General features: G+C 67.3%; 59 protein-coding genes (2 of these 59 only partly in view). 33 read left to right on the forward strand and 26 right to left on the reverse strand.

Annotated elements, in window-relative coordinates; translation table 11 throughout:
- On the reverse strand, positions 1-139 hold the beginning of the coding sequence (locus tag QTH97_RS14955) for a DHA2 family efflux MFS transporter permease subunit (RefSeq protein WP_286569011.1). 1,334 nt of this gene lie to the left of the window's left edge; 139 of the gene's 1,473 nt are visible here — the first part of the coding sequence; it begins with the start codon at positions 137-139; its stop codon lies off the left edge, out of view.
- 117 nt (positions 140-256) lie between these two features.
- Here QTH97_RS14955 and QTH97_RS14960 point away from each other — a divergent pair, with 117 nt between their 5' ends.
- Positions 257-1,618 carry a zinc-binding metallopeptidase family protein gene (locus tag QTH97_RS14960; protein WP_286569012.1) on the forward strand — a complete coding sequence of 454 codons (1,362 nt, stop codon included), beginning with the start codon at positions 257-259 and terminating at the stop codon, positions 1,616-1,618.
- Here QTH97_RS14960 and QTH97_RS14965 read toward each other — a convergent pair.
- Together QTH97_RS14965 and QTH97_RS14970 are read right to left on the reverse strand one after the other, a co-directional pair.
- Positions 1,609-1,830 (reverse strand): cysteine-rich CWC family protein, encoded by a 222-nt coding sequence (locus QTH97_RS14965; protein ID WP_286569013.1) that lies wholly within the window; start codon positions 1,828-1,830, stop codon positions 1,609-1,611. The two genes, QTH97_RS14960 and QTH97_RS14965, sit on opposite strands and share 10 nt — an antisense overlap.
- Positions 1,830-3,086 (reverse strand): 6-phosphofructokinase, encoded by a 1,257-nt coding sequence (locus tag QTH97_RS14970; protein WP_286569014.1) that lies wholly within the window; start codon positions 3,084-3,086, stop codon positions 1,830-1,832. The genes QTH97_RS14965 and QTH97_RS14970 overlap by 1 nt, the downstream gene beginning before the upstream one ends.
- 507 nt (positions 3,087-3,593) lie before the next feature.
- Here QTH97_RS14970 and QTH97_RS14975 point away from each other — a divergent pair.
- Positions 3,594-4,547, forward strand: coding sequence for a hypothetical protein (locus tag QTH97_RS14975; protein WP_286569015.1), 954 nt, complete (start codon positions 3,594-3,596; stop codon positions 4,545-4,547).
- 110 nt (positions 4,548-4,657) lie between these two features.
- Here the strand turns inward: QTH97_RS14975 and QTH97_RS14980 are convergent, their stop codons facing one another.
- From QTH97_RS14980 to QTH97_RS14995, 4 genes are all read right to left on the reverse strand, one after another.
- Positions 4,658-5,821, reverse strand: coding sequence for an acyl-CoA dehydrogenase family protein (locus QTH97_RS14980; protein WP_286569017.1), 1,164 nt, complete (start codon positions 5,819-5,821; stop codon positions 4,658-4,660).
- Positions 5,822-5,823: 2 nt separating this feature from the next.
- Positions 5,824-6,621, reverse strand: coding sequence for an enoyl-CoA hydratase-related protein (locus tag QTH97_RS14985; RefSeq protein ID WP_286569018.1), 798 nt, complete (start codon positions 6,619-6,621; stop codon positions 5,824-5,826).
- Between the two features lies 1 nt (position 6,622).
- Positions 6,623-7,801, reverse strand: coding sequence for an acetyl-CoA C-acetyltransferase (locus tag QTH97_RS14990; protein ID WP_286569019.1), 1,179 nt, complete (start codon positions 7,799-7,801; stop codon positions 6,623-6,625).
- Between the two features lie 125 nt (positions 7,802-7,926).
- Positions 7,927-8,244, reverse strand: a complete 318-nt coding sequence (locus QTH97_RS14995) for a DUF2917 domain-containing protein (protein WP_286569020.1) — start codon at positions 8,242-8,244, stop codon at positions 7,927-7,929.
- Positions 8,245-8,326: 82 nt separating this feature from the next.
- Here QTH97_RS14995 and QTH97_RS15000 point away from each other — a divergent pair, with 82 nt between their 5' ends.
- Together QTH97_RS15000 and QTH97_RS15005 are read left to right on the forward strand one after the other, a co-directional pair.
- Positions 8,327-9,259, forward strand: coding sequence for a LysR substrate-binding domain-containing protein (locus tag QTH97_RS15000; RefSeq protein ID WP_286569021.1), 933 nt, complete (start codon positions 8,327-8,329; stop codon positions 9,257-9,259).
- Between the two features lie 92 nt (positions 9,260-9,351).
- A complete protein-coding gene (locus QTH97_RS15005; RefSeq protein ID WP_286569022.1) occupies positions 9,352-10,050 on the forward strand; it encodes a ProQ/FINO family protein in 699 nt (232 codons plus the stop codon).
- Between the two features lie 8 nt (positions 10,051-10,058).
- Here QTH97_RS15005 and QTH97_RS15010 read toward each other — a convergent pair whose 3' ends face one another.
- Both QTH97_RS15010 and QTH97_RS15015 read right to left on the reverse strand, forming a co-directional pair.
- Positions 10,059-12,233, reverse strand: a complete 2,175-nt coding sequence (locus QTH97_RS15010; protein ID WP_286569023.1) for a malate synthase G — start codon at positions 12,231-12,233, stop codon at positions 10,059-10,061.
- A gap of 187 nt (positions 12,234-12,420) precedes the next feature.
- Positions 12,421-13,161: an IclR family transcriptional regulator gene (locus tag QTH97_RS15015; RefSeq protein WP_286569025.1), complete on the reverse strand. Its 741-nt coding sequence runs from the start codon at positions 13,159-13,161 to the stop codon at positions 12,421-12,423.
- A 106-nt stretch (positions 13,162-13,267) separates the two neighbouring features.
- Here QTH97_RS15015 and QTH97_RS15020 point away from each other — a divergent pair, with 106 nt between their 5' ends.
- Positions 13,268-14,209 carry a hydroxymethylglutaryl-CoA lyase gene (locus QTH97_RS15020; protein ID WP_286569026.1) on the forward strand — a complete coding sequence of 314 codons (942 nt, stop codon included), beginning with the start codon at positions 13,268-13,270 and terminating at the stop codon, positions 14,207-14,209.
- Positions 14,202-15,392 (forward strand): CaiB/BaiF CoA transferase family protein, encoded by a 1,191-nt coding sequence (locus tag QTH97_RS15025; protein WP_286569027.1) that lies wholly within the window; start codon positions 14,202-14,204, stop codon positions 15,390-15,392. Before QTH97_RS15020 ends, QTH97_RS15025 begins: the two co-directional genes overlap by 8 nt.
- A gap of 290 nt (positions 15,393-15,682) precedes the next feature.
- On the opposite strand, the gene QTH97_RS15030 is transcribed toward QTH97_RS15025, so the two are convergent.
- Together QTH97_RS15030 and chrA are read right to left on the reverse strand one after the other, a co-directional pair.
- Positions 15,683-16,066 carry a VOC family protein gene (locus QTH97_RS15030; protein ID WP_286569028.1) on the reverse strand — a complete coding sequence of 128 codons (384 nt, stop codon included), beginning with the start codon at positions 16,064-16,066 and terminating at the stop codon, positions 15,683-15,685.
- An 85-nt stretch (positions 16,067-16,151) separates the two neighbouring features.
- Positions 16,152-17,510: a chromate efflux transporter gene (gene chrA, locus QTH97_RS15035; RefSeq protein ID WP_286569029.1), complete on the reverse strand. Its 1,359-nt coding sequence runs from the start codon at positions 17,508-17,510 to the stop codon at positions 16,152-16,154.
- Between the two features lie 76 nt (positions 17,511-17,586).
- Between chrA and QTH97_RS15040 the strand changes: the two genes are divergently transcribed.
- Genes QTH97_RS15040 through QTH97_RS15050 form a run of 3 tightly spaced genes read left to right on the forward strand, consistent with a single transcriptional unit; the run spans position 17,587 to position 21,047 of the window.
- Positions 17,587-18,546 carry a LysR family transcriptional regulator gene (locus QTH97_RS15040; RefSeq protein WP_286569030.1) on the forward strand — a complete coding sequence of 320 codons (960 nt, stop codon included), beginning with the start codon at positions 17,587-17,589 and terminating at the stop codon, positions 18,544-18,546.
- On the forward strand, positions 18,543-19,001 hold the full coding sequence (locus QTH97_RS15045) for a DUF2214 family protein (protein WP_286569031.1): 459 nt from the start codon (positions 18,543-18,545) through the stop codon (positions 18,999-19,001). The genes QTH97_RS15040 and QTH97_RS15045 overlap by 4 nt, the downstream gene beginning before the upstream one ends.
- Positions 19,002-19,007: 6 nt before the next feature.
- On the forward strand, positions 19,008-21,047 hold the full coding sequence (locus QTH97_RS15050; protein WP_286569032.1) for a fused MFS/spermidine synthase: 2,040 nt from the start codon (positions 19,008-19,010) through the stop codon (positions 21,045-21,047).
- A 110-nt stretch (positions 21,048-21,157) separates the two neighbouring features.
- Here the strand turns inward: QTH97_RS15050 and QTH97_RS15055 are convergent, their stop codons facing one another.
- The gene (locus QTH97_RS15055) at positions 21,158-21,424 is read right to left on the reverse strand and encodes a hypothetical protein (RefSeq protein WP_286569033.1); all 267 of its coding nucleotides are present in this window, start codon (positions 21,422-21,424) and stop codon (positions 21,158-21,160) included.
- Between the two features lie 141 nt (positions 21,425-21,565).
- On the opposite strand from QTH97_RS15055, the gene argS reads away from it, so the two are divergent.
- The 7 genes from argS to QTH97_RS15090 all read left to right on the forward strand — a co-directional run bounded on the left by argS (position 21,566) and on the right by QTH97_RS15090 (position 29,527).
- Complete coding sequence (gene argS / locus QTH97_RS15060) at positions 21,566-23,239, forward strand: arginine--tRNA ligase (protein ID WP_286569035.1); 1,674 nt, start codon at positions 21,566-21,568, stop codon at positions 23,237-23,239.
- Between the two features lie 14 nt (positions 23,240-23,253).
- The gene (locus QTH97_RS15065) at positions 23,254-23,967 is read left to right on the forward strand and encodes an SPOR domain-containing protein (protein WP_286569036.1); all 714 of its coding nucleotides are present in this window, start codon (positions 23,254-23,256) and stop codon (positions 23,965-23,967) included.
- A gap of 83 nt (positions 23,968-24,050) precedes the next feature.
- The gene (locus QTH97_RS15070; protein WP_286569037.1) at positions 24,051-24,701 is read left to right on the forward strand and encodes a thiol:disulfide interchange protein DsbA/DsbL; all 651 of its coding nucleotides are present in this window, start codon (positions 24,051-24,053) and stop codon (positions 24,699-24,701) included.
- A 121-nt stretch (positions 24,702-24,822) separates the two neighbouring features.
- Entirely contained in the window at positions 24,823-25,500 is a 678-nt protein-coding gene (gene lptA / locus QTH97_RS15075; protein WP_286569038.1) for a lipopolysaccharide transport periplasmic protein LptA, read from the forward strand.
- Positions 25,497-26,291, forward strand: coding sequence for an LPS export ABC transporter ATP-binding protein (gene lptB, locus QTH97_RS15080; RefSeq protein ID WP_286569040.1), 795 nt, complete (start codon positions 25,497-25,499; stop codon positions 26,289-26,291). The genes lptA and lptB overlap by 4 nt, the downstream gene beginning before the upstream one ends.
- A 31-nt stretch (positions 26,292-26,322) precedes the next feature.
- Positions 26,323-27,909, forward strand: a complete 1,587-nt coding sequence (locus tag QTH97_RS15085; RefSeq protein ID WP_286569041.1) for an RNA polymerase factor sigma-54 — start codon at positions 26,323-26,325, stop codon at positions 27,907-27,909.
- Positions 27,910-27,922: 13 nt separating this feature from the next.
- Complete coding sequence (locus tag QTH97_RS15090; protein ID WP_286569042.1) at positions 27,923-29,527, forward strand: phospholipase D family protein; 1,605 nt, start codon at positions 27,923-27,925, stop codon at positions 29,525-29,527.
- A 1-nt stretch (position 29,528) separates the two neighbouring features.
- Here QTH97_RS15090 and QTH97_RS15095 read toward each other — a convergent pair whose 3' ends face one another.
- Together QTH97_RS15095 and QTH97_RS15100 are read right to left on the reverse strand one after the other, a co-directional pair.
- Entirely contained in the window at positions 29,529-30,146 is a 618-nt protein-coding gene (locus QTH97_RS15095) for a YceI family protein (RefSeq protein ID WP_286569044.1), read from the reverse strand.
- 56 nt (positions 30,147-30,202) lie between these two features.
- Positions 30,203-31,984: a hybrid sensor histidine kinase/response regulator gene (locus tag QTH97_RS15100; RefSeq protein ID WP_286569045.1), complete on the reverse strand. Its 1,782-nt coding sequence runs from the start codon at positions 31,982-31,984 to the stop codon at positions 30,203-30,205.
- A gap of 70 nt (positions 31,985-32,054) precedes the next feature.
- Here QTH97_RS15100 and QTH97_RS15105 point away from each other — a divergent pair, with 70 nt between their 5' ends.
- Positions 32,055-33,311 carry a THUMP domain-containing class I SAM-dependent RNA methyltransferase gene (locus QTH97_RS15105; RefSeq protein WP_286569046.1) on the forward strand — a complete coding sequence of 419 codons (1,257 nt, stop codon included), beginning with the start codon at positions 32,055-32,057 and terminating at the stop codon, positions 33,309-33,311.
- 19 nt (positions 33,312-33,330) lie between these two features.
- Here the strand turns inward: QTH97_RS15105 and QTH97_RS15110 are convergent, their stop codons facing one another.
- Both QTH97_RS15110 and QTH97_RS15115 read right to left on the reverse strand, forming a co-directional pair.
- Entirely contained in the window at positions 33,331-33,795 is a 465-nt protein-coding gene (locus tag QTH97_RS15110; RefSeq protein ID WP_286569048.1) for a nuclear transport factor 2 family protein, read from the reverse strand.
- Positions 33,796-33,876: 81 nt separating this feature from the next.
- On the reverse strand, positions 33,877-34,908 hold the full coding sequence (locus QTH97_RS15115; RefSeq protein ID WP_286569050.1) for a methionine synthase: 1,032 nt from the start codon (positions 34,906-34,908) through the stop codon (positions 33,877-33,879).
- A gap of 117 nt (positions 34,909-35,025) precedes the next feature.
- Between QTH97_RS15115 and QTH97_RS15120 the strand changes: the two genes are divergently transcribed.
- From QTH97_RS15120 to QTH97_RS15140, 5 genes are all read left to right on the forward strand, one after another.
- Positions 35,026-35,730: a glutathione S-transferase C-terminal domain-containing protein gene (locus tag QTH97_RS15120; RefSeq protein ID WP_286569051.1), complete on the forward strand. Its 705-nt coding sequence runs from the start codon at positions 35,026-35,028 to the stop codon at positions 35,728-35,730.
- Between the two features lie 22 nt (positions 35,731-35,752).
- A complete protein-coding gene (locus tag QTH97_RS15125) occupies positions 35,753-36,154 on the forward strand; it encodes a putative toxin-antitoxin system toxin component, PIN family (RefSeq protein WP_286569053.1) in 402 nt (133 codons plus the stop codon).
- 106 nt (positions 36,155-36,260) lie between these two features.
- Positions 36,261-36,575, forward strand: a complete 315-nt coding sequence (locus QTH97_RS15130; RefSeq protein WP_286569054.1) for an ArsR/SmtB family transcription factor — start codon at positions 36,261-36,263, stop codon at positions 36,573-36,575.
- A 2-nt stretch (positions 36,576-36,577) separates the two neighbouring features.
- On the forward strand, positions 36,578-37,042 hold the full coding sequence (locus QTH97_RS15135) for an SRPBCC family protein (protein WP_286569055.1): 465 nt from the start codon (positions 36,578-36,580) through the stop codon (positions 37,040-37,042).
- A 14-nt stretch (positions 37,043-37,056) separates the two neighbouring features.
- The gene (locus QTH97_RS15140; RefSeq protein ID WP_286569056.1) at positions 37,057-37,473 is read left to right on the forward strand and encodes a GFA family protein; all 417 of its coding nucleotides are present in this window, start codon (positions 37,057-37,059) and stop codon (positions 37,471-37,473) included.
- On the opposite strand, the gene QTH97_RS15145 is transcribed toward QTH97_RS15140, so the two are convergent.
- Entirely contained in the window at positions 37,470-38,375 is a 906-nt protein-coding gene (locus QTH97_RS15145; RefSeq protein ID WP_286569057.1) for a BUD32 family EKC/KEOPS complex subunit, read from the reverse strand. The genes QTH97_RS15140 and QTH97_RS15145 overlap by 4 nt on opposite strands.
- A gap of 128 nt (positions 38,376-38,503) precedes the next feature.
- Here QTH97_RS15145 and QTH97_RS15150 point away from each other — a divergent pair, with 128 nt between their 5' ends.
- Together QTH97_RS15150 and QTH97_RS15155 are read left to right on the forward strand one after the other, a co-directional pair.
- Positions 38,504-39,289 (forward strand): UPF0149 family protein, encoded by a 786-nt coding sequence (locus QTH97_RS15150; RefSeq protein ID WP_286569058.1) that lies wholly within the window; start codon positions 38,504-38,506, stop codon positions 39,287-39,289.
- Between the two features lie 52 nt (positions 39,290-39,341).
- Positions 39,342-40,514 carry an MFS transporter gene (locus tag QTH97_RS15155; RefSeq protein ID WP_286569109.1) on the forward strand — a complete coding sequence of 391 codons (1,173 nt, stop codon included), beginning with the start codon at positions 39,342-39,344 and terminating at the stop codon, positions 40,512-40,514.
- Positions 40,515-40,517: 3 nt separating this feature from the next.
- Here QTH97_RS15155 and QTH97_RS15160 read toward each other — a convergent pair whose 3' ends face one another.
- Entirely contained in the window at positions 40,518-41,027 is a 510-nt protein-coding gene (locus QTH97_RS15160; protein WP_286569059.1) for a hypothetical protein, read from the reverse strand.
- Positions 41,028-41,135: 108 nt separating this feature from the next.
- On the opposite strand from QTH97_RS15160, the gene QTH97_RS15165 reads away from it, so the two are divergent.
- Positions 41,136-41,372, forward strand: a complete 237-nt coding sequence (locus QTH97_RS15165) for a hypothetical protein (RefSeq protein WP_286569061.1) — start codon at positions 41,136-41,138, stop codon at positions 41,370-41,372.
- A gap of 117 nt (positions 41,373-41,489) precedes the next feature.
- A complete protein-coding gene (locus QTH97_RS15170; RefSeq protein WP_286569062.1) occupies positions 41,490-41,855 on the forward strand; it encodes a hypothetical protein in 366 nt (121 codons plus the stop codon).
- 67 nt (positions 41,856-41,922) lie between these two features.
- On the opposite strand, the gene QTH97_RS15175 is transcribed toward QTH97_RS15170, so the two are convergent.
- On the reverse strand, positions 41,923-44,277 hold the full coding sequence (locus QTH97_RS15175; RefSeq protein WP_286569064.1) for a TonB-dependent receptor: 2,355 nt from the start codon (positions 44,275-44,277) through the stop codon (positions 41,923-41,925).
- Positions 44,278-44,521: 244 nt separating this feature from the next.
- Here QTH97_RS15175 and QTH97_RS15180 point away from each other — a divergent pair, with 244 nt between their 5' ends.
- The 5 genes from QTH97_RS15180 (at position 44,522) to QTH97_RS15200 (ending at position 47,061) form a co-directional block, all read left to right on the forward strand.
- Complete coding sequence (locus tag QTH97_RS15180; RefSeq protein ID WP_286569065.1) at positions 44,522-44,872, forward strand: hypothetical protein; 351 nt, start codon at positions 44,522-44,524, stop codon at positions 44,870-44,872.
- Positions 44,869-45,702, forward strand: coding sequence for a zeta toxin family protein (locus QTH97_RS15185; RefSeq protein ID WP_286569066.1), 834 nt, complete (start codon positions 44,869-44,871; stop codon positions 45,700-45,702). Before QTH97_RS15180 ends, QTH97_RS15185 begins: the two co-directional genes overlap by 4 nt.
- Entirely contained in the window at positions 45,699-46,184 is a 486-nt protein-coding gene (locus QTH97_RS15190; RefSeq protein WP_286569068.1) for an ASCH domain-containing protein, read from the forward strand. Before QTH97_RS15185 ends, QTH97_RS15190 begins: the two co-directional genes overlap by 4 nt.
- A 95-nt stretch (positions 46,185-46,279) precedes the next feature.
- The gene (locus tag QTH97_RS15195) at positions 46,280-46,633 is read left to right on the forward strand and encodes an antibiotic biosynthesis monooxygenase family protein (protein ID WP_286569069.1); all 354 of its coding nucleotides are present in this window, start codon (positions 46,280-46,282) and stop codon (positions 46,631-46,633) included.
- Positions 46,634-46,641: 8 nt separating this feature from the next.
- Entirely contained in the window at positions 46,642-47,061 is a 420-nt protein-coding gene (locus QTH97_RS15200) for a hypothetical protein (RefSeq protein ID WP_286569071.1), read from the forward strand.
- 15 nt (positions 47,062-47,076) lie between these two features.
- Here the strand turns inward: QTH97_RS15200 and QTH97_RS15205 are convergent, their stop codons facing one another.
- The 6 genes from QTH97_RS15205 to QTH97_RS15230 all read right to left on the reverse strand — a co-directional run bounded on the left by QTH97_RS15205 (position 47,077) and on the right by QTH97_RS15230 (position 49,822).
- Positions 47,077-47,454 (reverse strand): hypothetical protein, encoded by a 378-nt coding sequence (locus QTH97_RS15205; RefSeq protein ID WP_286569073.1) that lies wholly within the window; start codon positions 47,452-47,454, stop codon positions 47,077-47,079.
- Between the two features lie 120 nt (positions 47,455-47,574).
- Positions 47,575-47,883, reverse strand: a complete 309-nt coding sequence (locus tag QTH97_RS15210) for a GNAT family N-acetyltransferase (protein WP_353655632.1) — start codon at positions 47,881-47,883, stop codon at positions 47,575-47,577.
- 20 nt (positions 47,884-47,903) lie between these two features.
- Positions 47,904-48,389, reverse strand: a complete 486-nt coding sequence (locus QTH97_RS15215; RefSeq protein WP_286569074.1) for a nuclear transport factor 2 family protein — start codon at positions 48,387-48,389, stop codon at positions 47,904-47,906.
- Positions 48,390-48,443: 54 nt separating this feature from the next.
- On the reverse strand, positions 48,444-48,944 hold the full coding sequence (locus QTH97_RS15220; RefSeq protein WP_286569075.1) for a CinA family protein: 501 nt from the start codon (positions 48,942-48,944) through the stop codon (positions 48,444-48,446).
- A gap of 5 nt (positions 48,945-48,949) precedes the next feature.
- On the reverse strand, positions 48,950-49,483 hold the full coding sequence (locus tag QTH97_RS15225) for a phosphatidylglycerophosphatase A family protein (protein WP_286569076.1): 534 nt from the start codon (positions 49,481-49,483) through the stop codon (positions 48,950-48,952).
- Positions 49,484-49,552: 69 nt separating this feature from the next.
- The gene (locus QTH97_RS15230; protein ID WP_286569077.1) at positions 49,553-49,822 is read right to left on the reverse strand and encodes a hypothetical protein; all 270 of its coding nucleotides are present in this window, start codon (positions 49,820-49,822) and stop codon (positions 49,553-49,555) included.
- Positions 49,823-49,943: 121 nt separating this feature from the next.
- On the opposite strand from QTH97_RS15230, the gene QTH97_RS15235 reads away from it, so the two are divergent.
- Positions 49,944-50,564 (forward strand): response regulator, encoded by a 621-nt coding sequence (locus tag QTH97_RS15235; protein WP_286569078.1) that lies wholly within the window; start codon positions 49,944-49,946, stop codon positions 50,562-50,564.
- Positions 50,564-52,372, forward strand: a complete 1,809-nt coding sequence (locus tag QTH97_RS15240; RefSeq protein WP_286569079.1) for an ATP-binding response regulator — start codon at positions 50,564-50,566, stop codon at positions 52,370-52,372. The genes QTH97_RS15235 and QTH97_RS15240 overlap by 1 nt, the downstream gene beginning before the upstream one ends.
- Before the next feature lie 2 nt (positions 52,373-52,374).
- Here QTH97_RS15240 and thiL read toward each other — a convergent pair whose 3' ends face one another.
- Positions 52,375-53,084, reverse strand: the 3' portion of a protein-coding gene (gene thiL / locus QTH97_RS15245; RefSeq protein ID WP_286569081.1) for a thiamine-phosphate kinase. It continues 274 nt past the right edge of the window; the window shows 710 of its 984 coding nt (coding positions 275-984); the start codon falls outside the window, past its right edge; it ends in the stop codon at positions 52,375-52,377.

Raw genomic sequence — 53,084 nt, forward strand, 5'->3', positions numbered from 1 at the left:
TCATGCCCGGGATCGCGACGTTGACGATGGTCGAGGACATGATCGAGGCCATCACGCCCACCATCACGGAAAACAGCAGGAGCCAGCGGTAGCGCTCGCCATAACGACTGCTCAGGGATTGCGCGGGAGGATTGTTCATGGGGCGAAGCCGGCTCGGGCCGTCCTACAAGGATACGGGCGTTTGGGCACCGCACCGGCGTGCCGCTCGCGTCCACAATGGGTTTTGCTGTCCCGACTTTGACAAGAGATTGCCGCCATGGAACCCGAGAACGACAACAACCGAGACCTTGCCGCCGCCTCCGAAGCCGAATCCGCCCCAACCCTTGCCGCGGAACTCCAGGCGCCCACGGTCAGTCGCGCCTACCAGTGCCAGTGCGGGCGCCCCGTCTTCCTGCGCAACAGCCAGTGCCTGGCCTGCCACACGCCACTGGGCTATGTCGTCGAAAGCCTGGGCGTGGTGCCGCTCGCGCCGGCTGCGCACGAAGGGGCCGAACCGGACACCTTCACCGTGTTCGGCGACGCCCACGGCAAGGCCTACCGCCGCTGCGCCAACCTGATGACCGAGGCAGCCTGCAACTGGATGGTGCCCGCGCCGCGCGAAGGCGACGATCCCGCCTTCAACACCGACGGCCTCGTGCCCGGCTTGTGCATCTCATGCAGCGTGACGCGCACCATTCCGGACCTGTCCATCGAGAGCAACGGCGACCTGTGGCGCAGCCTCGAACTGGCGAAGCGGCGCCTGATCTCGCAACTGCTAGCGCTCGGTTTGCCCGTCGTGACGCGCGTGAGCGACCCCGTCCATGGCCTGGCCTTCGACTTCCTGAGCCACATGCCCGGCGGCCCGCACGTGATGACCGGCCACGAAATGGGCGTGATCACCCTCAACGCCGAGGAGGCCGAGGACGCCGTGCGCGAGCGCATCCGCGCCGAGATGCGCGAGCCCTACCGCACCCTGCTCGGCCACTTCCGGCACGAGATCGGCCACTACTACTGGGACCTGCTGGTCTTTCCCACGCCGTGGATCGACAGCTTCCGCGAACTCTTCGGCGACGAGCGGGCGGACTACGCCACGGCGCTGCGCAACCACTACGACAACGGCCCGCCGCCCGACTGGGCCAACCGCTTCGTGACGAGCTACGCCAGTTCGCATCCCTGGGAAGACTGGGCCGAGACCTGGGCGCACTACCTGCACATGGCCGATACCGCGGACACTGCGATGAGTTTCGGCGTCGATGCGCAGAACGTCGAGCTCACGAGCGATCTCTTCGAACTGGCCGATCTGTGGCAGCCCGAGGACGTGAACGCCGGGAAATTCCTCGACTTCCTGAACGGCTGGGTGCGACTCACCAACGTGCTCAACGAGCTGTCGCGCAGCATGGGCCAGCCGGACTATTACCCGTTCGTGCTGCCGCGCGCGGCGGTCGGCAAGCTGCAGTTCATCCACGAGGTGATCACGGAGCAGCGGGCGCGTGGCGGGCTGCCGGCGATGGTGTCGCACAACGATCTGGCCGCGCCGCCGGGGCCGGTGGCCGAGGCGGTTGCCGAGCCGGCCGCCGAGCCGGCCGCGGAGGTGTTGCCGGATACGGCCCCGGCCCCGGCGCCGGCGCCTCAGTCCTGAACCACCGCCCGCGCGGCACATCGGGCGCAGATGCAGGCGAGGCGGCGCTTCTCGGCGGGCACCCGCGCGAGCAGATCGGCGCTGAAGTCGGCTTCCATGCACCAGCAAGGCGGTTGCGCCTGCCCGGTTTCGCGCGCGATCTCCATCGCGCAGCGATTCGTCTCGCCGCACAAGGGGCAGCGCGACGGGTCGGTCGACGCCGGTTCGCCCATCACGCGACCTCGAAGGCGGGCAGCTTCTTGTCGACCGCGATGTTCTGCAGCGTGACATACACCGGCAGGCCATCGCGGTAGGCCGGGTAGTCCTCGCCCTGGATCAGTGGCAGCAGGTAGCGCCGGCACTTGTCGGTGATGCCGTAGCCGTCATCGGAGATGAAGTCGCGCGGCATGAACTTCTCGGCGTTCGCCACCGCATCGAGCGGCGCGGTGCCGATGCTGTACGCGTAGGGCTCGTCGGATGTGCGGTCGATGGTCGGCATCACCGAATTCCGGCCTTCGAGCGCCAGCTCGACCGCGCGCTGCCCGAGTTCGTAGGCCTGGCGAACGTCGGTTGCCGACGCGATGTGGCGTGCCGAGCGCTGGAGGTAGTCGGCGACCGCCCAATGGAACTTGTAGCCCAGGGCCTCCTTGACCATCTGCGCCACCACCGGCGCTGCACCCCCGAGCTGGGCATGGCCGAAAGCGTCCTTGGTGCCCTGCTCCGCGAGGAAGGTGCCGTCCGGGTGGTGGCAGCCTTCGGACACCACCACCGTGCAATAGCCGTGGTACTTCACGAGCGCATCGACGCGTGCCAGGAAGGCCGGCTGGTCGAAAGGGATCTCCGGGAACAGGATCACGACCGGAATGCCGTGGTCCGCCACCAGCCCACCGGCCGCAGCGATCCAGCCCGCATGGCGCCCCATCACCTCGATCACGAACACCTTGGTCGACGTGGCCGCCATCGAGCGCACGTCCAGCGAGGCTTCGAGCGTCGACACCGCCACGTATTTCGCGACCGAGCCGAAGCCCGGGCAGCAGTCGGTCAGCGGCAGGTCGTTGTCGATGGTCTTCGGCACGTGGATGGCCTGCAGCGGATAGCCCATCGATTGCGAGAGCTGGCTCACCTTGAAGCAGGTGTCCGCCGAATCGCCGCCGCCGTTGTAGAAGAAATAGCCGATGCCGTGCGCCTTGAAGACCTCGATCAGGCGCTCGTACTCGCGCCGGTTCTTCTCGAGCGACTTGAGCTTGTAGCGGCACGATCCGAAGGCACCCGAGGGCGTGGAGCGCAGGGCCGCGATCGCCTCGGGCGACTCGCGGCCGGTGTCGATCAGCTCCTCGGTCAGCGCGCCGATGATGCCGTTGCGGCCGGCGTACACGTTGCCGATGCGGTCGGGGTGCCGGCGGGCCGTCTCGATCACGCCGCAAGCCGAGGCGTTGATCACGGAGGTCACGCCGCCAGACTGGGCGTAGAAGGCGTTGAGGATGGGCATGCGGCATTGTCCCGCAGCTGCAAGCCACAAACAAATCGGTTCTCAGCGCTCGTCCGTCGCACTGTCACGCTCAGAGCGAGTTGGGAGTCGCTTGCAGACAAGCGGCGCGATGTCTGATCCCCAGAGTAAGGCCCGCGCCTGTTCCCCGCGGAGCAGCCCTCCGCTCGGGATGTCGGGGGTCCGCCTGGGCTTGATGTTCGGCGCTGCGCGCCGCCTACAGCCGGCGAGAGAACCTGCGAGCTGCGATGGCTCTTGCCGATCGCGGCAATCTCTGGTGTCAGCGACCACCACCCCGTGCGCGAGCGAGAGCGAGAGCGTTTGAGCTATGACTCGCCCGCGGACTTTCAGACCAACCTCATCGGCCCAACAACAGCCCTTTCCAAGGCGGCGTCCACCAAATCGAATACGCCGACGGCGGCAAAGAACAGTGGTTCGTAACGGACCCCTACTTCTCGTCCGCCTTGAACGGTGCGCCGATTCCCGGGACGCTAAAGTACGGAAGCGGCCGTGTTCAACCTGACCACACTTGCGGGTGAACCACATGAAATCAAATCACATTTGGCAATTTTCGTCGTTGTCGCGATTGCGGCCATCTACGCAGGGAGCCATTTGCTTAGCCAACGGAAGGAACTAGCCGCGGCTGAGCCAAACAATGCCGTGAAGTACCTCCAGGGCCTCCGCGCAGCGGAAGCAAGTCGGACTGAGAAGCCTGCAGGCACCCCTGAACCTAAGGCGCCGGTCGCGGACATAGCGACCCAGTTTCAGATGAGCCAAGACTATCGAGTTCTGTTTGAGTCTCTCTTGCAGAGCAAAGAAAAAAGCGCAGGACTGTATGCCGCGCACATCCTTTCACTTTGCACGAGCCTGCGGACTGTCAAGTTCGACGCGACGCCCGCGATGTCTGATCTCCAGAGAAAGGCCCAGGAGTTGATGACCGCGAGGTGCGCGAGCTTTACGCCGACCGAGTTGGACGGCAATCGCAGGTTAGAAATTGCGAAGGATCCGAGAACCCAGGGTGAGTGGGTGGACCTCAAGTGGCGCTGGGCGGAGTTGAAGACGAAGGATGACCCGAATCGCAAGGCGCTACTCGAGACCATCTTTCAGACGAAGGATTCGCTTTTGCTTGACTGGGTAGGGCCAACGCTGCTCATGTCGCCTGACGACACGACGTCTGTCAAGTTCAACGGCGAGGTTGACTCCCGGCCTTTTGCGAGGAGCGCCTACTTTGCCGCGTGGACGGCGGCGGCGTGCGAGGCCAGTGAATCGGGCTGCGGCTTCGGTGACCCGTTCGTCGTGGAAGCTTGCGCACGAGACAACACGTGTTTGGGTTCCCGCCAGGAGGTGTTGCGTCACCATGTTGAGACGCACTATGGAAAAGACGCACTCGCTCTATACGACGGCGCCGTGCCGAAGCTTGCTTCTGCCATCAAGTCATCGGACATGGCTGTCTTCGGCCTCTAGGATAGGCTGGAGGAGGGCGGCCTGGTCTTCGACGCGAGGAAGTCACAAGGCAGAGCGCGCAACGAGGCCTCGCCATGCGTGTCGAAACCAGCGGCCGCCCGGACAAGGCATCAACGTCCCGGCAGCCCCATCGCCCGCGTGATCACCTCTTTCATGATCTCGTTCGTCCCGCCGTAGATGCGCTGCACCCGGGCATCGGCGTACGCCCGCGTGACCGGGTACTCCCACATGAAGCCGTAGCCGCCGTGCAGCTGCACGCACTCGTCCATCACCTTGCATTGCAGGTCGGTGGTCCAGTACTTGGCCATGCTGGCGGTCGCGGTGTCGAGCTTCTCCTGCATCAGCAGTTCGATGCACTTGTCGACGAAGACCTGCGCCACCTGCACCTCGGTCTGCAACTCGGCCAGCGTGTAACGCGTGTTCTGGTAGGCGCCCACGGGCTGGCCGAAGACCTTGCGGTCCTTCACGTAGGCCACCGTCTGGTCGATGATCGACTGCGAAGCCGCCACCGCGCCGATGGCGATCTGCAGCCGCTCCCACGGCAACTGCTCCATCAGGCAGACGAAGCCGCGGTTCTCCTGCGCCGCGCCGCCGAGCAGCGCATCGGCGGGCAGGCGCACGTCGTTGAAGAACAGCTCCGAGGTGTCCTGCGCCTTCAGGCCGAGCTTCTTCAGGCGCTTGCCTTTCTCGAAGCCGGGCGTGCCGCGTTCCACCAGGAACAGGCTGGTGCCCTTGGCGCCGCCGGCCGGGTCGGTCTTGGCGACCACGATCACCACATCGGCATGCCAGCCGTTGGTAATGAAGGTCTTGCTGCCGTTCATCAGATAGCTGCCATCCGGCTGCTTGAGCGCGGTGGTGCGCACGGCCTGCAGGTCGCTGCCAGCGGCCGGCTCGCTCATGGCGATGGCGCCGATCATCTCGCCGCTCGCCAGCTTGGGCAGATAGTCCTTCTTCTGCTCGTCGGTGCCGTAGCGCAAGATGTAGGGCGCCACGATCTCGCTGTGCAGACCGTAGCCGATGCCGGTAAAGCCGCGCGCCCAGAGTTCCTCGAACTGGATCACCGAGTACAGCAAATCCGCGCCCGCGCCACCGTATTCCTCCGGCAGCGCCATGCAGAGAAAGCCGTTCTCTCCGGCCTTGTTCCAGACCTGGCGGTCGACGTAGCCCTGGTCTTCCCAGGCTTCGTGGAAGGGAGCGATCTCCTTGTCCATGAAGCGGCGGAAGCTGTCGCGGAAGGCCTCGTGGTCAGTTGTGAAGAGGGTGCGTTCGATCATGGTCAGGAGCGCTTGGGGAACACGGGTGCGCGTTTTTGCAGGAAGGCCATGACGCCTTCGGCGAAAGTCGGTTGCTCGATCAGTTCGCGCTGGCGCTCGCTCTCGTAGTGGAGCTGGTCCGGCAGCGAGTGGCGTTCGGACTGCTCCAGGGCCTTGCGGGCTTCGATCACCGCATGCACCGGCAACTCCGCGAGGCGTTGCGCGATGTTCGTTGCTTCCAGCAGCAGCAACTTGTCGTCGATGCAGGCCCAGATCAGCCCCCACTGCGCCGCCGTTTCCGCGCCGAGTTTTTCGTCGAGCAGCGCCATGCCCATCGCGCGTGCCGGTCCGACGCGACGCGGGATGAACCAGGTGCAGCCGAGGTCCGGAACGATGCCCAGCTTGGGCAGGAAGGGCAGGTAGAAATACGCGCTGCGCGCCGCCACGACGATGTCGCATGCCAGCGCCAGGCCCACACCCGCGCCGGCCGCAGGGCCATTGACCGCGCAGACCACCGGCACCGGCAGCGCGCGCAATTCCTCGATCAGCGGGTTGCTCATCGACTGCATCCAGTCGGCCGTCTGGTCGCCGAGCGTCTTGCCCTCGACGGGCTCGCGCATCGTGCCGAGGTCGGCGCCCACGCAGAAGGCCTTGCCGGCGCCGGTGAGCAGCACGGCGCGCACGCTGCGGTCGTGGCGCACGCGGGCGAATGCCTCGCGCAGAGCCGTCTGCAGTTCGAGCGCGATCGGGTTGAGCTTGGCCGGCAGGTTGAGCGTGATCGTCGCGATGCCGTCGTTCAGTTCGTAGAGAACGGGGGTCATGTCACAACCTCTCCACGATCGTGACGTTGGCCATCCCGCCGCCTTCGCACATCGTCTGCAGGCCGTAGCGCTTGCCGCGCTGGCCGAGCGCGTTGACGAGCGTGGTCATGAGCTTGGTCCCCGAGGCGCCCAGCGGATGGCCGAGTGCGATGGCGCCGCCGTTCACGTTGAGCCGCGCGGGATCGGCGCCCAGCTTCTGCAGCCAGGCCAGCGGCACCGGCGCAAAGGCCTCGTTGACTTCGTACAGGTCGATGTCCTCGATCTTCATGCCCGCTTTCGCGAGGGCGCGTGCGGTCGCCGGAATCGGCGCCTCCAGCATGATCACCGGGTCATGCCCCATCACGCTCATGTGGTGGATGCGCGCGAGCGGCTTCACGCCCAGCGCCTTCAGGCCGCGCTCGTTGACGACCAGCACGCCGCTGGCGCCATCGCAGATCTGGCTGGCGGTGGCGGCGGTGCAACGTCCGCCCTCCGCGATCAGCTTGACGCCCGCGATGCCTTCGAGCGTGGCGTCGAAGCGGATGCCTTCATCGACGGTGTGCATCTCGCCGCCGGCCGAACCGTCGGCAAGGCGGATCTCCACCGGCACGATCTCGTCCTTGAACGCGCCTTCGCGGCTGGCCGCGATGGCGCGCCTGTGGCTCTCGAAGGCATAGCGGTCGAGCGCGTCCTTCGAGAGGCCGTAGTTCTTGGCGATCATCTCGGCGCCGGTGAACTGGCTGAACTCCACGCCCGGGTAGCGCCGCTGCATCGCGGGGCTCATGTAGATGCCGAGGCCGGCCTTGGCCGGGAGCGCGTTGGGCGTGAACATGGGCACGCGCGTCATGCTCTCGACGCCGGCCGCGATCACCGCATCCATGGTGCCCGACATCACCGCCTGTGCCGCGAAATGCAGCGCCTGCTGGGAGGAGCCGCACTGGCGGTCGACGGAAGTGCCCGGCACCGATTCAGGCAGCTTCGACGCCAGCACCGCATTGCGCGCAACGTTGGTCGCCTGCTCGCCGACCTGGCTGACGCAGCCGAGGATCACGTCCTCCACCGCCGCGGGATCGATGCCGCTTCGTTCAACCAGTGCGTCGATGACCTGCGCTGCCAGGTCGACCGGATGCCAGCCCGCGAGCTTGCCGCCGCGGCGGCCACCGGCGGTGCGCGCGGTGGCCACGATATATGCCTCTGCCATGGAATGTCCTTCGTCCGAGTAAGGGGGGCCCGGCGCGAAAGGCGAAGCGCCGTCGATCCACGACGGTGCGAGACCCGTGCATCCATGGCCGCGAGCGTCGATGGTTCAACGCCCGGGCGCTGGGGTCAAGCCGGGGTCATCCCGTGGGGCCACAGTCGCCAAGGCGACGTGGCGCGCTCCGGCCGCGCCCGCTCCGCCGCCACCGTGAGGCGCTCGGCGGTGAAGCGAACGCACGAGGGTTCCAGGGCCGCCACCAGCGCGCGCCGGTGCACGTCGCTGCGAAAGCGTTCGCCCTGCTCAAGGACGATGTCCCGGGGGTCGTGGTCGAGCGTGATCCACAAACTGCCGGCCTGGCACTCGATGTCCACGTCATGGGCATCGGGCAGGGTGAAGATGGACTTCTTCGGCAGGCTCAGACTGAGGCGTTGCGGGCGGGTGTTCATCGCAGGCTCCTTAGCATTCGTCATGGGAATGAATATAGTGAGCCGATCCGTACGTGTCATACGGTCATTCGGAACTCGTTGCATGCATCCAGAGAATGCGAAGACGCCGGCGCCGGCAGTGGAACTGCCTCCTTTGGAGCTGCTGCGCAGCTTCGAGGCGGCGGCGCGCACGCTGAGCTTCACGCAGGCCGCCGCCGAGGTGTTCCTCACGCAATCCGCGGTGAGCCGGCAGATCCAGCAACTCGAAGCCAGTCTCGGCGTGCTGCTGTTCGAGCGCCGCCATCGTGCGCTGGCGCTGACCGAGGCCGGCCGGGTGCTGCAGCGCGCCGTTGTCGAGAGCCTGGAGCGCTTGCGCGATGCCACCGCCCGCGTCCGGGCCGCGCCGGTTCTGCGGCAGGTTGCCATCACCACCACGCCGGGCTTTGCCTCGCTGTGGCTCATTCCCCGGCTCGCCCGTTTCACCGCCGACCATCCGCTGGTCGACGTGCGCGTGTCCGCGACGCTCGACGTCCTGGACCTGGAGCGCAGCCGCATCGACGTGGCCGTGCGCTTCGTGCCGATCAGCCGGGGCACCGGGCCGACGCTGTTCGAGGAATCCGTCATGCCGCTGTGCGCCCCGCGCATTGCCGCCGCCTTGCATGTGCCGGGCGATCTCGTGGAGCAGACCCTGCTCACGGTCGACATGCCCAACCACGCCGAAGCGCCCACTGCCGATTGGGAACCCTGGCTCGAAGTGATGGGACTGGCCGATCTGCGCATGAAGAACACCATGCGGTTCACGCAGTATGCCGACGCCGTCGCCGCTGCGGTTGCCGGCCAGGGGGTGGTGATCGGTCGCCTGCCGCTGCTGCGCGAACTGGTGCAGACGGGGCAGCTGGTGGCGCCGTTCAGCGAGGGGGCAGCGTCGCGGCGGGGCTATTTCATCGAGTCCTCGCGCCGCGCGGCAGGCAATGCCGACGCCCAGGATTTCGTGCGTTGGCTGCGTGCCGAAGCCGAAGCGGCGCAGAGGGGCTGAGGAAGGGCCTGGGGAGGGGTTCGAGCCGCGGCATTACAGTCGGGGCAACGTATTGGCCCGTTGGGCTCCGATTCCGCAGACAAGAAATCTCGATGACTCCGACCACCGAATCCGTCCCCGCTCCCGCTGCCGCCAAGAAGGGCGGCCGCGAGCGGCAGAACGCCAAGCCGAAGAACGCCGGCCCGAAGGCGCCCCCGCGCACGCGCAAGGTGCATCCCGTGCTCGAAAAGCTCTTCGAGCTCTATCCCAGGATGTTCGGCGCGCGCTTCCTGCCGCTCAAGCTCGGCGTCTACCAGGAGCTGCTGGCCCTGCATCCGGAAGAGTTCAAGAAGGAAGACCTCAAGATCGCGCTGGGGCTGCATGCCCGCTCCACGCGCTACCTCGAAGCCGTCGCGGCCGGCGAGCAGCGCCACGACCTGAACGGGCAGCCCGTCGAACCGGTCGCGCCAGAGCACGTGCACCACGCCATCCTCGAAGTCTTCAAGCGCCGCCAGGCACGTACCGCGGAAGACCTGCGGCCCAAGCTGCGTGCACGCCTCGTCGACGCCATCGAGGCCTCGGGCCTCACGCGCGAGGAGTACGTGCTGGCCGTGCGCACGGGCGACGAGACATCGAACGCCGTGCTCGACGAAGCCTTTGCCGAAGTGAGCGCGCGGACGGCGAAGCGCGAGGCGCTGCAGCGCGCCTTCGAGGCCAGCGGGCGCACCGTGGCTGAATTTGCGGAAATGTACGGGATGGATCCGGCCGAAGTCGGCCGGACCCTGCGCGCGCGGCCTCGCGCGCAGCCCTAGTCAGCGCCTCAGGCGCCTGCTTTCACCTTCAACCGCCACGCATGCAGCAGCGGCTCGGTGTAGCCGCTGGGTTGCTCGACGCCCTTGAACACCAGCTCCAGCGCGGCCTTGTATGCGGCCGAGGTGCCGAAGTTGCCCGCCATCTTCTTGTAGAGCGGATCACCGGCGTTCTGCTGGTCCACCACCGCGGCCATGCGCTGGAAGGTCGATTCGACCTGCTCCTTCGTCACCACGCCGTGCAGCAGCCAGTTGGCGATGTGCTGGCTGGAGATGCGCAAGGTGGCGCGGTCTTCCATCAAGCCGATGTTGTGGATGTCCGGCACCTTCGAGCAGCCGACGCCCTGGTCGATCCAACGCACCACGTAGCCCAGGATGCCCTGAACGTTGTTGTCGAGTTCCTGCTGGCGCTCGGCATCGGTCCAGTTCACGTGCGGCGCGACGGGCACCTTGAGCAGGTCGTTCAGGATGTTGTCGCGCTCGGCGTTGGCGTCGATCTTCTCCAGCTGCTTCTGCACGTCGGCCACGCTCACCTGGTGATAGTGCAGCGCATGCAGCGTGGCGGCGGTGGGCGAGGGCACCCACGCGGTGTTGGCACCGGCCTTGGGATGGCCGATCTTCTGTTCGAGCATCGCGGCCATCAGGTCGGGCATGGCCCACATGCCCTTGCCGATCTGCGCCTTGCCGCGCAGGCCGCACGAGAGGCCGACCAGCACGTTGTTCTTCTCGTAGGCCTGGATCCAGGGCGTGGCCTTCATGTCGCCCTTGCGCAGCATCGCGCCGGCATGCATGGCGGTGTGCATCTCGTCGCCGGTGCGGTCGAGGAAGCCGGTGTTGATGAAGGCCACGCGCGCGGCGGCTTCGGCGATGCAGGCCTTGAGGTTCACGCTGGTACGGCGCTCCTCGTCCATGATGCCGAGCTTCACGGTGTTGGCGGGCAAGCCGAGCATGTCCTCGACCCGGCCGAACAGCGCGCTGGCAAAGGCCACTTCGGCGGGGCCGTGCATCTTCGGCTTGACGATGTAGACGCTGCCCGCGCGCGAGTTGCCCTTGCGCTTCAGGTCGATGGTGGCGATGGTCGTGGTGATCACCGCGTCCATGATCCCTTCGGGGATTTCCTTGCCGCCGGCATAGAGGATGGCCGGGTTGGTCATCAGGTGGCCGACATTGCGCACGAACATCAGCGAGCGGCCATGCAGCTTGACCGGCTTGCCATCGGCGCCTGTGTATTCGCGGTCGGGATTGAGGCCGCGCGTGAAGGTCTTGCCGCCCTTGGCGACTTCCTCGGTCAGCGTGCCTTGCAGGATGCCGAGCCAGTTGGAATAGGCGAGCACCTTGTCCTCGGCGTCGACCACGGCCACGGAGTCCTCGAGGTCGAGGATGGTCGAGAGCGCGGCTTCGAGCACCACGTCGCTGACGCCGGCCGCATCGCCCTTGCCGATCGGCGTGCTGCGATCGATCTGGATGTCGAGGTGGATGCCGTTGTGCTTCAGCAGCACCGACGTCGGCGCTGCGGCATTGCCCTGGTAGCCGATGAACTGCGTCGGGTCCTTGAGTTCCGTGCTGCTGCTCTGCAGCGCGATCACCAGCTTGCCGTGTTCGACCTTGTAGCCGGTGGCGTTCTTGTGCGAGCCGTTTTCCAGCGGCGCGGCCTGGTCGAGCACGTTGCGAGCGAACTCGATCACCTTCGCGCCGCGCGCCGGGTTGTAGCCCTTGCCCTTTTCGGCGCCACCGGTCTCGGGAATCGCGTCGGTGCCGTAGAGGGCGTCGTACAGCGAGCCCCAGCGTGCGTTCGCCGCGTTCAGCGCGTAGCGCGCGTTCAGGATCGGCACCACCAGTTGCGGGCCTGCCTGCAGCGCCAGCTCGGCGTCGACGTTGGCGGTGGTGGTCTGCACGTCCTTCGGCTGCGGTTGCAGGTAGCCGATGGATTCCAGGAAGGCGCGGTAGGCCGGCATGTCGGCGATCGGGCCGGGGTGCGCCTTGTGCCACTTGTCCATTTCGGCCTGCAGGCGGTCGCGTTCGGCGAGCAGGGCGATGTTCTTCGGCGCGAATTCGCTGACGATGGCGTCGAAGCCCTTCCAGAATGTGTCGCTCGCGACGCCGGTGGCGGGCAGGACGGTGTCTTCGATGAAGCGATGGAGTTCGTTGGCGACCTGGAGGCCGTGAACAGTGGTGCGGGCGGTCATGGTTCTTTTCTCCTGAGAAGGGGCAGCCAGGGACTTTATTCGATACCTGGCTGGCGAGTAAGAGCCGAAACTGTGAATGATCAGTGACTGAATTGAGGGTAATCGCCGGTCTTGGCCTGGCGTGGACGTCTCCTCGCCAAAGGGTACGCCTACGCCCCCGCAAGCGCCAAGAACAACCTCCGTCCTGCTAGACCATGCCGTCGAGCCGGCGGGCGGCAGCCCGTACAGGCTCGATGTAGCGCTCGTCGTAGCGGTGCGTCGGCATGGTCAGCGTCACGGCCGCGGCCAGGCGACCATCGGCATGGAACACCGGCGCCGAGATGCCGGCCAGTTCTGCAGTGCGGTCGCCGACCAGGGCACAGTAGCCCTGCGCGCGGATCGCTTCGTAGAACTGGCGTTCCTTCGCATCGACCGGTCGCTCGGCTTCCGGCCCGAAGGCGATCAGGACGCGCGCGCCGGCACCGCGATCCGCGGGCAGCAGGTCGCCTGCGCGGACGTGGTCGCGCACCACGTGCGGCGAATCGATGCGGTAGAGGCACAGCCGCGCCCAGCTTTCACCCTGCTGCTGGCGCACGTGGTACGCGGCGCTTTCGCCGGTAGCCGCCACAAGCTCGCGCAGCACCGGCAGCACGACGATGTCCAGCGAAAAGGAGGCCGCATACAGCGCATGCAGCCGCGCGACCTCCATGCCGAGCGCGTAGCGGCCGTCTTCCTGCCGGCGGATCAGCCGCGCGTGCTCCAGCGAGGCGAGCAGGCGCAGCACCGTGCTCTTGTAGAGCTGCGTGCGCTCGGCAAACTGTGCGAGCGTCAGCGCGTCGTCGCCGGGGCGGAACGCCGAGAGCAGGCTGAGCGCGCGGTCGACCGCCGCAGCGCCGCCGGGCGCTGCATTCAGGTCGGACACCGATTCGGATTGGGCTTTGCGTGGCATGGGCTGGCCTTGACAGTGAGGGCGATCACCGGTCTAATTCTGTTTAACGGAATATAGTTCTATAAGACAGAACAGTCAAACACCACAGCACCAGGAGACGAATCCGATGACTGCCCCCGATGTCCTCATCAGCGAGGTCGGCCCGCGCGACGGCCTGCAGTCCGTCAAGGCCACCATGCCGACGGCCGACAAGCTGCGCTGGATCGATGCGCTCTACAAGGCCGGCATCCGCGAGATCGAAGTCGCCTCCTTCGTGCCCGCCCGGTTGCTGCCGCAGATGGCAGACGCCGCCGAGGTGGTGCGCCACGCCATCACGCTGCCGGGCCTGACCGTGATGGCGCTCGTGCCCAACCGCAAGGGCGCCGAGGCCGCGCTCGCCGCCGGCGTGCACAAGCTGACGATGCCGGTCTCGGCCAGTGCGGCCCATTCGCTCGCCAATGTGCGCAAGACGCGCGAGGAAATGGTCGAGGAGGTCCGCGCAATCTCCGACCTGCGCCGCGCGGTCGCGCCCCATGTCCGGCTCGAAGCCGGCATCTCCACCGCCTTCGGCTGCACGCTTCAAGGCGATGTGCCGGAGGATGAAGTCATCTGGCTCGCGGCGCAGTGCGTGGCGGCGGGTGCCGACGAATCGGGCCTCTCGGATACGGTCGGCTACGCCAACCCCGCGCAAGTGCGACGCCTTTTCAAGCGCCTGCGCGCCGAGCTGGGGGACAAGGCGGGCGCGGCCCACATGCACAACACGCGCGGGCTCGGCCTCGCCAATTGCCTCGCGGCCTACGAGGAAGGCGTGCGCACCTTCGACTCCTCGCTCGGCGGCCTGGGCGGCTGCCCCTACGCGCCCGGCGCCTCGGGCAATGTCGTCACCGAGGATCTCGTCTTCATGCTCGAGGCCATGGGCGTGCGCACCGGCATCGACATCGACCAGCTCATCGCGGCCCGCGCGCCGCTCATCGCCGGCCTGCCGGGCGAACCGGTCTACGGCATGACGCCCGAGGCCGGCCTGCCCAAGGGCTTTGTCCAGGGTTTCCAGGGAGCCGTCCATGCCTGAGTCCACACCACTGCCTTACGCGGGCATCCGCGTCGTCGAGTTCACCCACATGGTCATGGGGCCCACCTGCGGCATGCTGCTCGCGGACCTGGGCGCCGAGGTCATCAAGGTCGAGCCGATCGAGGGCGACAACACGCGGCGCCTGCTCGGCTCCGGCGCGGGCTTCTTCCCGACCTTCAACCGCAACAAGAAGAGCATTGCGCTCGACCTCAAGAAGCCGGAGGGCGTCGAGGCCGCGCTGCGCCTGATCGCCACCGCCGACATCGTGAGCGAGAACTTCAAGCCCGGCACGATGAAGAAGCTGGGGCTGGACTACGACAGCCTGCAGAAGCTCAACCCGCGCCTCATCTACGTGAGCCACAAGGGCTTTCTCCCCGGCCCCTACGACCACCGCACCGCGCTGGACGAGGTGGTGCAGATGATGGGCGGCCTCGCCTACATGACCGGCCGCGCCGGCGACCCCTTGCGCGCCGGCACCAGCGTCAACGACATCATGGGCGGCATGTTCGGCGCCATCGGCGCGATGGCCGCACTGCGGCAGCGCGAACTCACCGGCAAGGGCTGCGAGGTGCAGTCGGCGCTGTTCGAGAACAACATCTTCCTCGTGGCGCAGCACATGATGCAGTTCGCCGCCACCGGCAAGGCCGCCGACCCGATGCCGAGCCGCATCTCCGCCTGGGGCGTCTACGACGTGTTCACCGTCAAGGACGGCGAGCAGATCTTCCTGGCGGCGGTCAGCGACAAGCAGTGGGGCATCTTCTGCAAGGCCTTCGGACTGGAGGAGATGCTGGCCGATCCGCGCCTGAAGACCAACAACGACCGCGTGATGGCGCGCGAATGGATGATGCCGATCCTCCGCTCGCATCTGGCCGAACACAGCGCGGCAGAACTGAGCGCCGTGTTCGAGAAGAACGAACTGCCCTTCGCACCCATCACCAGGCCGCAGGACCTGTTCGATGACCCGCACCTCAACGCGACGGGCGGGCTCGCGCCGATCCGCATGAACGACGGCAGCGAGTCGAAGGTGCCTCTGATGCCCTTCACGCTCGGCGGCGAGCGCCCGGGCATCCGCCTGCAGCCGCCGCTGCTCGGCGAGCACACGGATGCGCTGCTCAAGGATGTGGGCTACAGCGACGCAGAGATCGCGGCGCTGAAGTCGCACGACGTGACGCGCAGCACCTGATCTGGAAATCCGAAATCCCGCGGAACCGGCTCTGCCGGGCCGCCGGGATTGCCCCCGGAGGGGGTATCCAAGCCACACGTAGTGGGCGAGGCTGGGGGCGAGTTCGTGCATCCGCGGAACCGGCTCTGCCGGGCCGCCGGGATTGCCCCCGGAGGGGGTATCCAAGCCACACGTAGTGGGCGAGGCCGGGGGCGAGTTCGTGCATCCGCGGAACCGGCTCTGCCGGGCCGCTGGGATTGCCCCCGGAGGGGGTGGAGAGCGACACGAAGTGCGCGAGCCTGGGAGTCAGCTCAAATGTCTTCATGCAGACAGAGGATGTTGCCCTCGGGGTCCTCGAACCACGCCGCCTTCTCGGAGCCAAGCACGCACACGTGCTCGACCGTCTTCAGCCCCGGCAGGTCGTAGTCGGCAAAGCGCACGCCGCGCTGCTCCAGCGCCTTCACCGCATCGTCAATGCGCTCCACTCGAAAACTGAGCGCCGTGTGCTCGGCCTTGGTGCCTTCGGGCTTGGGAAAGAGCGCGAGTTCGGTGCCGCCGCAGTGATAGATGAACTTTCCATCCGGCTTGGCGCCGAGCGGCTCCAGGCCCAGCGAATCCTCATAGAAACGGCGCGCGCGGGCGAGATCCTTCACGGGCAGCATGCAGGTGACACGGCTGGAGGCGAGCGGGTTCATGACGGTGCTCCGGGAAGTCCTGACGCACTCGTTGTAGGCCGTTCGCGGCCGGCTCGCCATCCGTAGGAATGCGTAGGCCGAGGCGTCAGCGCAGCAAGTGGATCGCCAGCCCGGCCACGGCGCACCCGCCGAGCAGCGGCATCACGCCGACCTTGAAGCGGAACAGCGCCACGGCGGCCGCCACGGCGATGGCGGCCGAGACCGCATCGAAACGCCCCCCGAATCCCTGCGGCCACAGCACGTGGTACGCGAAGAACAGCGCGAGGTTCAGGATCACGCCGACCACCGCCGCCGTGATGGCGGACAGCGGTGCCGTGAATCCGAGCTTGCCGTGCGTGGCCTCGACCAGCGGGCCGCCGGCGAGTATGAAGATGAACGACGGCAGGAAGGTGAAGTAGGTGACCACAGCCGCCGCCAGCGCGCCGCCGAGAAACGCCGCATCCGGCCCCAGCACCTGCTGGAGCCAGCCACCAACGAAGCCGACGAAGGCGACCACCATGATCAGCGGTCCGGGCGTGGTCTCGCCGAGCGCCAGGCCGTCGATCATCTGCGCGCCCGACAGCCAGTGGTGGTGCTCGACCGCGCCCTGGTAGACGTAGGGAAGCACCGCATAGGCGCCACCGAAGGTCATCAGCGCCGCCTTGGTGAAGAACCATCCCATCTGCGTCAAGGTGCCCTGCACGCCCTGGCTGGAGACCAGCAGCGCCATCGGCACCACCCACAGAGCCAGGGCGACCGCCAGCAGCCTTGCCAGATGCCGACGAGAAAAGCGCGCATGTGCGGGCGTCGGCGTGTCGTCGTCGATGAACGCGGGGCCATAGCTCTGCTGCGCGGACCCGTTGCCGCCGCCGAGCGCGAACACCGCAGGCGCGCGGCGCGCGCCGAAATGGCCGACCAGTGCCGCGACCAGGACGATGGCCGGAAAGGGCGTGTCGAACGCGAAGATCGCGAGGAAGGCCGCCGCCGCAATGCCCCACATCCACGCGTTCTTCAGTGCGCGGGTGCCGATGCGGTGAGCCGCATGCAGAACGAGCGCCGTCACCGCGGGCTTAATGCCGTAGAAGATGCCCGCGACCACCGGCACGTCGCCGAAGCGCAGGTAGACCCACGACAGCGCGATCAGGATGAAGAGCGACGGCAGCACGAACAGCGCGCCCGCGACGATGCCGCCCCACGTGCGGTGCATCAGCCATCCTATATAGGTGGCGAGCTGCTGCGCCTCCGGACCGGGCAGCAACATGCAGTAGTTGAGCGCGTGCAGGAAGCGCTTCTCGCTGATCCAGCGCCTGCGCTCGACCAGCTCGGTGTGCATGATCGCGATCTGTCCGGCCGGGCCGCCGAAGCTGATGAAACCCAGCTTCAGCCAGAAGCGGAAGGCTTCATGGAAGCTGACGCTCGCGGGCGCTCTCGTCGACGGGTCGGCGGGTTCGGCGGGCGCGGTCAAGGTTGGCAGCTCATCGTTGAATCGTCAGGGCAGGCGGGCCGGGGTTTTTAGCATGCGCTACGCATAATCGCCGCCCATGGACCGCCTGAAGCAACTCGAATCCTTCGTCGCGATCGCCACGCGCGGCAGCCTCACGGCGGCGGCCAAGGCGGAAGGCGTTGCGCCGGCAATCATCGGGCGGCGGCTCGATGCGCTCGAAGAGCGGCTGGGCGTCAAGCTCCTGCTGCGGACCACGCGACGCCTCACGCTCACGCACGAGGGCAGCGCGTTCCTGGAAGACTGCCAGCGCCTGCTGGTCGAGCTGGCGAACGCAGAAGCCAGCGTGAGCGCGGGCGGCGTGAAGGCCAGTGGTCACTTGCGCGTGACCGCGCCGGCCGGCTTCGGGCGCCGGCATGTCGCGCCGCTGGTGCCGCGTTTCCACGAACTGCACCCCGAGGTCACGATCTCGCTGAACCTCAGCGACCGGCTGGTCGACATGGCCGGCGAGAGTTTCGATTGCGCCGTGCGCGTCGGCGACCTGCCGGATTCGTCGCTGGTGAGCATGCGGCTCGCCGACAACCGGCGCCGCTGTGTCGCGACGCCTGAATTCATCCGCCGGCACGGCGCCCCGCGCCATCCGGGCGAGCTGTCGCGCTTTGCCTGCCTGAGCCTCTCCAGCGACGCATCGCAAACGCGAGGCTGGGCCTTTCGCGTGCCGACCGATCACGGCGAGCACGAGGTGATCCACCTCAAGCCCACCGGGCCGCTCGACTGCTCGGACGGCCAGGTCCTGCACGACTGGTGCCTGGCGGGCCACGGCATTGCCTGGCGCAGCACCTGGGAGGTGGAGGCCGAGATCGATGCCGGCCTGCTGGTGCCGCTGCTCGACGAATTCGCCGCGCCGCCGAATGGCATCTATGCCGTGTTTCCCGAACGCAAGCATCTGCCCCTGCGCGTGCGGCTGTGGCTGGATTTCCTGAAGGCGCAGTACGCCCGACCCGAGTTCTGGGGCGGCACAATCGCTGCGCTCCCGACAACGAAGGAACCTCCACGATGACGCTCGAAGCGATCCTTGCCTACCTGCACCTGCTGGCCATCCTCACCATGGTCGTCTTCATCGCCAGCGAGGCCGCGCTGTGCCGCGTGGAATGGCTCAACGCCGCGGTGATCGAGCGGCTGGCCAAGGTCGACATGGTCTACGGCATCGCAGCGATCGCGGTGCTCGCCACCGGCGTGGCGCGCACCTGGTGGGGCATCAAGGGCACGGCCTGGTACTGGACCAACCCGCTGTTGCACTTGAAGCTCACGCTCTTCATCATCGTGGGCGTGATCTCGATCTTCCCGACCCTCACCTATTTCCGTTGGCGCAAGGCGCTGCGGTCGCGCGGTTCGTTGCCGGCCGAGGCCGAGATCCGCAAGACGCGCAAGCTGGTGATGATCCAGGCGCACCTCATCGCGCTGATTCCCCTGGTAGCGGTCTTCCTCGCGCGCGGTTTCGGCGCGAAGAGCTAGCCTCCCATGCGGCCGGCAATCATCAAGGCGCTGTTCGCCGGCACCATCTTCACCAGCGCCTTCCTGCTCTTCCTGGTCCAGCCGCTGATCGCCAAGCAGATCCTGCCGTGGTTCGGCGGGTCGGCGGCGGTGTGGTCGATCTGCATGGTCTTCTTCCAGGTCGTTCTGCTGGCAGGCTATGCGTATTCCGACTGGGTCACGCGCCGCCTCGGCGCGTGGGGGCAGGCGAAGCTCCACGTCGGGTTGCTGCTGGCGAGCCTGGCCTTCCTGCCGATCGTGACCAGTGCACGCTGGAAGCCGACCGGCAGCGAGGACCCGACGCTGTGGATCCTGGGGCTGCTGCTCGGCACCATCGGCCTGCCTTACTTCCTGCTGTCGACCACCGGGCCGCTGGTGCAGTCGTGGGTCGCGCGCACACCGTGGGGCGCGCAGGTGTACCGCTACTTCTCGCTGTCCAACTTCGCGTCGCTGGCCTCGCTGCTGAGTTACCCGGTGCTGATCGAGCCGCGCAGCACGCTGGTACAGCAGGCGTGGGGCTGGTCGCTGGCCTACGGCGTGTTCGTGCTGCTGTGTGCCGCCACCACGTTGTGCGTGGCGCGGCGCTGGGCGGCGCCCACACCGCGGGGCGCGGGCCTGACGTCGGTCGGCGCAGCGGCACCGTCTGCGCGGCCCGGACTGGGCGATCACCTGATGTGGCTCGCCCTGCCGGCACTCGGCTCATGGCTGCTGCTCGCCATCACGAACCACATCACGCAGAACGTCGCAGCCATTCCCTTCCTGTGGGTGCTACCGCTGTCGGTCTATCTGCTGAGTTTCGTGCTGGCCTTCGAGAGCGACCGCTGGTATCGCCGCGCGGTCTTCGTGCCGCTTGCGGCGGTGATGCTGGCGCTGTGCGCCTTCGGGCTGCAGGACAGCCTGGGGTCCGACCTGCGGACGGCACTGCCGATCTACGTCGTCGGCCTGTTCGCCCTGTGCATGTTCCTGCATGGCGAGATGTCGCGCCTGCGGCCGGGCAGCGCGTACCTCACGCGCTTCTATCTGATGCTGTCGCTGGGCGGGGCGCTCGGCGGCGTGAGCGTGGGGCTGGTCGCGCCGCATGTGCTGCCGGCGTATTACGAACTCGGCGTGGGCCTGACACTGTGCGCGCTGATCGCGGCCGTGCTGTGGCGGCAGCGGCGTGCCGGCGTGGCGGTCTCGCTCGCGCTGGCCGGCACCTCTGCGTGGTTTCTCTACTTGCAGGTGAACTTCGACGCGACGGGCGTGCGCCGCATGCAGCGCAATTTCTATGGCGCGCTGGTCACGATGGACACGCAACGCGGCGATGCGCGCGACCCGGTCCGCCTGATGTATCACGGCTCGATCAAGCACGGCGAGCAGTACCTGGCGCCTGAGCGCAGGCGGGAACCCACCACCTACTACGGGCCGCGTTCCGGCGTCGGGCTGGCCATTTCGGCCGCACCGGCCGCATCACGGCAGATCGGGCTCATCGGGCTGGGTGCAGGCACGCTGGCCACCTACGGCCGGGCCGGCGATGTCTACCGCGTCTACGAAATCAATCCGGAAGTGTTCGACCTGGCCGACAGCGAATTCAGCTTCCTCGCCGACAGCCGGGCCCGCATCGAACGCGTGCTCGGCGATGCGCGCCTGGCGCTGGAGCGCGAAGCGCCACAGGCCTTCGACGTGCTGGCCGTCGACGCGTTCTCGGGCGATTCGGTGCCCATCCACCTCATCACGTCCGAGGCGATGGACGTGTACTTGAGGCACATGCGCCCGGACGGCATCGTCGCCTTCCACGTCACCAACCGCTTTCTCTCACTGGCACCCGTGGTCGAGAAAATCGCGCAGGCGAAAGGCTTGCATGTGGCGCTCGTGCACGACGAGCCACCGGAGCCGGGCCTGCGCAACACCGACTGGGTGCTGGTCTCCCGCGATCAGGCCGCACTCACCCGCGACGCCATCCGCATCGCCAGTTCCACCATCGACCCCATCCCCGGCCTGGAGCCCTGGACCGACGACAACAACAACCTGTTCAGTGTCCTCAAATAGAAGCGGCCCATCCGCGGCCCGTTCGTGAACACCGCGGAACCGGCTTCGCCCCCGGCAGGGGGCAGGCGGCCACACGAAGTGAGCGAGCCTGGGGGCGAGTTAGCCTCGAGTTAGCCCTTCGCCTCGGATTCGCACTTCTTCATGAAGCTGTTCTTGGCGGCACCGGCCAGCGGCTTGCCGTTCTTGTCGATCGCCTTGGCTGCGCATGCAGGCGTCGCAGCGGCCTTGGCGTCCTTCTCGCACTTCTTGACGAAGCTGTTCTTGGCGGCGCCGCTCAGCTTCTTGTCCGCAGCCTGGGAGTCACAGGCGGATTGGGCGTGCGCGGCACCGAACGACAGCGAGGCACCCAGAGCCAGCAGGGAAAGGAGCTTTTTCATGATGGAGTAATTCCTTGACGAAGGGTTGTGACAGGTTTCCCCACCCTGGGGCTGTCCATCCTAACGGCCGGTGCTCACTCTTGGATGACGATCGTTGATGATCGTTACCGGCGCTGGTTTTGCCCCCGGTAAAATTCGTAAATGCTATTGGTCAAACAGGAGTTGCTCGCGGCACTCGCGAACACGCTCGAATCTCTCTCGCCCGGCGCCGGCAGCAAAGCCGCGTTCGAGTCGCCCAAGGTGGCGGCCCACGGTGACTTCGCAAGTACGGCGGCCATGCAGCTCGCCAAGCCGCTCCAGCGCAAGCCGCGCGAGCTGGCCGAGGAGCTCAGTGCCGCCTTGCAGGCCACGCCGGCTTTCACGCAATGGGTCGAAGCGGTCGAGATCGCCGGTCCCGGCTTCCTCAACATCCGCCTCAAGACCGCCGCCAAGCAGCAGGTCGTCCGCGAGGTGCTGGAGTCAGGTGCCGATTTCGGCAAGCAGCCGGCCCGGGACGAACGCGTGCTGGTCGAGTTCGTCTCCGCCAACCCCACCGGCCCGCTGCACGTCGGCCACGGCCGCCAGGCCGCGCTCGGGGATGCCATCTGCAACCTGCTGGCCACCCAGGGCGACAGTGTCTGGCGCGAGTTCTATTACAACGACGCGGGCGTGCAGATCCAGACGCTCGCCACCAGCACGCAATTGCGCGCCAAGGGATTCAAGCCCGGCGACGCCGAATGGCCCGAGCAGGCCTACAACGGCGAATACATCGCCGACATCGCCGAGGACTTCAAGGCGAAGAAGACCGTGCGCTCCGACGACCGCGAGTACACGGCCAGCGGCGACGTGGACGACATCGATTCGATCCGCCAGTTCGCGGTCGCCTACCTGCGCCACGAGCAGGACCTGGACCTGAAGGCGTTCCAGGTGAAGTTCGACAACTACTACCTCGAGTCCAGCCTCTACACCAGCGGCCGGGTCGAAGCGACGGTGCAGAAGCTCATCGACGCCGGCAAGACCTATGAGCTGGACGGCGCGCTGTGGCTCAAGTCGACCGACTACGGCGACGACAAGGACCGCGTCATGAGGAAGGGCGACGGCACCTACACCTACTTCGTGCCCGACGTGGCGTACCACATCGCCAAGTGGGAGCGCGGCTTCCACCAGGTGGTCAACATCCAGGGCACCGACCACCACGGCACCATCGCGCGCGTGCGCGCCGGCCTGCAGGCGGCCGGCGTCGGCATCCCGGCGGGCTACCCCGACTACGTGCTGCACACCATGGTGCGCGTGATGCGTGGCGGCGAAGAGGTCAAGATCAGCAAGCGCGCCGGCAGCTACGTCACGCTGCGCGACCTGATCGAGTGGACCAGCACCGACGCCGTGCGCTTCTTCCTGCTGAGCCGCAAGCCCGACACCGAATACACCTTCGACATCGACCTCGCGTTGGCGCAGAACAACGACAACCCGGTCTACTACGTGCAGTACGCCCACGCGCGCATCTGCTCGGTGCTGGCCGCCTGGGGCGGCGATGCGGCGGCGCTCAAGGACGTGGATCTGTCGCCGCTGCAAAGCCCGGCCTCGCAGGCGCTGCTGCTGCAGCTCGCGAAATACCCCGCCATGCTGAGCGCCGCGGCCAAGGATTTCGCGCCGCACGACGTCACCTTCTACCTGCGCGAACTTGCCGCGAGCTACCACAGCTATTACGACGCCGAGCGCATCCTGGTCGACGACGAGCCGGTGAAACTGGCCCGCCTCGCGCTGGTCGCGGCGACGGCGCAGGTGCTGCACAATGGCCTCGCTGTTCTCGGCGTGAGCGCGCCGCGAAAGATGTGACTTCCACCTCCACCATGAAACAACGACAAAGCGGCAACATCGTCATCGGCTTGATCATCGGGCTGGTGCTCGGGCTCGGCGTGGCGCTCGGCATCGCGGTCTACGTGACCAAAGTGCCGATCCCGTTCATGACCAAGACCCAGCGCGGCGGCGCCGAGCAGGACGAGGCCGAGGCGCGGAAGAACCGCGACTGGGACCCGAATGCGCCACTCGCCGGCAAGTCGGCACCGCCGCCACGCGCCGCCGCCGCCACGCCCGCAGCTCCGACGCAACCGGCCAGCGTCGGCCCGCTCAATCCACCGGCGGCGCCGGTGCCTGTGGTGGTTGCCCCCGGTGCCCGTGGCAGCGACCCGGCCACCCCGCCGCGCGCGGCACGCACCGCGCCGGTTCCGGCCGAGGCCAATGCCACGCCGTCGAGCGATCCCTTGGGCGACCTCGCCAAGGCACGCGCCGGCACCAGCAGCAGCGCGAGCACCGCTCCCAGCGCCGATCCCTTCATGTACTTCGTGCAGGCCGGCGCCTTCCGCACCCCCGAGGACGCCGAGGCGCAGCGCGCCAAGCTGTCGCTGATGGGCGTGGAAGCCCGCGTCACCGAGCGCGAGCAAGCAGGCCGGACCGTGTACCGCGTGCGCGCAGGCCCGTTCAACAAGAAGGACGACGCCGATCACCTCAAGGAACGGCTCGACAGCGGGGGGCTCGAATCGGCCCTCGTTCGCGTCCAGCGCTGAACCTTCACTTTTCTTTACTTCGTGCGCCCGGGGAACTCCACTCCGGACCGCAGGCTCTTTCAGCCGACAGGAGAATCTTTTCAATGAAACGTCGTGACTTTTCGCTGGCCGCTGCCTCGCTGGGCCTTCTTCCTCTCGTTGCCCCCTCGCACGCGCAGCAACTGAAGCTGCCCAAGGCTGGCACCGACTACATCGCGCTGGGCAAGCCCGCGCCGGTCGACACGCCGGCCGGCAAGGTCGAAGTGGTGGAGTTCTTCTCGTACAACTGCCCGCACTGCGCGGCCTTCGAGCCGCAACTCGAAGCCTGGGTCAAGAAACTGCCGCCTTACGTCAATTTCAAGCGCATCCCGGTGCCTTTCGTCGGCAACGACACGGAAGCCAAGCAGCGCCTGTACTACTCGCTCGAAGCGATGGGCAAGGTGGACGAGTTCCAGCTCAAGATCTTCGACGCCATCCACAAGCAGCGCCAACCCCTGACCGGCGACGCGGCGATCCTGGCCTGGGCCGAAAAGCAGCCGGGCCTGGATGCCAAGAAGTTCGCCGAACTCTTCAAGTCCTTCGCGGTCTCGGGCAAGGCCAAGCGCGCCGCCCAGCTGACGAGCGACTACCAGGTCGCCGGCGTGCCGGCCATCGGCGTGGCCGGTCGCTGGTATGTGGACGGCGACACCGCTGGCAATCTGGACCGCGCGCTGCAGGTCACCGATTTCCTGATCGGCGAAGCCCGCAAGGGCTGAAAAACCGGGTGGTCAAGCCACCCGTCGTCCCCTGAAGGCCCGCTTTCGCGGGCTTTTTCGTCAGGCCCCGCGAAACCGCGTACGTCGGCCGCATACAATGCCCAGCAAGTTTCGTGCCTCTATGACATCGCCAACCTCATCCTCCCTTCGCCATCTCAGCCGTGCACTGCTTTTCGCCCTGGCCCTGGCCGGCCTCGCGTCGGCCGCCCAGGCCGAGAAAGCCGACCGCACCAAGCCGATGAACATCGAGGCGGATTCGATGCGCTACGACGACCTCAAGCAGACCAGCGTCTTCACGGGCAACGTGGTCGTGAACAAGGGCACCATCGTCATCCGCGGCGACAGGATCGACGTCCGGCAGGACCCGGAGGGGTACCAGTACGGCGTGGTCACGGCGGCGCCCGGCAAGCTGGCCTACTACAAGCAGAAGCGCGACGCGGGCACCGACGAGTGGATCGAGGGCGAGGGTGAAGTCATCGAATACGACAGCCGCGCCGACAACGTGAAATTCGTTCGCCGCGCCGTGATGCGCCGCCTGATCGGCGCCACGCCCAACGACGAGAGCAGCGGCCCGCTGATCGTCTACGACCAGAGCAACGACACCTTCACCGTCAACGGTTCGTCGGTTCCGCCGAACGCCGGCGTGGCGAGCGAGGGCGGCCGGGTCAAGGCGATCCTCACACCCAAGGCCGCGCCGACCGCTCCCGGCGCACCGGCCGCCAGCGGCAAGCCCGCTGCCCCGGCGCCAGGCTCGGGCCTGCGCTCCACCACCACCCTCGGGGGAGAACCCAAGAAGTGATCGAAACTGCTGGCATGAGCGAGGGCGTCGGCGCTCCGGGCAGCCGCTTGGAGGCGCGCGGGCTTCAGAAGAGCTACGGCAGCCGCAAGGTGGTCAAGGATGTGTCGCTCGGCGTGCAGAAGGGCGAGGTCGTCGGCCTGCTGGGCCCCAACGGCGCGGGCAAGACCACGTCCTTCTACATGATCGTGGGCCTGGTGCGCGCCGATGCGGGCGACATCACCATCGACGGCGAGCCGATCGCGCACATGCCCATCCACCGCCGCGCGCGCATGGGCCTGAGCTACCTGCCGCAGGAGGCGTCGATCTTCCGCAAGCTCACGGTCGAGGAGAACGTGCGCGCCGTGCTCGAACTGCAGCGCGAACCCGATGCCGATGGCCGACCGGTGACGCTGTCGAAGCAGCGCATCGAGGAACGCCTCGCCGACCTGCTGGCCGATTTGCGCGTGGACCACCTGCGCGATTCGCCGGCGCTGTCGCTGTCCGGCGGCGAGCGCCGCCGCGTCGAGATCGCCCGCGCCCTGGCCACGCAGCCGCGCTTCATCCTGCTGGACGAGCCCTTCGCCGGCATCGACCCGATCGCGGTGATCGAGATCCAGCGGATCATCAGTTTCCTGAAGGAACGCGGCATCGGCGTGCTGATCACCGACCACAACGTGCGCGAGACGCTGGGCATCTGCGACCACGCTTTCATCATCAGCGACGGGCATGTGCTGGCACAAGGCACGCCCGCGGAGATCGTCGACAACGCCGAGGTACGACGCGTCTACCTCGGTGAGCATTTCAGAATGTAAGCATGCCAAAGGCGAGGGTTTTCGGTTCTCCATGAAACAGGGTCTCTCGCTGCGTGTATCGCAGCATCTCGCGCTGACACCGCAGCTCCAGCAGTCGATCCGGCTGCTGCAGCTTTCCACGCTCGAGCTGACCCAGGAAGTCGAGCAGATGCTCGACGACAACCCTTTCCTCGAGCGAACGGCCGAAGAGGCGACGCGCGAGGAGTTCGGGCTGGAGACGGCCGATGCTCCCGTGCGCGATGACGATCGGCTGGCCGAGGTCGACAGCGACTTCACGCCCGGTCCCTCGGCGTCCGTCGCGGAGTCCGCGGTCGCAACCCCCAGCGACACCGAAGTCGCCACCGCCGATACCGCCGATCGCGAGCCCGACTGGGAAGGCGACGGCTCCGTCGACCTCGCCCCCGACGACAGCGAGTGGGGCGGCGACGCCCCCGCGCGTGCCAACAACCTCGGCGACGACGAGCGTACCGACGCGACCGAGCTGGCGCGCAGCCAGGAATCGCTGCAGTCCTTCCTGCACCGTCAGGCGCTGGGATTGCGCCTGAGCGACACCGATCGCGCCGCGCTCCGCTTCCTCATCGAATCGCTCAACGACGACGGCTACCTCGAAGACTCGCTGCCCGCCCTCGCGTCGGGCCTGGCGGGCGACGACAACGACCAGTTCGACGACCTGGTGCATCACTTCCAGGTCGCACTCGGCCTGCTGCAGAGCCTGGAGCCCGCCGGCGTGGGCGCGCGCAGCCTCGGCGAATGCTTGACCATCCAGCTGCGCGCCCTGGCGCGCGAGGATGAGGCCGAGGACGAAGCGCAGGTGCGCCACACCGCCATCGCGATCTGCAAGCAGCCGATGGAACTGCTCGCCCGGCGTGATTTCAAGCGCCTCGCCACGCTCACCCGCAGCAACGAGGAGGAAGTGCGCGCCGCGCTGCAGCTCATCGCGCGGCTCGAGCCCAAGCCGGGGCGCCGCTTCGTCGACGTCGAGCGCAACGTGGTCGTGCCTGATGTGATCGTCACGCGTGTCGGCAACGGCACCAACACCAAGTTCCGCGTCATGCTCAACCCCGAGGTCATGCCGCGCCTGCGCGTGCACGACATCTACGCCGGTGCGCTCAAGCAGCACAAGGGAGAGGGCAGCCAGGCGCTGTCTCAGCGGCTGCAGGAGGCACGCTGGTTCATCAAGAACATCCAGCAGCGCTTCGACACCATCCTGCGCGTGTCCAACGCCATCGTCGAGCGGCAGAAGAGCTTCTTCGTGCACGGCGAACTCGCCATGCGCCCGCTGGTGCTGCGCGAGATCGCGGATGAACTCGGGCTGCACGAGTCGACCATCAGTCGCGTGACCACCGCCAAGTACATGGCGACGCCCTACGGCACGGTCGAGCTCAAGTACTTCTTCGGTTCTGCGCTGGGCACCGAGACCGGCGGCAATGCGTCGAGCACCGCGGTGCGCGCGCTGATCAAGCAGTTCGTGAGCTCGGAAGACCTGAAGAAGCCGCTCTCCGACAGCCAGATCTCCGAGATGCTCAAGGAGCAGGGCATCGAGTGCGCGCGTCGCACCGTCGCGAAATACCGCGAAGCCCTGCGCATCGCACCGGCCAATCTGCGCAAGGCCCTCTGAAGGGCGGCTGCCGATGAGCCGTCGCCCCGGCCCGCTTCCGAATGGGTTGCGACCGGGCTGGGCGTGGATATTGGCGCTGCTGTTCGCGACCGGCTGCGCGAGCCTGCCGGACGAGTTCGAGCGCACGCCCTCCACTGCCATCGCCGCGTCGGCCGACACCGCGCTCGGCCGGATGGCCAAGGCCTCCCAGCCCGATCCCGACCTGAGCGGCTTCCGCCTGATGCCTGGCGGCGACTTCGCGCTCCACACGCGCCTGGAGCTCGCTCGCCGCGCCGAGCGCACGCTCGACGTGCAGTACTACCAGATCGCGGACGACGAGACCGGCCGCTATTTCCTGCGCATGCTGCGAGACGCGGCGAAGCGCGGTGTGCGCGTGCGGCTGCTGATGGACGATCTCTACACCTCGGGCGAGGATGAGCTGTTGCTGGGGCTCGCTGCCACGCCCAACGTCGAGCTCCGGCTGTTCAACCCGTTCCCGGCCGGGCGCGACAGCATGCTCCAGCGCTTCTCGACCTCGCTCTTCGACTTCGACCGCGTCAACCGCCGCATGCACAACAAGCTCTTCATCGCCGATGGCGCGATGGCGGTGGCAGGCGGACGCAACATCGGCAACGAGTACTTCACGCAGACGGCCGGCGAGAACTTCCTGGACATCGACACCTTCGTGTCCGGCGCCCTGGTCGCGCGGCTGGCAAGCCTGTTCGACCTCTACTGGAACAGCCCGTATGTGCGGCCGATCGGGACCGTCGCGAAGAGCGGCCTGTCGCGCGAGGAACTGTTGCGCCGCTTCGACGAGGAAACCGGCCCTGCCACCACGCCCGCGCCGCGCCCTTCGGCGCCCAACGACGTGCTCGGCTACGGGCCGATCGCAGAGGACATGAAGACCGGCAAGCTCGGCCTGATCTGGACTCGCGCCGAGGCCTATGCCGACGCGCCGGAACGCGTCATCGGCAAGACCGCGTCTTATGGCGGCGTGCCATTGCTCGACGTGGACAGCGTGCGCTACAACGTCCTCGAGCAGATGCGGCGCGCGCACACCGAGGTCACGCTCGTCTCGCCCTACCTGATCCCAGGCAAGGCCGGCCTGGAGGTGATGCGCGAAATCCGCGGCCGCAACGTCAGGATCAGCGTCGTCACGAACTCGCTGGCGGCCACGGACGAGCCCGTGGTCCATACCGGCTATCGCCGCTACCGGCGCGACATGCTGCGGCTCGACGTCGAACTGTACGAGCTGAGTTCGGCACGCACGCGGCGCAGCGTGCGGCTCGGCCTCTTCGGCTCGCAGGTCGGCCGCCTGCACGCGAAGTCGGCCATCTTCGATCGCCGCACGCTGTTCCTGGGCTCGATGAACTTCGATCCGCGCTCCGACACGCACAACACCGAGATCGGACTCATCATCTTCAGCCCCGAACTGGCGCAGCAGGTGCTGAAGCTGCTCGACGTGCTCAAGCAGCAGGGCGCCTACCGCGTGCGCTTCGCGCAGGGCGGCGAGAAGCTCGAATGGGTGAGTACGGAGGATGGGATCGAGACGGTGCTCACCGTGGAGCCGGACTCGGACCTCTGGGACCGGTTGATGCTTGAGCTGTTGGCGCCGCTGGCGCCGGAGAGCCTTTTGTAGGCTACCTGATGTTCACGGCTTCAACCTGCACCAACAGCCGCACCTTATCCTCGAATCCAAACGGAATCCCCCAGGTGATGCCCCAGTTGCTTCGCTCCACCGTCGCCTCGAAGTCGCCGCCGCAGATCTGGCGGTTGATCAGCGGGCTGATGTAGCAGTTGAAGCGGTTCGCCTTCAGCGTCACCGGCTTGGACTGGCCCATCAGCGTGAGCGTGCCCGCGACCTCGGTCACCTTGTCGCCGTTGAAGGCGATCTTGTCGGCCACGAAGCGGCCCGTCGGAAACTCGGCCGCGTTGAAGAAGTCCTTGCTCTGCAAATGCCGGTTGAGCAGGTCGACGCCGGTGTTGACGGAGCTGATGTCCATCGTGATGTCGACCTTGCCGCCGTTGCCTTCCGGGTCGATCTTCACGCTACCGTCCTTGGTGCTGAAGCGGCCCCGGTTGGTCGTGGTGCCGTAGTGGCCCATCTCGTACATCACGAAGGTGTGCGTGGGATCGACAACGTAGGTGGCGCCCTTGACGGGCCCTCCGGCCGGCTTGGCCGCAGCTTCCGGCGCCTGCTGGGCGGCTGTGAGGGTGGTTGCCATCGTCAGCACGGCGACGGTGATGAGCTTCTTCATGACGGGCTTTCGCATTGCGTTGAAACGGCGGGCATGCCGCAAGCATAGGCTTCCGTTCAGCCCTGTGCCCGCAGCAGGACCGCGCGCAAGGCGGCCGGCTGTACGGGTTTTCGCAGCGCCTGCCAGCCGCGCTCGCGGGCGATCTGCTGCATCGTTTCGTCGACGTCGGCGGATACCAGCGCGATGGCCAGCCCCGGCCGAAGGCGCTGCAGCTCCTTCGCGAGCGCAATGCCGTCCATCTCGCCGGGCAGGCGGATGTCGCACAGGGCGACGTCGATCGTCGACAGGTCGGCCAACGCCAGCGTTTCCGCCGCGCTGGCGTACACGCGCGGACTGGCGCCCCAGAGGCGCAGCAGCGCAGCGATGCTGTCTGCCACCACGGCGTTGTCCTCCACGACCAGCACGGCGAGGCCGGGGCGCAGCGTCGTGGCGCCGTGTGTCCCGTTGGCGATCTCGGTTGCCGAGACGAGCGTGGGCGCCAGTGGGGCACCCTGCGGCGCGGCGGGCAGCACGAAGCCGAACACCGACCCGCGCCCCGGCGCCGAACGCAGCGTGATCAGAACGCCGAGCCGCTCCGCCAGCCGGCGCACGATGGCGAGCCCCAACCCGTGGCCGCGCTGCAGATTGCGCTCGATGTTGCCGACCTGCTCGAAGTCGCCGAACACGCGGTCTTGCGCGTCCAGTGCGATGCCGACTCCGGCGTCCCGAACCTCGATGCGCCAGCCGTCACGGCGCCGCCTGCAGGCCAGCAGCACGCGGCCGTGCGGCGTGAACTTGAGCGCGTTGTCCACGAGGTTTCCGAGGATGCGACGCAGCGTGACGGGGTCCGTCCACGCTACCGCGTCGGCCGGGCAGCGTACCCGCACGCGGCCGCTGCCGGCCTGGCGCGCGAACTCGTGCAGCAGCGGCGCGAGCGCGACCGCCGAGGGCGTGATCGGATCGGCCGCGGCCTCGATGCGCCCGATCTCCAGCAACTGGTTGGTGAGCGCTTCGAGCGCCTGCTGCGCCCGCGACAGCGCGGCGACGGTGTTCTGCACCGTCAGCCGGTCCTCCCCGGCATCGAGCTGGTGGCGCAGCACCTCGGCCTGCAGGCCCATCGCCATCACCGGCTGGCGCAGGTCGTGGTTGGCGGCCGAGAAGAAGCGCAGCCGCTCGGCCTGGGCCTGCTGCGATTCGCGCAAGCCCGCCAGCGCCTGTTCGCGCAAGGTGCTTTCGTTGTGGCGCAGGCCGATGTTTTCCTCCAACTGGCGCGAGCGCTCGGCCACCAGCTTCCAGACCATGGCCAGCAGGCCGATGCCGAGCACCGACAGCACCATCATCGCGGGCGATCCGGAGGTGAGCCCCATCACGATCACCGGCGCCAGCAGCAGCGTGATGGCGAGCTGCATCGCCGGCGTGTAGTACGAAACGGAAAAGACCGACGACAGCGTCATCGCCATGATGACCAGCCCGAGCATCAGTTGCGCCGTGCTGTCGGCCCGGTTGAAGAGCAGGACGCCGGCCGCGCCGTGCGCGCCTTCGTGCACCGCGATGCGCAGGGTGTGCAGGCGCAGCGCCGGCGGCAGGTTCTCGGGTGTGAGCGTCGCGGGCAGGTGCTGCGGGAAGAAGCCCCGGTAGGCCGTGGTGACCGCGATCAGCGCGATCCAGATGCCGGCGTGCAGCACGGAGTATTGCCACGCGAACAGGGCGGCCACGCCGCAATCGAGCAGGAACTGCACCAGCAGCACGGGCCCGCTGGGCTGGGCGCTGAGCCGAAGCACCTCGCAATGGATCGCGAACCGATCGGCCGGCGAAGCCTCGGGGTGTGCGGGGGCGGGGGCGGCGGGCGCGGAGCTCATCGGCGAACGCACTATAGAGCAGGTGCAACGGCAGGCACATGGAAAAGACGGTCCCGGCGACAATCGCACGGTGAACGATCTCTCTCTTTTTCTCCCTTGCGCCGCCGGCGTCGAGGAATTCCTGGCGCAGGAAGTGCACGCGCTGACCGGACGCGTGGGGCAGGACCTGCTGACCTTGCGCGGCGGCGTCCGCGTGCGGGCCGACTGGCGTGACGCGCTCAAGCTCAATCTCCACAGCCGTCTCGCTCAGCGTGTGCTGATCGAACTGGCGCACGCGCCCTACCGCAGCGAGAACGACCTCTACGCCATCGCCAGCGGCGTGGCCTGGGAGATCTGGTTCACGCCGAAGCAGACCTTCAAGATCGAGACCACCGCGCAGCACAGCCCGCTGCAGAGCCTCAACTTCGCGACCCTGCGCATCAAGGACGCCATCGCCGACCGCTTCCGCGCCAAGGCGGGCGGCGTGCGGCCCAGCATCGAGACCCAGTGGCCGGACACGCGCGTGTTCGCGCACCTGACGACCGACCTCTGCACGCTCTACATCGACACCTCGGGCGAGCCGCTCTTCAAGCGCGGCTGGCGCCAGGACAAGGGCGATGCCCCGCTGAAGGAAACGCTGGCCGCCGCCATGCTGGCCGCGAGCGGCTGGTGGAATCCGGAGACCGGCGAGGTATCGGCCCAACCGCTGTACGACCCCTGCTGCGGCAGCGGCACCATCGCCATCGAGGCCGCGCAGATCGCCGGCGGTATCGCGGCCGGCTCGCTGCGGCGCTTCGGCTTCGAGAAGCTGCTGCCTTTCCAGCCGCACGTCTGGGCGGCGCTGAAAGCCGAGGCCGCGCCGGCGCCGGACACCGCTGCCGGGGAACCCGCCATCTTCGGCTCGGACGTGTCGCACCGCATGGTCGACTTCGCGGAGCGCAACGCCGAGCGTGCGGGTGTCGCGCAGGCCGTGCAGTTCCGCGGCGGCGATGCATTGCAGCGCATGCCGCCGGTCGAGGCCGGCGTGATCGTGTTGAATCCGCCCTACGGCGAGCGCATCGAGGTCGGCGGTGTGGCACGCGGTCGACGCGGCGGCGGCAGCGATGACGCGCCGGTTGCGGCTCGCGGCCGCGAAGAGGCGCAGACCGAGGACGGCGGCGAGTTCTTCGTGCAACTCGCCAGCCACTGGAAGAAGAGCTACTCCGGCTGGACCGCCTGGGTGCTCACGCCCGACCTGCAGTTGCCCAAGCGCATGCGCCTGAAGGAATCGCGCCGTGTGCCGATGTGGAACGGGCCGATCGAGTGCCGGCTGTTCCGCTTCGACCTCAAGTCCGGCTCGTTCCGTTGACGCGCGATGCGGCGTGTTCCTAGAACATGCCGTTGTCGTTGGCAGCCTTTTCAGGAACGGGCTGCGCCACGTCCCAGTGCTCGACGATCTTCCCGTTCTCGAGCTTGAAGATGTCGATGATCGCGGTACCGCGCGTGCCCGGCTCGCGCACCGCGTGCACGTGCAGGATCACGTAGTCGCCGTCGACGAAGGAGCGCTTGACGGTGCTTTGCGACTTCGGGAACTTCTCCTGGAGAAATGCAATGAACTTGCGAAAGCCCTCCGGGCCGTCCGCCGCATTGGGGTTGTGCTGCACGTAGCGGGTGCCGACGTACTTCAAGGCCGCTTCGGCATCCTTCTGGTTCAGCCCCTTCTCGTAGAAGGCCAGTACCGCCTGGCGATTGGCCTCCTGCTGCGGCGTTGGCGCCGCCTGCGCCAGGCTCTGCAGGGGGGCAAGGACAAAGGCTGCCGAAACGGCGATGGCCGCCCATGATGAACGTTGCATCAGATCTCCCGAGTGAAGTGAATCGAGGTGGTTGGAGTCACCTGGGCGGCGAGGTTCCCGGGCCCTGTGCCGCAGGGGTCTTCAGCCGTAGCGCTTGCGGGCCAGCGCGGCGCCTTCGGCCAGCGCCTGCAGCTTCTTCAAGGCGATGTCCCGGTCCATGGGAGCCATTCCGCAGTTCGTGCACGGCAGCAGTCTTCCCTTGGCCACGTACTGCAGGGCCTGTCCGATGGTGTCCGCAATTTGATCGGGTGTCTCGACGGTGTCGCTCGCCACGTCGATCACGCCGACCATGACGTCCTTGCCGTCGAGCAGGCTCATCAAGTGCGGCGGCACGTGCGAGTGGAAGCACTCCAGGCTCACCTGGTCGATGCTGCTCCTCGCCAGCGCCGGGAACACCTCCTCGTACTGGCGCCATTCCTCGCCGAGCGATGCCTTCCAGTCGACGTTGGCCTTGATGCCGTAGCCATAGCAGATGTGCACGGCCGTGGTGCAGGTCAGTCCCCGCGCGGCGCGCTCCAGCGCCTGCACACCCCAGTCGGCGGCGTCCTTCATGTAGACGTTGAAGGCGGGCTCGTCGAACTGGATGATGTCCACGCCATCGGCGCGCAGTGCGTGCGCCTCCTGGTTCAGCAGGTCGGCGAAGGCCATCGCCATCTTCACGCGGTCGCCGTAGAACTGGTCGGCCACGGTGTCGACGATGGTCATCGGCCCGGGCAGCGTGAACTTGATCTTGCGCGTGGTGTGGGCCCGCAGCAGCCGGGCTTCGGCCGCATGCACCCGGCCCTTGAGCCGCAGCTCCGACACCACCTGCGGCACCATCGCGTCATAGCGGTTGTTGCGGATGCCCATCTTGACCTTGTGCTCGAAGTCGATGCCCTCGACCTGTTCGAGAAAGCCATGCACGAAATGCTGGCGCGACTGCTCGCCGTCGCCGATCACGTCGAGGCCGGCATCTTCCTGAGCCTTGATCCACAACAGCGTGGCATCGGCCTTGGCCTGCGCGAGTTCGGCACCTTCGGATTTCCATTGCGGCCAGAGCTTGTGGGTTTCGGCCAGCCACGCCGGCTTGGGCAGGCTGCCCGCGATGGTCGAGCTGAAGAGGGGACGGGTCATGGGGTGTCTCCGAAAAATCAAGGCGAGGGAAAACAGGGGCAGAGCGTAGCGAACAAGCAGCCGGCGCGCACCTGGGACAGAATGCACGCCCATCCCGAACCGAAGACGCATCGACTCATGACCGACCTGTCCGCTTTCCCCATCACGAAGAAATGGCCTGCCCAGCATCCGGACCAGCTCCAGCTCTATTCGCTGCCCACGCCCAACGGCGTGAAGGTGTCGATCATGCTGGAAGAGACAGGCCTGGCCTACGAGCCGCATCTGGTGAGCTTCGAGACGCACGACCAGATGTCGCCGGAGTTTCTTTCGCTCAATCCGAACAACAAGATCCCGGCCATGCTCGACCCCCACGGGCCGGGCGGCAAGCCGCTGGCGCTGTTCGAATCGGGCGCCATCCTCATCTACCTCGCCGACAAGACCGGCAAGCTCATTCCCCAGGACGCCGCGGGTCGCTACGAGACCATCCAGTGGCTGATGTTCCAGATGGGCGGCATCGGGCCGATGTTCGGCCAGCTCGGTTTCTTCAACAAGTTCGCCGGCAAGGACTACGAGGACAAGCGCCCGCGCGACCGCTACGTCGCCGAATCGAAGCGCCTGCTCAACGTCCTGGAGCAGCGCCTGAAGGGCCGCGCCTGGATCATGGGCGATCACTTCACCATCGCCGACATCGCCACCTTCCCGTGGGTGCGCAATCTCGTCGGCTTCTATGAGGCGGGCGATCTCGTGGGCATCCAGGATTTTCCGAACGTGAATCGCGTGCTCGCGGCCTTCGTGGCCCGACCTGCGGTGGTCAAGGGCCTGGGCATTCCGCGTCGCGGCTGACTGCTGAGCGCGCGCATCCGGCATGACCATCGTCCTCGACACCAACATCGTGCTGGATCTGCTGGTGTTCGATGACCCCGAGCGTGCGCCATTGGCCGCGGCACTGGCGGCCGGCGAGCTGAGCTGGCTCGCCACCCGTGCGATGCGCGATGAACTCGCGCGTGTGCTGGACTATCCCCTGATCGTCGAGCGCCTCGCCGCCAAGGGGCGGGACGCCGAAGAAGTCCTTGCGGCTTTCGATGCGCAGGCGAAGGTGGTCGACGGCGTGCCCGGCCGCGCGTCATGCATTTGCCGCGATCCGGACGACCAGATCTTCATCGACCTCGCGGTGGCTCATCGCGCCCGGCTTCTGAGCAAGGACCGTGCGGTGCTGTCGATGCGCAAGCGCCTGGCGGCCTTGGGCGTTGCGGTGTCGCGCGACTAGGTCCGCAATCCATCGGCTCGGCGAGCCATCGCTGGACGCAGGCCGATGCACTGCTTGACATGCAGGTATTTGCCTGCATATCATTCCCCGCACATGAATACGACGGATGGACGCTGACAAGGTTTTCAAGGCGCTGGGCGATCCGACGCGCAGGAAGCTGCTCGACCTGCTCTTCGAGCGGAACGGGCAGACTCTGGGCCAGCTCTGCGAGCACCTGGACATGTCGCGGCAATCGGCCACCCAGCACATCGGGATGCTCGAGGCGGCCAATCTGGTGAGCACGGTATGGCGCGGCCGGGAGAAGCTGCATTTCATCAACCCGGTGCCGCTGCACGAGGTCTACGAGCGGTGGGTGCGGAAATTCGAACGCCAGCGGCTCAGCCTGCTGCACGACCTGAAGAACGAACTCGAAGGAGATTGACTGTGAGCAACGAGAAGACCAGCTTCGTCTATGTGACCTACATCCGCTCGACGCCGGAAAAGGTGTTCGAGGCCATCACGAAACCGGAGATCGCGCGGCGCTATTGGGGCCACGAGAACGTCTCCGGCTGGAAGCCCGGATCGACCTGGGAGCATGTGCGCGCCAACGACCAGCGCACGGTGCAGGTAGTCGGCAAGGTCGTCGAGGTCGCGCCGCCGACGCGCCTGGTCATCACGTGGGCGAACGCTTCGCAGGCCGCCGATCCGGCCAGCTACAGCCGCGTGAGCTTCGACATCGAGGCGTACGAAGAGATGGTGCGGCTGACCGTGACCCACGACGAACTCGAGGCCGGCAGCGGAATGGCCAAGGGCATCCAGCAGGGCTGGCCGATCGTTCTTTCGAGCCTGAAGTCCCTGCTGGAAACGGGGCAGGGCATCGATGTCTTCGCCAAGCCGAAAGCGGCTTGAACCAGGAGTTGTTCATGGGCCAGCCTTATACCGGCGGATGCGCGTGCGGCGCAGTCCGCTACGCAACCAGGCACGCGCCCGTCTTCCAGAACCACTGCCAGTGCCGCGATTGCCAGCGGCGAAGCGGCACCGGGCACGGCTCCTACCTGACCTTTCCGGCGCGCGCCGAGATGACGATCACTGGCGAGGCGACGCACTGGCAGGTCGCAGGCGACAGCGGCAACGCGAAGGTGCACTCCTTCTGCGCGGTCTGCGGAACGCCGGTCTACCTGAGCTTCGTCGCGATGCCGGACCTGATCGCGGTCCACGCGGGCAGCCTGGACGACCCGGAACGGTTCGTGCCGCAGGTCCTCACCTACAGCGAGCGCGGGGTGGCGTGGGACGCCATCGATCCTTCGCTGCAGGCATTCGAGCGGATGCCGGCCGGCTAGCGCGACTCGCTGCCGTACCACCGCGCCAGCAGGCTCGCCACCGCGCGCACGCGCTGGGTGTCGCGTCCCCAGCGCCGGCCGGAAGGCAGGTGCCGCAGCCATCGCATGCGCCGCGCCGCGACGGCGAGTCGCGCGCGCACCTCGTCGCTGGCATCGGCCAGCACCCCGTGCCAGTGGGATGCGGCCGCGTGCGGCGATGCGGCGTCGACCAGCATCGCGGTGGAATGCAGGTAGCTGAGCCAGTCGCGCGCCTGGCATTCGGCCAGCGGCAGTGTCTCGCCCGGGTCGTCCTCGAAGTCGATGTAGCCGATGGCGCCGTCCGGGCACCGGACCATGTTGCGGTCGAAGGCCTGGCTCAGGTACGCGCCGTGCGCGTGCACAGTCGCGATCGCGGCGAGCCCTTCGTGCCACACCGCGAGCAGCGCAGCTGGCCCCGCGGCGGCGGCCTGGTCGAGCCGCTCCTGCAGCACCACGGAAGGGCGGCCGCTCTCGCCCAGGTCGGAGATCAGCAGCCCGTCCGGCTGCTGCGCCAGCACCGATGGCACGCGCAGCCCGGCGTCGCCCAGCGCCTTGAGCCGGCGCGCCTCGATCTCGATCGCGGCCTCGCCGCCCGGGTTGGGCACCGGCGACAGCACGTCGAGCCTCAAGGTGCCCGCGATGGCCGCGAGCAGGTGGTAGCGCAGCTTGCCGTGGCGCGGGCCGGCCTTCTTGAGCCACACGCGCTCGTTGCCGAAGCGGTGGCTCGCCACCAGTTTCGCCTGCTGCGGGAGCGTGATGCGGAGGAACTCCGCGTAGTCCTCGGGTTGCGGCGGCGGCGCGCCCGGTTCGAGCGGCGCCGGGGCCGACGCCATGCTCTTGCGCATCTGGACGCGGGTCGACCCGCCCCGTCTCACTGAATTCATAGGGGTAGGGGCAGAGCCGCGCCCAGCGCAGGGGCGGTGTAACGCGCCGGAAACGGCGGAATCATCAGGGTAGAAATAAGGGGTCTCCGGGAACCTTGCTGCATCATAGAGGGCTGCCTTCCCATGCCATGACAACCCAAGCCGACACCCCGACCCCCGCCCACCCCGACAACGCACCGCTCGGCCCCGACGATTTCGACGCCCTCGACCACGCCCTCGACGCCATGCGCGAGCAGGACGAGGAGATCCCGCAATGGGAATTCTGCGAGGGCTTCATGGCTGCCCTGGTCTGCTCGCGCCGGCCGATCGAGCCTTCCGAATACTGGCCCATGCTGCTGGGCGACGGCTTCGTGCCGGCAAGGCACATGGAATTCATCTGGCGCTGGAAGCGGCGCTGGCGCGAGATCGAGACCGGTCTCGATGCCGACGTGCAGTCACTGGACGACGAGCGCACCTGGCAGCCCGAGGTGCTGGACACGCGTGGCGCGATTGCCGCCTTGCCGGAGGAAGAGCGCGCAGGGATGGAGGGCGAGGCCATCCCGTCCTTCGCGCAGGTCTGGGCGCTCGGCTTCATGTTCGCGGTGGAGAACTGGCCCGACGATTGGGCGCCGCCGCGCGACAAGGAAGCCGCGCAGATGCTCGACGAGGCGCTCGACGCGATCGTCACCCTCACCGAGGACGACAAGGGCAAGCCCGTGGTCTCGATGTATGCCGAGGACGGCCCGCCGAGCGTGAGCCAGGAGCGCGTCGATGATTTCGGCGCCGCCATCTGGGCGGTGTACGACCTGCGTCAACTCTGGCGCAGCATGGGTCCGCGTGTGGAAACGATCCGCAAGGAAGCGACGCCCGGCCGCAACGATCCCTGCCCTTGCGGCAGCGGCAAGAAATACAAGAAGTGCCACGGTGCCGGCTGAGGCCTCGCTGAACCGCACGCCAGCCGCGCTTTCGGCGCGCACCGCCTGGACCATGGTCCTGGCGCTGTGCACGGCCTTCGCGCTGAGCCAGGCCTACCGCACGGTCGGCGCCATCATGGCGAGCCAGTTGCAGGCGGAGTTCAAGCTGTCGGCGCAGGCGCTGGGTGTTTTCTCGGGCGCCTTCCATTTCGCCTTCGGCGCGATGCAACTCTTCATGGGCATCGGGATCGACCTGCACGGCGTGCGCCGCACAGTGCTCACCGCCTTTCCGCTCGCCATCGTCGGTGCGGTGCTCTCGGCTGTCTCGACGAACTACCTCGTGCTGGTGGGCGGGCAGGTGCTGATCGGCGTCGGCTGCGCGCCGGCCTTTCTTGTGTGCACCGTGTTCATCGCGCGGCACTTTCCGGCGGCTCGCTTCGCCTCGGTGTCGGGGCTGGTGCTCGGCATCGGCGGTATCGGCATGCTGCTCACCGGCACACCGCTCGCATGGCTGGTGCAGGAGCACTCGTGGCGCATGGGCTTCGTCATGCTGGCCGTGGCTTCGGCGCTGGCGTGGCTGTCCATTCTCTGGTGGGTGCGCGAGCCGGCACCGCAGGGCACGCAGCCCCGGGAGTCGCTGCTGGGCGCGTTGCGGCAATTCGGGTCGCTCTTCGCCATGCCGCACACGCTCGGCATCATGGTGCTCGGCGCCGTGACCTACGCGGCCTTCATTTCGCTGCGCGGCCTCTGGCTCGGACCCTTGCTGATCGAGCGACACGGCTATTCGCTCGTGCAGAGCGGCAATGTGGCGCTGATCGTCTCGGTGATCTCGCTCTTCGGGCCGCCGCTTTTCGGCCGGCTGGACCGCGACGGACCGGTGCGGCGCCGGCGCATCGTGGCCTGCAGCCTCGCGTATGCGGGCCTGTTCCTCGCCATCGCCTTCTTCACCTCGGCTTGGATCGACGTCGGCGGCACCATCCTGATCGGGCTGCTGTCGGGCTTCATCGTCTGGCAGTACGCCGACGTGCGGGTCGCGTATCCGGCGGCCATCACCGGCCGTGCAATGGCCGTGTTCACGATGGCGATGTTCCTCGGCGTGGCCTTGATGCAGTGGGTCACCGGCGTGGCGGCTTCGATCGCCATCGCGCACGGCATCGAGCCCTACAGTGCGGTGCTCGCGACCATCGCCGTGCTGCTGGTCACCGCGACAGTGGCATTCGCCCGGCTGCCTGGGCCCGGCGCGTAGCCTTCACCACCAACGCCGGCGGTCGAACTCCAGGTCGTCGCCGACGTTGTAGTGATCCACCCGCCCCGTCGGATCGACGTAGATGTAGAGGAAGCGCCGATTGTTGATCTGCAGGTACCGCCACGACCAGACCGTGCCGTTGAACGAAGTCACGCGCGTCTGCTGGTACGGCCGGCCATAGGTGAAGAGCACGTCCTCGACGCGCCATTCGCCGGGCTTGATGGTGCTGGCGAACAGGCCTTCGTCAAGTTCCTGCCGCACCGAATAGACGCGGCCTGCCGAATCGATATCGATATTGCTCACCTGGAAGCCGGCGGGCCCGCGCGAGTATTGGAGGCGTTCTCCGGTGGGCGTGCGATAGATCGCGGTCGGGCCGCCCAGTTGCTGCAGGACCTGCTCGCGAGGGGTGCCGGGCTGGACGCGCGACGGATCGCTCGCGCAACCTGCGAGCAGGACGCACCCCAGTGCGATGGTGCACAGCATCTTCATCGGAATGCCGGCTCGATGTTCCATGATGGCCTCACTGTGCAGGTTCGAGCAGGGGGCGGCTGTCGGACGAGTGGCTTCCCTGGTGTCGGAAGTCGGTAAAGTCGCGGGCTCCCTGCTTACAGGCTCGCTGCCATGTCCTTTCCGATGCGCCGTCTCGCCACGCTCTCCATTTTGATCCTCGCGACGCTGGTTGCCGCCTGTGCGTCGCGGTCCGCGCCCCGGGTGACCTGGCTCGGCGACGGCGTGTTCAAGTCGCCCACCGCGCAAGAGGCGGAAGCCTACTGCCGCAATTTCGGCGCGCCGATGCGCTTCGTGGGGCCCAAGGGGCCGGGCGTGCCGACGGGCGAAGTCACCTATCGTTGCGACTGAAGGCTCTTCACGGTTGCTGACGTTTGGCAACCAACTTCACAGAGCCTATGTCCGCCTCTCCGGAGCGACGCACGTTATGGAGTGCATAGGGCGGCCTTCGCTGCCTCCGGAGTCTCAGTGAATTTCAATTCCTTCCCGAAGTGGGCCGCTGCCGCCATTGCGACCGGCGCACTTTTCGCCGCCGCGTCGGCGAACGCCGAGGTGAACTGGTCGGTCGGCATCAACGTCCCGGGGGTGGCTGTCGGCGTCGCCGAGCCGGCCCCCGTCTACTACGAGCCCGCACCCGTGTATTCGCGTCCGGCGCCGATCTACTACCAGCCCGCGCCTCCGGTGTATTACCAGCGGCCGCCCCCGCCCGCCTACTATGCGCCTGCGCCCGTGTACTACGGGCCGCCGGCGCCCTACTACGATGGACGAGGCGAGCGGTGGCGCCACCGGCATCACCACGGTCGTGACTGGGATGGCCGGGGCGATCGGGACTGAGCGTCGGGCGATGAAAAAAAAGGGCGACCCGCGGGGCCGCCCTTTCGTCAGGTGAGTGACCGCCCGATCAGAACGAGAAGGTCCCGGTCAAGGTGGCCGAACGACCGGCGCCGACCGTCGCGTAGTGCGACGCGTAGGCCTTGTCGAAGTAGTACTCGTTGGTCAGGTTGTTCAGATTCAGCTGCAGGCTGAAGTTCTTGTTGACCACGTAGCTGACCATCGCGTCGTACTTGATGTACGACGGAATCCACTTCGTGTTGTTCACGTTGCCGTACTGCATGCCCACGTAGGTCGCGCCGCCGCCGATCGTCAGGCCGGGCATGATCATGTAGGTGGTCCACAGCGTCGCGCTGTTGCGCGGGGTGTTCGGGAACACGTTGCCGTTGAAGGGCGACGGCGCGCCCGACACGAAGCCGTTGTTGGCGAGCTCCGAGTCCAGATACTGGTAGCCGCCGAACACCTGCCACTCGCGGGTGATGGCGCCGGCCGCACCGAACTCGATGCCCTTCACGTCCTTCTTGCCGACGTTCTGCGTCGAGCCGTCCTGTGCGACGACGCGGGCATTGTTCATCTTGGTCTGGAAGATGGCGGAGGTCAGCACCAGCTTGCGGTCCAGGACTTCCCACTTCGTACCGATTTCGCCGCTGCGGCTGTCTTGCGGCTCCAGGTTGCGGATGGCCGCCGTGATGCCGTCGGCGCCGTCGCCTGCGTCATTGCCCGGAGGCGTCGACGATGTGCCGTAGGAGATGTAGACGCTGCCGTTCGGCGCCGGCTTGTAGATCAGGCCTGCCTGGTAGTTCAGGAAGTTGGACTTGTTCCGGAGCTCCAGCGGCGGCACCAGGCCGCCGACAGGCACGCTGACCGTGGTCGAACCCGCGGCCGAGTTGTTCGGGATGGTGGCCGTCGTCACGACCGGGGCGCGGTACGCGGGCGTCACGGAGGTGGTCGAGTAGTCATCCCAGCGCAGGCCGAGGTTGACGGACCACTGCTCGTTGATGTCCATCGTGTCGAAGGCATAGACCGACTTCGTGTCGGTCTTCACGTTCGTCGAGGCCGGCGACTGCGTGATGATGTAGTTCCACGGGTCGTACGGGTTCGGGTTGAACAGCGTCGTGCAGTTGTAGTTGCTGACGGCGCCCGCGCCGACCGAGCAGTTCGCGCCGGTGATCGTGGTGCGCGGATAGGTTTCGTACGGTGCGCCGAAGCCGCTCTGGAACAGGTAGTTGCTCTTGGTGGTCTTCTCGTTTCCGAATTCCACGCCGCCTGCGTAGCTGTGCTTGTAGCCGGCGGCTTCCAGCTTGCCGGTGAGGCTCGTCTGGTTGACCCACGCGTCGGTGTCGGAGATCCGGTTGTTCGGGCGCCGCCAGACCGTGCCGTTCAGCAGGAAGTTGCCGCGGCTGTCGTCCGGCTGCGTCCAGATGTAGTCGTTGCTGGACGAGCTGTAGCGCGTCACGTTGCGCAGCAGCATCGAATTGCCGAAGTCGTGGCTGAAGTCGATCGTGCCGGAATCCGCCTTGGTCTTCTGGTAGTCGCGATCGACCAGGCCGTAGTAGGTGCCGCGCGGCACCGCCACGGGCTGGCCATCACCGTTGCGGGCCACGTTCGCGCCGGTCGTGAAGGGGTTGTTGTAGGGGATGCCCGAATCAGGCAGGTCGTCCGACTGGAAGTGGTAGTAGCTGAGCGTGAGCTTGGTCGGCGAATTGAGGCCGAAGGTCACCGACGGTGCAACGCCCCAGCGCTTCTGGTTGACCGGGCCGCGGTCGGCGATGTCGGTCTCGAAATCGACCAGGTTCAGGCGGGCCGCGACACCGTCGGACAGCACCCGGTTCAGGTCGATCGTGCCGCGCTTGAACGAATCGGTGCCCAGGCCCACGGTGCCGGTGAAGAAGTTCTGCGCCTGGGGGGCCTTGCTGATGATGTTGACCGAGCCGCCCGCCGAACCGCGTCCGCCGAAGGCCGAGCTCGGGCCCTTCATGACTTCCACGGATTCGACGTTGAAGATCTCGCGCGTCTGGGCCGCGGCATCGCGCACGCCGTCCACGAAGATGTCGCTCTGCGAATCGAAACCGCGGATGAAGGGGCGGTCGCCGACCGGGTTGCCGCCTTCGCCGGCGCCGAAGGTGATGCCGGGCGTCGTGCGCAGCGCGTCGACGAGCGAGGTGGCGCCCGTCTGGCGGATGACCTCTTGCGGAATGATCGTGATGGACTTGGGCGTGTCCAGCAGCGGCGCAGTGATCTTGTACGAACCCGACTCGTCGACCTTGAAGTCCGACGCGGCTTCGACGCGGACCTCCGAGAGCGTGGACTGGGCATGGGCCGTCATCGAGGCGCCGAGGGCCACGATGGTGGCGGTGGCGCCGGCGGCGGCGCGGCTGGGAAGGTAGCGCGCAGGCGAATGCTTGCGACTCTTGATGTACGCCATGAAATCTCCAAAAGGCAGGAACAGAAGGGGCTGGTCTCCCTTGGCTGGTCCTGACGGTCGGAGTGGCTACGAGACCCAGGGGCGCGTACGGCCCCGAAGTGCCCAAATGATAATCAGTCTCAACATCATCGGCGCATTTGCTTACCAAAAATCCTTCTGGATTCTCGTTTCCTAAATTGCCTGTTGTACCGGCGCATCGCTTGATTCGAAAACGGGAGCGCCCAAACTGAGCGATCATGCGCGGATGGCAAGAGCAAGAAACGTTGACGGACGCGACGGCGCAGCCGGCGACCTGGTCCAGGGCCGTTCGGTCGCGACCCTGGGCCGCGGCATGGCGCTGGTGAAGGTGGGCAAGTCCGCCAAGGTTCCCGTGCGCCCCGAGGACAACACCACCGTGCTGGTGAAGAAGGCCGCGCGGGCGCTGAACAAGCCCGGCATCGACCGCTCGGTCGTCTTCCGCGGCCCGAACGCCGGAAAGATCTACTCCTACGCCGCCTACGCGAAGGACCCGACCAAGGTCGTGCGCGAGGCCGCCGACGGCACGCGCGTGATCGGCCGCGTGGTCGACGGCAAGTTCCGTCCGGTCAAAGAGTGACCCGCCGGCCGCCGAGCCTCGAAGCGCTGCTCCGGCAGACGCAGGGGCCGCGGCCCGTCGCCTTCGTGCTCGCCGGCCACAACGGCTCCGGCAAGTCGACCATGTGGTACACGCGGCTCGCAGGGTCGCTGAGGATCCCGCTCGTCAACGCCGATCGCATGATGCTGTCGATCCTGCCGGACCCGGATCCGAAGACCGGCCGGATTCCGGGCTGGGCGCAGCAACTGCGCGACGAGGATGTCCGGTGGCAGATCCTTTCGCAGGAAGGCGTGCGCGTCTTCAAGCGCCTCGTCATGGACCAGCGCATGCCCTTCGCCTTCGAGACCGTGTTCTCGCACTGGAAGCCGTTGCCGGACGGCCGCCATGAATCAAAGGCCGACGACATCCGTGCCATGCAGCGAGCCGGCTACTACGTCGTGCTGCTCTTCGTCGGCCTGACCTCCGCCGACTTCTCGGTGCTGCGCGTCAGCACGCGCAAGCAGCAGGGCGGCCATGACGTGGACCGCGCGAAGCTCGTCTCCCGGTTCCCCCGGACGCAGGCGGCGGTCGGCCACGCGGCACCGTTGGCGGACATGACGCTCATGTTCGACAACAGCAGGGAGGAGGAGAACGCCTTCACCCTCGTGCGCGCCCAGAAAAGAAGGTCCGTCCTGTTCGATGCCCGCGATCCGCAGTTCCAGGCCGACCCCGAACTGCGGGCGGTGTGCGACCCGTGGCTGGAGAAGGTGGCCGGGCCGTTCAGGCCGAGGCGGACTCGCACGGCCAAGCCTGAAAAGCCTGCGGCCAAAGAGCCGGCGGCGCCCTCCGGCACACCGGAGCGATCGACATGACCATTCCCCCCGCCATGCCCGCCAGCATCGCCGCGACCTGGGACGCGTTCTGCGCCCAGGCCGGACAAGACTGCTCCGAGCGGTTCTTCGAGGCCTTCCACTTCGACGACAACGAGGCCGATGCCAACGCCCTCGCGGACCTCGTGCTCGCGGGGGTGAAACGGGCCACCGCCAGCCTGGTCTGGTCCTTCGAGAGCGCAGGCGCCTCGCCGCCGTGGCCCGGCGCCCTCAGCGTCGTCACCTATTGGGATGGAGCGCCGGCGTGCATCATCGAGACGGAGGCGGTCGAGGTCTTGCCCTACGAGCAGGTCAGCGCCGAGTTCGCCGCGAGGGAGGGCGAAGGCGATGGGTCGCTGGCGTACTGGCGCCGGGTCCACTGGGCCTACTTCGGTCGCGAGTGCGTACGCCTGGGCCGGGAACGCAGCCTCGACATGCCCGTGGCGTGCGAGCGCTTCAGGGTCGTCTACAGAGTCGGGGCTTGATCGGATCGGGCAGCGGGCTGGCGCCCTGATTGACGCGCCAGGCCTCGTGCGTTACCACTGCGACTTTCGCAACGCGACGACAAGGAGCCGCTCCCATGGCCGCAACGACGGACGTCAGCCTTCGCCCCACCATCGCCCGCATCTGGCGCGGGCGCACCACCGCCGCGAAGGCCGATGCCTACGCGGTCTACCTGTACGACGTCGGCGTGAAGCCGCTCGCCGAAAAGGCGCTCGGCGTGCAGATGTTCCGCGAGGACCGTGAGGGCGAAACGGAGTTCGTGACCATTTCGTACTGGGAGAGCGTCGATGCCATGTCGCGCTTCGCCGGCAAGGACCCGCGCCGCATCCACCATCTCGAGCGGGACGCGGAGTTCCTGATCGAGTTGCCCGACAGCGTGCAGGTGCTGAGCATCACCGCGGCACTGGGATGCCTGGGCGAAGCCGCCTGAGTCCGGGCATGCGGTCGAAGCACCATCTCGAACCACACGTCGAGTTCGGCAATGCGGGTGAAGTGAACACCGGTGGCACCGGCTGGTTCATCGGCTTCAGCGACTGGACCCGGGGACGTGCCGGCGGACTTCGCCATGTCCCGGTCGACGAGGCTTCCACCGGGCTGTGCGTCAAGTGGTTCTCCCACCCCGCAGGGAATCCCGATGGCGAGCCCAAGCCGTTGAGCGACGGCCGCACCATGTCCATCCTGGTGAGCCCGGCCAGCGAGTTCAGGATCGAGTTCTCATTCGCTGCGGACTTCGCGCCGGAAGCGACGCTCGTCCACACCTTGCGCCGCCATGGCGACTTCGTCATCTGGGGGCCGGGCCTGTTCCACCGGGCTTTCGGGGTGCAGCCGGCATCCGTGCTGACGGTCCGGTGGACCTAGCCGGCACGCGATCGCTCAGTTTCGCAGCAGGACGTACTCCCGGCCGTCACGGAAACTCCCCTTCAACGTCCTGTCGTCCACCTTGCGGACTCTCAGTGTGTAGTCCGATCCGCATCCGGCCATGGCCTTGGAAGGCGACATCGCGAAGGCATAGACATCGTCGTTCCTGGAGATGGTGAACGGGACGGCCAGGGCGGGACACGGGTCCTCGCGATTGGTCCTTGCGGTGGCCATCTTCCATGTGCCCTCCTCCCCCTTGATGGAGACACGGACCTCGCGCTGAACGCCCGTTTGCGTGGCGTACGTGGCCGTCCAGTTTCCTTCAAGTTCGGATTGGGCGAGACATGGGCCTGCAACCAGGCCGGCGACAACGACTGCTGCGATGCGGAGCATGAGATACCTCCTTCGTGAGTTCGAACGGTTGCCAATGCTTGCAACCGAACGACACGATCGGGCCGCGCCGTCGCGTTGTCGTCATCAAAACTGGTAATGGTTCCGGGCGGAACCAGGATCTCAGATCTTGAAAGCCCTCTGCACGTCCGCGCGCACCAGGTCGGCGTAGTCGCGGTGCTTGCGAATCCAGCCTGCGATGAACTGGCAGACAGGGATCACGTGCTTGCCGTCCGTGCGTGCCTCGTCGAGCACGTGCCGCGCGATGGCCGAGCCGACGCCCTTGCCTTCGTGCGCGGGCAGCACTTCGGTGTGGGTGAACATGATCGCTTCGCTCAGCAGGTTGTATTCGCAGTAGCCCGCGAGTTCGCCGCCGATGGTGGCCTCGTAGCGGTGCAGTTCGGGCTTGTTGGTGATCGTGATGTCGGTCATGCGCTCTTCGTGTGGTGGATTCAGGATGTGCGTGCGAGAAAGGTCGCGAGGTTCGCCGCCGCGGTGGCACGAACCTTCTTCTTCAGCAGCGGCGACCAGCCGAGCAGCAGGCCCGGCGCGCCGAGAGCCTGCCGCGACCAGCGCCAGAAATCGAAGCGGTCGCGCTGCGTGGCGATGAGCCCCTCGGGCGTGAAGGTGAAGCGCGAGTCGATCGCGTTGTCGACGATGCGCCCGGTCGCGCTGAACAGGTAGTGCGCGTCCCAGTGCGCCTGGCCGGTGCGGGCATCGGCCTGTACGTCGCGGTAGCTCAGCTTCCAGACCGCGGCGCCCTTGGCCCGGGTGCCGCTGCACAGCATCTTCCACATGCCGCCGATCTCTCGCGCGCCGCGAAGCGAGAAGGCCTCGTCGTCGAAGCTGGCATCCGGCGCATAGCAGGCGGCCATGGTGTCGGCGTCGAGCTTCGAGAAGGCGTCGTAGAAGCGGCGGATGGTTTGTTCGTTGCTCATGGATTCCTTCATGCCCCGAGGCAGAAGCGGCCATCGTAGCCGAGCATTTCCGGCTCAGTCCTTCGTGAGATCGAGCAATGTCTGCAGCGCGTACCGGACCGTGGCTGCGCGCACAGCCGCACGATCGCCATCGAAGCGGCGGCGTTCCGTGCGCACCTGCCCGCCCACCGACCAGCCGAACCACACCGTGCCCACCGGCTTCTCGCGCGAACCGCCGGTGGGCCCGGCGACACCCGTGACGGCCACCGCGACCTGCGCCCGGGAGCGCGCCACGGCACCTTCGGCCATGGCACGCGCCACCTCTTCGCTGACCGCGCCGTGGGCCGTGATCAGCGCGGCATCGACACCGAGCAACTCCGTCTTGGCCTCGTTCGAATAGCTGACGAAGCCGCGCTCGAACCAGTTGCTGGAGCCCGAGAGATCGGTGCACGCGCCGGCGATCAGCCCGCCGGTGCAGCTCTCGGCGGTCGCCATCATTCGCCCCTGCTGCTGAAGCGTGTCGGCGAGCAGGCGCACCAGCGCAGGGATGTCGTGTCCGGGGAGCGAGTCGTTCATCGTGTTCACCATGCGCGCCATGCGGCGATCACCAGCAGCGTGCAGAACGCCGCGACCAGGTCGTCGAAGAGGATGCCGAAGCCCGCCGCGCCCCATCGCGTGGCCTCGCTTCCCGTGTCGCGCTGCTTGAACAGACGGTCGGCCCAGCCCACCGGCCCTGGCTTGGCGGCATCGAAGAAGCGGAAGAGCGCGAAGGCGAAGACCTGCGCCAGCAGGCCGCCGGGCATGACGAGCCACAGCACGATCCAGAAGGCGACCACCTCGTCCCAGACGATGCTGCCTGGGTCGGCGATGTTCATGTGGCGTGCCGTCACGGTGCAGGCCCACCATCCGACCGGCAGGGACACGAGGATCACCCAGCCGATCGTCGCTGGCGAAAGCCAGCGCTGCATGACCAGGAAGGCGACCCAGCTCCACAGCGTCCCGACTGTGCCGGGCGCATAGCGCGGCAGGCCCGAGCCGAAGCCGAGCGCGATGAGGTGCGCCGGATGCGCGAACATGAAACGTGCCGTCGGACGGCGCGGTGGAGGGCTCGGCATGGCGCCGGAAGGGGGAGCGGACTGCATGACGCGACAGTGTCGCGCATCCGGGGCGCCGCCCGCCAGTGCTCAGGCCGGCTGGAAGTGCTGCTCGATGCGCTGCGCCACCGCCTTGGGATTGCTGCGCAGCGCGTCGGTGGCGCAGGCACCGAGGAACATGCCTTCGAAATTGATCTCCACGCGCGGGAAGTAGTGGTCCAGCGAAGCGCCCGCGTCGAAAAGGCATTGCTCCAGCGACGCGAAGGTGCAGCCCGTGTCCTGGCCGTCCGCGCCTTTGGCGTTGATGCGGTAGACATAGGCATCCGCGGCGATGCGCTGGATTTCGATCAGGGGCTTCATTCGGCGGGAGGGGAAAGGATTTCGTCGAGAAAGAGCTTCGGGGATTGAATGGTCACGCCAAGCGCCCGGCGGGTAAATAGTCCATTTGGACCGGCTGGACTTCGCGCAGAATATTTGCCTGATGCTCCCCGCCCGAATCCTCCTCGTCGATGACCACGCCCTGTTCCGTTGCGGACTGCGCATGGTGCTCGCTTCAGGCATTCCCGACCTGGAGGTGGCCGAGGCGGCGTCGCTGGAGGACGCCATGCGCAGCACCATGGCCGATCCGGCGCTGGTGCTGCTGGATGTCCAGCTCCATGGGCTCAACGGCCTGGAAGGCATCGCGCTGGTCAAGCGCAAGTGGCCGGCTGCCGTGGTGGTCATCCTGTCGTCCGACGCCGGCCCGCAGAACGTGCGGATGGCGCAGGAGCGCGGCGCGGCCGCCTTCGTCTCCAAGGCCGATTCGGCGGACAACATCCTCGCCATCATCGAGCAACTGCGCCAGGGGCTGCCGATTCTGTCGCCGGCCCACGCATCGGCGCCGGCCGGCGACGGCGATGCGTCCCGCCAGCTCCTCACGCCGCGTCAGTTCGAGGTGCTCGACCTGCTGTGCCAGGGCCTGCCCAACAAGGTGATCGGCCGCCGGCTCAACCTGTCGGAGAACACCGTGCGCGGCCACGTGCAGGCCGTGCTCGCGGCCCTGCAGGTGTCGAGCCGCTCGGAGGCGGGTTTCGCCGCGCGCCGCAGGGGTCTCGTCGCCTGATGAAGAATCCATTGCGCCTGGCCGATGGGCGCACTCTTGTCGAGCAATTGCGGTTGCAGCTCGGCAACATCGGAAGCTCGGTGGTTCCGACCATCCTGGTCGCGCTGATCCTGGTGTGGGTGCTGTCCAACGAGCACAACGCCCTGGCGCTGCGCTCGTGGGCCGGCGCCGTGATCCTGATGAAGCTCTACCTGGCGCGGGACGCGCGCCGCATCCTGTCGTCGGAGATCTCGTTCTGTCGCGCGCGCACGCTCGTGTGGCGGCAGATCGCGCTGAACGCCATCGACGCCGCCATCTGGGGCGCGCTCGCGTGGGTCACGCTGGGCACCACCACCGTCGCCGGCAGCATCCTCGTCGTGGCCGTGCTGGCGGGCGTGGCCGGAAGCTCCATGTCGTCGCTGGCGCCGGTGCTGCCGGTATTCATCGCGTTCGGCGCGGTCGAGCTGGTCGTGCTCGCGACCAAGCTGTGGACCCTTGGCGACCCTGCCTACAACGCGCTGGGCGTGGCCGGCGCGCTGTACGTCGTCACGCTCCTGGGGCAGGCCCGCAACAGCGCGCGGGCGGCGCGCGCGGCCATCGACCTGCGCTTCGAGAACGTCGAGCTTATCGAGCGCCTGCGCGTGGAAACCGGGCATGCGCAAGCGGCCCACCAGAAGGCCGAGGAAGCCAACCTCGCCAAGTCCAGGTTCCTCGCCGCGGCCAGCCACGACCTGCGCCAACCGATCCATGCGCAGGGCCTGTTCCTGGAGGTGCTGGCGCGCAGCAAGCTGTCGGCCGCGCAATACGACGCGCTCGCCAATGCCCGTGCCACCTGGCAGGCGTCCGCCGAGATGCTCGACACGCTGCTCGACTTCTCGCGCATCGAGGCCGGCGTGGTCGAGCCGCAGATGCAGGACTTCCATCTGCAGCCGCTGCTCAACAAGATCGAGAACGAACTTGCGCCGCAGGCCGACGCCAAGGGCATCGTCTATCGCTCGCGCGAAACGCACGTGGCGGTGCGCTCCGATCCCGCGCTGGTGGCGCTGATCCTTCGCAACCTGGTCTCGAACGCCATCCGCTACACCGAGACCGGCGGTGTGCTCGTGGCGTGCCGGGCGCGCGGCAACGCGATGCAGCTCGAAGTGTGGGACACGGGCATCGGCATCGAGCCCGCGCAGCACGAGGACATCTTTCGCGAGTTTCATCAGCTCGGCAATGCGGAGCGCGATCGCCGCAAGGGCCTGGGGCTGGGCCTGGCGATTGCGCAGGGACTGGCGCGCGCGCTGGGCCATGAGCTGACGCTCGTCTCGCAGCCGCGGCGCGGCAGTGTCTTCCGCCTGAGCTTGCCCGTCGCGCAGATGGGCGTCGCCACCGGCGGGCTCGAAGCCGCGCCGGGGCACGCGCGGGTCTTCGACGTGCGCGTATTGGTCATCGACGACGACGAGGCCGTGCGCGCCGGCATGCGCCAGTTGCTCAGCGCCTGGGGCTGCGTGTGCGACGTCGCCGATTCCATCGAGGAGGCACAGGCGCTGGCGCGGGCCCATCGGCCGGGGCTGGTCATCAGCGACTACCGGCTGCGCGAGCTGCGCACAGGCGCGGAGGCCATCGCCGCCTTGCGCGCGGAGTTCGGCAAGAAGCTGCCGGCGCTGCTGATCACCGGCGACACGGCGCCGCAGCGCTTGCGCGAAGCGCGGGCAACCGGTGTGCCGCTGCTGCACAAGCCGGTGTCGCCCAATCAGCTCTACCACGGGCTGATGTGCGTGCTGAATGAGGTCGAGATCGATTCGTCGTTCGCGCTGCTGGAAGCGGCGCCGGTTCCGGCCAGCTAGTTTCAGGCGAAGTGGTCGAAGGCGGCGAAGCGCTGCACCACGGGTGCGCCCTGTGCATCCATGATGCGCAGCCCTGCTTGCGCCTCGATGCGGCCGATGCGCGTCACCGTCGTGTTCGCCGCGCGGCCGGCCTGCTCGACGGCATTGCGGGCTGACTCGGGCGCCGTGAAAGCCAGCTCGTAGTCGTCGCCACCTGCCAGGGTGCAGGCGCGCCGGGCATCGCGATCCAGGCCTGCCGCTGCGCCGTTCGCGTGGGCCGACAGCGCCAGCCGGTCCGCGGCGGCATCGGCATCGAGTCGCGCCCCGACACCGCTCGCGCGCAGCACATGCCCCAGGTCGCCCACCAGCCCGTCGCTGACATCGACCGCAGACGACGCAATGCCGCGAAGTGCGAGCCCGAGCGCAACGCGGGGCGTAGGCTGCTCCATGCGCGCCCGCGCCAACTCGAACAACTCGGCGGGCAGCGCGAGGGTGCCGCGAAACACCTCCAGTGCCAGACGTGCATCGCCCAGCGTGCCACTGACCCAGACATCGTCGCCCGCCTTCGCGCCGGAGCGCAGCAAGGCACGCCCCGCGGGCACTTCCCCGAACACCGTGATGCAGATGTTGAGCGGCCCACGCGTCGTGTCGCCGCCCACCAGTTCGCAGCCATGCGCATCGGCGAGCGCGAAGAGGCCTCGCGAAAAACCTTCGAGCCAGGCCTCGTCCAGCG

This window comes from Variovorax gracilis (genome assembly GCF_030317115.1).
Classification (GTDB): Bacteria; Pseudomonadota; Gammaproteobacteria; order Burkholderiales; family Burkholderiaceae_C; genus Variovorax; species Variovorax gracilis.

What these genes read in the sequence shown, in the direction of transcription:
- QTH97_RS15110 (WP_286569048.1), bottom strand. Translation starts at nt 33,795, where the DNA reads ATGCAACGTTCATCATGGGCGGCCATCGCCGTTTCGGCAGCCTTTGTC.
- QTH97_RS15010 (WP_286569023.1), bottom strand. Translation starts at nt 12,233, where the DNA reads ATGACCGCCCGCACCACTGTTCACGGCCTCCAGGTCGCCAACGAACTC.
- QTH97_RS15030 (WP_286569028.1), bottom strand. Translation starts at nt 16,066, where the DNA reads ATGAACCCGCTCGCCTCCAGCCGTGTCACCTGCATGCTGCCCGTGAAG.
- lptA (WP_286569038.1), top strand. Translation starts at nt 24,823, where the DNA reads ATGACATCGCCAACCTCATCCTCCCTTCGCCATCTCAGCCGTGCACTG.
- QTH97_RS15150 (WP_286569058.1), top strand. Translation starts at nt 38,504, where the DNA reads ATGACAACCCAAGCCGACACCCCGACCCCCGCCCACCCCGACAACGCA.
- QTH97_RS15120 (WP_286569051.1), top strand. Translation starts at nt 35,026, where the DNA reads ATGACCGACCTGTCCGCTTTCCCCATCACGAAGAAATGGCCTGCCCAG.
- QTH97_RS15165 (WP_286569061.1), top strand. Translation starts at nt 41,136, where the DNA reads ATGTCCTTTCCGATGCGCCGTCTCGCCACGCTCTCCATTTTGATCCTC.
- QTH97_RS15130 (WP_286569054.1), top strand. Translation starts at nt 36,261, where the DNA reads ATGGACGCTGACAAGGTTTTCAAGGCGCTGGGCGATCCGACGCGCAGG.
- QTH97_RS15205 (WP_286569073.1), bottom strand. Translation starts at nt 47,454, where the DNA reads ATGCTCCGCATCGCAGCAGTCGTTGTCGCCGGCCTGGTTGCAGGCCCA.
- QTH97_RS14960 (WP_286569012.1), top strand. Translation starts at nt 257, where the DNA reads ATGGAACCCGAGAACGACAACAACCGAGACCTTGCCGCCGCCTCCGAA.
- QTH97_RS14970 (WP_286569014.1), bottom strand. Translation starts at nt 3,086, where the DNA reads ATGCCCATCCTCAACGCCTTCTACGCCCAGTCTGGCGGCGTGACCTCC.
- QTH97_RS14990 (WP_286569019.1), bottom strand. Translation starts at nt 7,801, where the DNA reads ATGGCAGAGGCATATATCGTGGCCACCGCGCGCACCGCCGGTGGCCGC.
- QTH97_RS14980 (WP_286569017.1), bottom strand. Translation starts at nt 5,821, where the DNA reads ATGATCGAACGCACCCTCTTCACAACTGACCACGAGGCCTTCCGCGAC.
- QTH97_RS14995 (WP_286569020.1), bottom strand. Translation starts at nt 8,244, where the DNA reads ATGAACACCCGCCCGCAACGCCTCAGTCTGAGCCTGCCGAAGAAGTCC.
- QTH97_RS15240 (WP_286569079.1), top strand. Translation starts at nt 50,564, where the DNA reads ATGAAGAATCCATTGCGCCTGGCCGATGGGCGCACTCTTGTCGAGCAA.
- QTH97_RS15155 (WP_286569109.1), top strand. Translation starts at nt 39,342, where the DNA reads ATGGTCCTGGCGCTGTGCACGGCCTTCGCGCTGAGCCAGGCCTACCGC.
- QTH97_RS15230 (WP_286569077.1), bottom strand. Translation starts at nt 49,822, where the DNA reads ATGAAGCCCCTGATCGAAATCCAGCGCATCGCCGCGGATGCCTATGTC.
- QTH97_RS15020 (WP_286569026.1), top strand. Translation starts at nt 13,268, where the DNA reads ATGACTGCCCCCGATGTCCTCATCAGCGAGGTCGGCCCGCGCGACGGC.
- QTH97_RS15200 (WP_286569071.1), top strand. Translation starts at nt 46,642, where the DNA reads ATGCGGTCGAAGCACCATCTCGAACCACACGTCGAGTTCGGCAATGCG.
- QTH97_RS15085 (WP_286569041.1), top strand. Translation starts at nt 26,323, where the DNA reads ATGAAACAGGGTCTCTCGCTGCGTGTATCGCAGCATCTCGCGCTGACA.
- QTH97_RS15090 (WP_286569042.1), top strand. Translation starts at nt 27,923, where the DNA reads ATGAGCCGTCGCCCCGGCCCGCTTCCGAATGGGTTGCGACCGGGCTGG.
- QTH97_RS15235 (WP_286569078.1), top strand. Translation starts at nt 49,944, where the DNA reads ATGCTCCCCGCCCGAATCCTCCTCGTCGATGACCACGCCCTGTTCCGT.
- QTH97_RS15140 (WP_286569056.1), top strand. Translation starts at nt 37,057, where the DNA reads ATGGGCCAGCCTTATACCGGCGGATGCGCGTGCGGCGCAGTCCGCTAC.
- QTH97_RS15225 (WP_286569076.1), bottom strand. Translation starts at nt 49,483, where the DNA reads ATGCCGAGCCCTCCACCGCGCCGTCCGACGGCACGTTTCATGTTCGCG.
- QTH97_RS14985 (WP_286569018.1), bottom strand. Translation starts at nt 6,621, where the DNA reads ATGACCCCCGTTCTCTACGAACTGAACGACGGCATCGCGACGATCACG.
- argS (WP_286569035.1), top strand. Translation starts at nt 21,566, where the DNA reads ATGCTATTGGTCAAACAGGAGTTGCTCGCGGCACTCGCGAACACGCTC.
- QTH97_RS15210 (WP_353655632.1), bottom strand. Translation starts at nt 47,883, where the DNA reads ATGACCGACATCACGATCACCAACAAGCCCGAACTGCACCGCTACGAG.
- QTH97_RS15220 (WP_286569075.1), bottom strand. Translation starts at nt 48,944, where the DNA reads ATGAACGACTCGCTCCCCGGACACGACATCCCTGCGCTGGTGCGCCTG.
- QTH97_RS15050 (WP_286569032.1), top strand. Translation starts at nt 19,008, where the DNA reads ATGCGGCCGGCAATCATCAAGGCGCTGTTCGCCGGCACCATCTTCACC.
- QTH97_RS15145 (WP_286569057.1), bottom strand. Translation starts at nt 38,375, where the DNA reads ATGAATTCAGTGAGACGGGGCGGGTCGACCCGCGTCCAGATGCGCAAG.
- QTH97_RS15100 (WP_286569045.1), bottom strand. Translation starts at nt 31,984, where the DNA reads ATGAGCTCCGCGCCCGCCGCCCCCGCCCCCGCACACCCCGAGGCTTCG.
- QTH97_RS15175 (WP_286569064.1), bottom strand. Translation starts at nt 44,277, where the DNA reads ATGGCGTACATCAAGAGTCGCAAGCATTCGCCTGCGCGCTACCTTCCC.
- QTH97_RS15125 (WP_286569053.1), top strand. Translation starts at nt 35,753, where the DNA reads ATGACCATCGTCCTCGACACCAACATCGTGCTGGATCTGCTGGTGTTC.
- QTH97_RS15045 (WP_286569031.1), top strand. Translation starts at nt 18,543, where the DNA reads ATGACGCTCGAAGCGATCCTTGCCTACCTGCACCTGCTGGCCATCCTC.
- QTH97_RS15015 (WP_286569025.1), bottom strand. Translation starts at nt 13,161, where the DNA reads ATGCCACGCAAAGCCCAATCCGAATCGGTGTCCGACCTGAATGCAGCG.
- QTH97_RS15055 (WP_286569033.1), bottom strand. Translation starts at nt 21,424, where the DNA reads ATGAAAAAGCTCCTTTCCCTGCTGGCTCTGGGTGCCTCGCTGTCGTTC.
- QTH97_RS15005 (WP_286569022.1), top strand. Translation starts at nt 9,352, where the DNA reads ATGACTCCGACCACCGAATCCGTCCCCGCTCCCGCTGCCGCCAAGAAG.
- QTH97_RS15070 (WP_286569037.1), top strand. Translation starts at nt 24,051, where the DNA reads ATGAAACGTCGTGACTTTTCGCTGGCCGCTGCCTCGCTGGGCCTTCTT.
- QTH97_RS14965 (WP_286569013.1), bottom strand. Translation starts at nt 1,830, where the DNA reads ATGGGCGAACCGGCGTCGACCGACCCGTCGCGCTGCCCCTTGTGCGGC.
- QTH97_RS15180 (WP_286569065.1), top strand. Translation starts at nt 44,522, where the DNA reads ATGGCAAGAGCAAGAAACGTTGACGGACGCGACGGCGCAGCCGGCGAC.
- QTH97_RS15195 (WP_286569069.1), top strand. Translation starts at nt 46,280, where the DNA reads ATGGCCGCAACGACGGACGTCAGCCTTCGCCCCACCATCGCCCGCATC.
- QTH97_RS15095 (WP_286569044.1), bottom strand. Translation starts at nt 30,146, where the DNA reads ATGAAGAAGCTCATCACCGTCGCCGTGCTGACGATGGCAACCACCCTC.
- QTH97_RS15160 (WP_286569059.1), bottom strand. Translation starts at nt 41,027, where the DNA reads ATGGAACATCGAGCCGGCATTCCGATGAAGATGCTGTGCACCATCGCA.
- QTH97_RS15115 (WP_286569050.1), bottom strand. Translation starts at nt 34,908, where the DNA reads ATGACCCGTCCCCTCTTCAGCTCGACCATCGCGGGCAGCCTGCCCAAG.
- QTH97_RS15000 (WP_286569021.1), top strand. Translation starts at nt 8,327, where the DNA reads ATGCATCCAGAGAATGCGAAGACGCCGGCGCCGGCAGTGGAACTGCCT.
- QTH97_RS15025 (WP_286569027.1), top strand. Translation starts at nt 14,202, where the DNA reads ATGCCTGAGTCCACACCACTGCCTTACGCGGGCATCCGCGTCGTCGAG.
- QTH97_RS15215 (WP_286569074.1), bottom strand. Translation starts at nt 48,389, where the DNA reads ATGAGCAACGAACAAACCATCCGCCGCTTCTACGACGCCTTCTCGAAG.
- QTH97_RS15065 (WP_286569036.1), top strand. Translation starts at nt 23,254, where the DNA reads ATGAAACAACGACAAAGCGGCAACATCGTCATCGGCTTGATCATCGGG.
- QTH97_RS15040 (WP_286569030.1), top strand. Translation starts at nt 17,587, where the DNA reads ATGGACCGCCTGAAGCAACTCGAATCCTTCGTCGCGATCGCCACGCGC.
- QTH97_RS15190 (WP_286569068.1), top strand. Translation starts at nt 45,699, where the DNA reads ATGACCATTCCCCCCGCCATGCCCGCCAGCATCGCCGCGACCTGGGAC.